This window comes from Acidipila sp. EB88, from assembly GCF_003858395.1.
Lineage (GTDB): Bacteria > Acidobacteriota > Terriglobia > Terriglobales > Acidobacteriaceae > EB88.
This window is the reverse complement of the sequence record NZ_QWEV01000005.1, coordinates 288,358-346,028: the sequence shown is the minus strand read 5'-3', so window position 1 is coordinate 346,028 and position 57,671 is coordinate 288,358. Positions and strand designations below refer to the sequence as shown.

Below are 57,671 nucleotides of genomic sequence, written 5' to 3'. Positions count from 1 at the left end.
GCCCGCGGAGGCATGCAGCAGCTCGTCCGGACCTTTTTCTCCCGGCTGCGTATCGGCTTCCAGCGGGTGTCCAGGCCCGGAGTGCAGCAGCTTCGCCACCGCCTGCGCGCGACGCTGCCGCCCCCACTCCTCTGCAACAATCGACAGAAAGGCAAGGTTGCCAAGCAGGTAGCGCTTCCATAAACGGCGTGGCTCCATCGCCAACCGGTACAGCCATTCCATGCCAATACCGTGCGTCCAGCGTGGCGCCCGCTTCCTCAACCCTGCCTGCGTGTCAAACGCTGCGCCCACGGACAGTGCGGCGCCGATTGGCAGGCTTCCACACTCATCCAACATCCAGATCTCCTGCTTGGGCGCACCCAGCGCCACGCAGAGCAGGTCAGGCTTGGCCGCCGTGATGCGCGCCAGCACCGCGTCGTTCAGCTGCTCGTCCTGTTCAAAGCCAAGCGGCGGACAATCGGTGCCGGCGATCAGCAGCCCTGGATAGCGCTGCTGCAATGCTTGGGCTGCTCCGAAAGCTGCCCCGGGCATGCCGCCCAGCAGGTAGATCGAGAGGCCGTGCTCCGCGCAAAGCTGGCACATCCGCTCCATGAACTCGCCACCCGGCACCCGCTCCGGCATGTGGACGCCGAGCAGTCTGGCAGCCCACACCACCGAAATGCCGTCTGGCAGGCACAGCGTGGCGCGGTTCAGTGCCTCGGCGAAGTTGCGGTTGCGCGATGCCAGCGACACCAGGAAAGCATTCGGCCCCATGATCTGCAGCGGTTCCTGCGGCGGTTCCGTCTGCCTCTGCTGCAGCTCAAGCAGCAGCCAGCTGGCGGCAGATTCCATGTCGACCACGTCCACCGGCGCAGCGCCAAAGTAGACGCGCTGTTCGGACGGATGGACCATGGAGGTGCCATCGTGCAGCCGCGCAGCCGCGGCGCTTCTCAGACGGAAGAGTGTTGAGGCCACAGCGTGTCTTTCCTTTGCTGAAACAGTTGCGGTTCCACTCCATTGGCAATGGAGCCTGAGGGCAGCATCTCGTCGCGAACGCGGCCAAGCACATACCGGGGAGAAGCGACGAAGGAGGAGAGCAAAGCGCGCAGGGCCGCCACCGGCTTGCCTTCGCCCAGGTGCATGTTGAACAGGCGCAGCTTTTCCTTGGCTACTAGCGGCGTCTTCTGGAGCAGGGCGAGCAGTTCATCCTGCACCTGGCCCAGTGTTTCGGGAACCCTGCTTTGCAGTTGCGACAGCAGCAGGTACTGCACGTAAAGGCCATGCAGCGCCTGCTCGTGCAGGTTGCGCGTGGTGAGGCTGTTCGCGTTCTGCCGGTACAGCAGCAGCACGTCGGGGATGAAATGGATGTCGTAGGCAAGCGCCATGCGCCACCACAGGTCCGCGTCCTCGCACTGGATGCCAGGGCGGTATGCGCCCACGGCAAGCGTTTTGGCCACGTTCAGTGTCGCGCTGGGATGGCAGATGGCAGGAAGGTATCCGGAGCGCGCCACCGAGCGGATCTGGTCCGGCGTGCCGCGTGTGCAGCGATACAGGCCTACACTGCGCCGCCGCGGATAGTAAGCCGCGTTGGAGTAGAACATGCCCGCATCCGGATGCTCCTTGATGGCCTCCAGGATCCGTGCCAGCCGATCCGGCGTGGCGAGATCGTCGGCATCCTGCCGCACCAGCCACGGCGTCTGGCAGGCCCGCAGCATGCGGTTCAGCGTAAAAGTCAGCCCGCAATGCTGCTGCTCCAGCACCCGCAGGCGCGCATCGCGAATGGAATGGAGATACTCGAGGCTGCCGTCCGTGGAGCCATCAACCACTGCCAGTATTTGGAAGTCATCCGTGCTTTGCTGCAGCAGGCTTTCCAGCGACTCCGGGAGGTAAGGCATCGCATTGTGCACGGGCAGCCCCACCGTCAACATCGATCGTGCCGGATCATCCTGTGCCATCCCCCCTCCTCTCTGACGCGGTGTGCGGTCAAACTCCGCAGGAGCTTTGTGCGTCACGCTTGTTCGGAATCCCACACCGCTGACCACTTGCCTCGTGCTTCGCCGACGCCTTGTAGCTGCATTCCTTGGTGCTGCTGTGCCGCGTTCCTTGTGACTGCATGCTTGGATGGCACCATCGCCCGCGTCTCATCAATTTATGGCCAAACTCCCAGACCACACTTCCACACAACCAAAGTCCCAACAGGCAGAAGCAGAGGCGTCAAGTGCTCGTGCCCAAGCCTTTCGCGCGAACGAAACAGACTTTGAACCGACCGATGGGCCGCGTTGAGAACCTTTTCATCCGTGTCTTTCTTCTTATCTACTCGCCTCCAGGCATAAATGTGCAGCCGATCTTGTTCCTTCCATAACCGACGTAATCTGCCCGCGGCGAGGATGCGGTGTTAGTGTCTGCCACAACAACACCTTTCAAGATTGCGTAGCAGCCGCGCCGGGTGAGGCGCTGTTGCCCTGGACTTTGCCCGATGAACAGTCAAAGCATGCAGCCGTCGACAGCGGCTGAACCGCTGACGCTGGCCTTGCTGGCCGCGGCCCTGCATCGCAGGCGTGCTCTGCTCGTCTGGCCGTTCGCGCTCCTCACCCTTGCATCCGGTCTGCTCTGTTTTTTGTCGACTCCGCGCTATCGGGCCACAACCGAGATCCAGGTGCAGAAGGTCGAGAGTGGAGCCTTCGGGCTGCAAAGCACAGTGACCGGCATCCCCGAGGTGCCTGCTTCAGGGGACTCGCTCGACTTCAACCTGACGCTGCAAACCGAGGCTTCCATCCTGCGTTCGCCGGCACTTGCGGTTGCTGTCATCAAGGCGGCGCATCTTGAACCCACACCGGACTACTTTGCGCCTGTCGCGCGCGGCGGAGGCCTGGTGCCGCAGTGGCTTCACCTCGGCTCGCCGCTTGAACCACTCTCCACGCCCCTTGAGCAGGCACCCAACCGCAGGGCCGTCGCGGAAAAGATCTTCAAAGCGCACTTGAAAGTGCAACCCGTTACGGGAACCCGTCTTCTGGATATTTCCTACAGTGACCCGGACCCGGCACGGGCGGCCCTTGTGGCGAACACCATCGCGCAGAGCCTAGGCGACCTCACGTTCGAGCAGCAGTTCAATGCGACGCTGCGCAGCTCGCATTGGCTTGAAGCCCAACTTGAAGACCTGCGGGTACGGGCGGAGCAAGCCACGTCGCGAGCAGCGCAGTTGCAGAGAGGCACCGGCGTTTATGGGGACGACGCTTCCCGCAACGTTGTTCTCGAGCGACTCGACAGCCTGAACCAGGCTCTGACCGCTGCAGAAAACAACCGCCTTCTTAAGGAAAGCATCGATCAGGTCGCGGCAAACGGCAGCCCTGAATTGATTTCCAGCCTCAGCGGAAACTCGAGCACAGGTACGGTCGCTTCCATCAACACCTCCCTCACGCTGCTCCAGGGAATGCGGCAGCAGGAGGCGCAGGCGCTCGCGGAACTCTCGCAGGATCGTGTGCGTTATGGACCGGCCTACCCAAAGATTGCCGAAGAGCAGGCGCAATTGAGTGATATCGAAAGCTCCATCTCCAACGAGACGAAGCGCCTCGGCGAGCGTGCGCATACGGACTGGCTGGTGGCTGCAAAGCAGGAGCAGGGAGCGCGCTCAGCTTTTGAAGCGCAGAAGAAGCTGGCCACTCGCCAGAACGATTCTGTGATCGCGTACCAGTTGGCTAAGCAGGAGGCAGACAACAGCCGGGAACTCTATGAAAGCTTGTTATCAAAGCTGAAGCAGGCCAGCCTGCTGCAAGGCCTGCATGCTAATAACCTGTCCGTGGTCAGCGCGGCCCAGGTGCCCGACACTCGCCACCCTACGTCACCTAACATCCCGCTCTGGCTGGCATCCGGCGCCATCGCTGGCTTGTTTCTGGGTGCGGGCATTGCCGCCTACCGCGAGCTCACGGATGACACGATCTACTCACTTGCGCAGGTCGAGCGCGTGATCGGTGCGCCACTTCTTGGAATCGTTCCGGTTGCCGGACCAACAGGATCCGAGCGTCGTTCTATGGGACGCCTGCTCGCCCAGCTAGGCAAATACCTCTCCATCTCTGACGCCGGTTACGCGCCCCTCTTGCCGCCCTCTGTGATCCACGACCTCCAATCCCCTGGCTTCAGGGAAGGGATCGGATCTCTACGGACCGCTCTGCAGATCGTGGATGCAGGCTCAACGTCGCGGATTGTGCTTGTGACCAGCGCCCTGCCCAAGGAAGGCAAAACAACCATCGCGCTCGATCTTGCCAAGCTTTTCTCCCAGGGAGGGTCGCGCGTGCTCCTGGTGGATGCGAACCTGCGCAATCCGGCTTTACATGTTCTGGCGCAGGCCGAACAGGTGCATGGTCTGGCGATGGCGCTCTCGGGACCGCGCCGGGTTCCGGCAACAGCACAGTTCACGCATGCTCCCAGCCTGGACGTCCTGGCGGGGAGTGAAATTGCATCGGCTCCGCTCGACCTGCTCAGCTCTCCGCGGCTCGCGGAGTTGTTGAAGGAATGGCGCTGGAGTTATGACCTGGTGGTACTGGATGCTCCGGCCGTGCTGCCCAGCAGTGATGCACTGTTGCTGGCGAAACAGAGCGACTCAGTGCTCCTGGTAGTCCGGCATAAACACACGACTCACCAGGCTCTGGCGCGCTCCTTGGAAGCTTTGCAGTGCCATGGATCGACGCGTGGAGCGATCGGCGTTGTTCTGAATGATGTCGCTCTTGATTCGCAGGCATTTCACGCTCATTTCGGCTACCCGGGAGGTGGCTATGCTGCGCAGGTCTCCTAAGTCGGTTTACCGCGTACTGATATGCGGGCTGCTCCTGCTGACTACCCGCAGCGCCGGGTTCGCACAGCAGCCTTCTTTGCCGCCCGAGAGCGTGGTGCTGGGTGCGGGTGACCTTGTGTCCGTGCATGTCTTCCGTGAGGATGCGCTCGACAGCAAGATACGCGTGAAAGATGCAGGCACCCTCACGCTTCCGCTGATCGGCACCGTGACTGTTGCTGGTCTCTCTGCCGCGGATGCCGCAGCGACCATAGCCAAGCGTTTCGAGGCACAGGGCTTCCTCAACGCGCCGCAGGTCACCGTGCTTGTGGAAGAGTCTGCTGCGCGGGAAGTAGAAGTTCTGGGTGATGTGGCAAAGCCCGGTCCGGTGACATTGAACGGTCGCCGCCCACTGCTTGATGTTCTCGCGGAAGCAGGTGGGCTGCTGAAAACTGCTGACCGGCACGTCACCATCCGCCGGGTATCCGGCAGCATCGATACCGTTTTCATTCCGAATACATTGATTTCCGCCCCTCCGATGGTCGACGCGCTGGTGGCGCCTGGTGATGCGGTGCTGGTTCCCCGGGCCGGCATCGTGTATGTGCTGGGCGATGTGGGCCGTCCAGGGGGGTACCTGATGGAAGATGATGCGCACCTATCATTGCTGCAAGCTCTCTCGCTGGCTGCCGGTGCTTCCAAGACTGCTTCCGAGGGCGGCGCTCACCTGATCCGCCGCGTACACGGAGAAACGCTTGAAGTGCCGCTGCACCTGAAGGATGTCGAGCGCGGAAAGCTTCCTGATCCTGCCTTGGAAAACAACGACATCGTGTACATACCATTCTCCTTCAGCAAGAACCTGGCCCTGGGCTCTGCTTCGGTCGCGGCGTCAGCATCGTCAGCCATCATCTACGCGGCCTATTAGCGATGCACAGGCTTAAGACAGTGCGTTTGGAGGATCTCTCGGTTGTCGCCGTGCTGATATTTTTCGGCGTCGCGGGCTCAATTCCTGGCATCGCGCCCAACCAGGCGAATGAAATGACGGGGGCCGCGGCGACTGCTCTGCAGACTCTGATCGGCGTGGGCGCACAGCTGGTCGTGAACTTGATCATCGCAGTGTTCCTGGTGCAACACCGTCAGCTTATGCGACAGAGCGCTATGTTGCTGTTGGCCCCACTTACCCTAACGGGCTGGGCGCTTGCATCGATCGCGTGGTCCAGCGACCCTGGACTGACAGCACGGCGCGCGATCCCATTTGGCATGGCATCCGCATTCGCTGCCTGCCTGACGCTTCGCTTTCCTCAGCAGCGTTTGCTCGTGCTGGTGCGCTGCACTTTCCTCGTGCTGGCGTTCTGGTCCGCGGTGCTTGCCCTGACTTTTCCTGCCATCGGCCTCGATGCTTCCACCGGCCACGGTGGCGACTGGCAGGGAGCCTTCACGCAGAAAAATGCGTGTGGCCGGGCAATGGTTTTTGCCATCGCCGCCATGTGCACGCAGCGTGGCTTCTCCACAACGCGCGGCATCATGCTGCTCTTGTTCGTGGCAGAGCTTGGCTTCAGCGGATCGCGTGGGGCATGGCTGCTGGGTGGTGTGCTGCTGGCCGCACTGGGCATGTTTCGGGCAGGGTGTGCTCTTGAGCGCAGCACCCGCACGGCATTCTTCGCGGTCTCGATCATCGTCGGTAGCTGCCTGTGCGGTTTCGGCGTTGCCGAGTTCCCAGTGATTGCCGAGTTGATCGGCAGGGATCCGACGCTCACCGGGCGCACTGCGATCTGGCACGAGGTGTGGCTCGCGATCCGGCATCGGCCCTTGCTAGGGTACGGGTTTTCGGCATTCTGGCACGGTGCGCAAGGCGCTTCGTGGGACGTCGTCGTGGCGCTCAAGTTCGTGCTGTTTCACGCGCACAATGGGTTTCTTGAGATCTGGCTGGAACTCGGCGGTGCAGGCCTGCTGCTGTTCCTTGCGGGGTTTACGCGAGCTTTGGTTCTTCTGTGGCCCGAGGTGCGCGCAGGGCAATTCGAAGAAGCGGCATGGCCTTTCTCCATCCTGTTGCTTGTCGCGCTCTACGACATTGATGAAAACACCCTGCTCACTTTTAACGGTTTGTTCTGGGTTCTGTACTGCGCAGTGCTGGTCCAGCTGGAGGTTCAGGCCTCGGCTCGCCGGCACGTTCGCGCTGTTCTTGCGAGCGTGCGACCATCACCGACCTCAACTGGCTGGATCGCGCCCGCGCTTGCATCCTGCGAATCGATGCCGTCGCCAAGTATGTGGCTGCCAGCAGGTAACCGGATGGTCCCATGGCTCCAGCGCCGCTCTGCTGCGGACACGCCTGAGCTTTCGGGCCTTCATGCGAAGATTGCGCAGCCTAGGGGTATGCACCATGGCGGCAGCCCATGGCTCTGATCGCCGCAGCACCGACTCGCCGCAGCGCTTGTGGCTCTTCAGGGTTGCCGATGGCCGGTGCCAAGCACACGCGGCTCGACGAGCCAACACCGGCTGGATCGAAGCGACAACGACCACAACAGTTCTACCGCCCGGAGTTGGATCTTTTGCGGCTTCTTGCCTTTCTCATGGTGTGGAGCTCACACGCTCTGCTGGCTTTTTCAACACTCTTTCCCCGTGCAGTGCTGGAGACGCTCGAGGGCGCGGGTAGTTGCGGCGTACCTGTTTTCTTTTTTCTGTCGGCCTTCCTGATCACCGAACTCTTCCGGCGCGAGCGCTGCCTGCGCGGGACGCTGCAACTGCGCAGCTTCTATGTGCGGCGCGCACTGCGGATCTGGCCGCTGTATTACGGCGTCCTGGCGGTGTACGCAGTGCTGGGGCTGTTCTTTCATGGTTTTCGCATCGAGCATGGTCGGCTCCTCGCGTCCTGCCTGATGGTGGGGAACTGGTACCTCGTGGTGCATCCGTGGATCTCGACACCCATGCGCGCGCTGTGGAGCATCTCGGTCGAGGAGCAGTGGTATCTGTTCTGGCCTGCTCTCCACCGGTCGCTCGAACGGGGGCAGTCACTGCTGCTGTGTTGCGGGGTTGTTGTTTTGTCCGGAGGCCTGCTGCTGTTCTTGGCGGAGCATGCGCCCCCGGCCAGCCTTTACCTGACGGCATGGGTCAACACCGGCGTGCAGTTTCAATACTTTGCTTTAGGCGCTGCTGCCGCGCTCCTGTTGAACGGACGCGTACCTGGCTGCAAGCGTGTAACACGAGCGGGGCTGGGCTTTGCGGGTGCTGCCTGCATGCTTGTCGCAGCCGGCCGGTGCCACCTCAAGAGCGCCGAGACGGTGCCATCAGGCGCCGGGCTGGTGTGTGGCTACATGCTGGCCGGTGCCGGGGCCGCAGCGCTCTTCTTCGCCTTCTACGGTCTGGAGCAAAGCCGGTGTCCGCGCATGCTGGTGCGCCTCGGCCAACTCTCTTTCGGGCTGTACGTCTTCCATGAAACCGGTTTCTTTATCGCCAATGCGCTCAGTCGCGCCGCGCATCTGCCAACGAGCCGGGCGATGGTGTCAGCAGAGAAGCTGCTTGCCCTGGTCCTCACGGTGCTGATGGCGTGGCTGAGCTATCACCTGTGGGAGCTGCGTTTCCTGCGGCTCAAGTCGCGGTGGGCGGTGGTTCGCACCCGGGAGGCGCAATGATGCGACGCGTGCTGGTGTATCGCAGCGATCTCCTGCCGCCTTCGGAGACCTTTATTGCCGCGCAGGCACATGCGCTGCGCCGGTATGCGCCTGTGTTTGCCGGGCTGCGTCGCAGCGTGCCAACTCTCGCTCTGCCTTCAGCCGCGTCCCCCAGCCTTGCACGCTCTGCCGGGGAGCGGCTGCTGTTTCAGTACTTCGGGCGCTCTCGCGGACTGATCGCCCAGGTACGTGCGCACGCTCCAGCCCTCATACACGCGCACTTCGCACTCGATGGAGCAGAGGCCGTTCCCCTGGCGCAGGCACTCGGTATTCCTTTGGTCGTGACACTGCATGGCTATGACGTGATGTGTTCGGACAAAACGCACAGAGAGACCCGGCGCGGACGCCGCTACCTGGCGCGCCGCGAAAACCTCTGGCGTATGGCGGAGTGTTTTGTATGTGTCTCGCATGCGGTGCGCGCGCGCGCGCTTCAGCAAGGCTTTCCTGCCGATAAGTTGCAGGTGCTGCCAATCGGCGTGCGGCCCGAGCCTTGCCTGCGAACTCTGGCTCCTGGCGACACTGTTCTTTTTGTCGGGCGCCTAGTCCACAAGAAAGGCTGTGCCATTCTGCTCGACGCCATGCTGCAGGTGCAGCGGCAACTGCCGCATGCAAAGCTCCGCGTAGCCGGTGACGGCCCCGAACGCAGGTCGCTCGAGAGCAAGGCGAGCGCCCTTGGGCTCTGCGCCGAGTTTCTCGGCATGCGGTCCGCTGCCGAGGTGCGCTTAGAGATGCAACAGGCCCGCTGCCTTGCCGCGCCTTCCATCACCGCGGCGAGCGGCGATGCGGAGGGGCTACCAATCGTGCTTTGCGAAGCGCTTGGCATGGGTCTGCCAGTGGCGTCCACCTGGCACTCCGGTATCCCGGAGTTGATCGAGCACAGGGTGCATGGCCTGCTCGCGCGAGAAGGCGATGCAGCGACGCTTGCGCAGCACCTGGTCGAACTCTGCTCGAACGATTCTCTGGTGCAGAGTTTGCGTGAGGCGGGCTACGCGCGCATTCAGCAGCACTTTCACCTTGATCGGCAGACTGCTCTGCTGGAATCGCTGTATGACGAAGCCGTGGCGGGGCAGCGCCGCGGCCCAGCCGCGAGCGATGCGCGTGCACTCACTCCTCTGCCGCCTCCGTTTGCTCCGCTCGAGTGGGATGAAGAAGCGACGCTTTCCGTCCGCTCCCGGATGCCGTCTCGACGTAGCCTCGACGCGGAACTGCCGAGCATGAAAATGCACAGGGAAGAACCAGCACACAGCACCCGCAAGCTGCCGGCGAATGCTGCCGAGGCTGCAGGGAAGTACCCAACCCCGCGAGAGCACCCACAAGCCGCATGTGTCCGAAAGGATCGATGAGCGGGCCGGCAGATCTTCGCGGCAGTGCCGAACCCTTGCACGACTATGGAGGGCTGGCAGCCGGCGACCGACTGCGCCACCAGGCAACCTGGCTGCTCTCAGGCAGCGGAGCGTCGGTGATTTTCCAGGCTCTCTACTTCTCCTGCATGGGCAGGATGCTGGGCGCGCAGGAATACGGAGCGTTCGTAGGCGCCGTCGCGCTGGTCAGTGTGCTTTCGCAGTTCTCCTCGCTGGGCATGGAGATGGTGCTGCTGCGCACCATCGCACGAGACCGGGCTGCATTCGGCGCTACCTGGACGCGCGCGCTCCTGGTCTCCACTGCAGGCTTTGTGCTGGTGCTTGCAGTGGCAATGCTTTACGGGAAACTTTTTCTGCCGCTGACGTTGCGCCAGCTTCTGCCGTACCTCGTCGTCTCCGATGCGTTGTTCGGCAAGCTGACGCAGCTTGCAAGCCGGGCATTTCAAGGCGCGGGGCTCGCACGGTGGAGCGCAAAGCTCGCAGCTCTCACCAATGCGGCTCGAGCCGGGGCGGCCATCACGTTGTTTGTGTGGGCCGCGCGCGCGCATCGCCACGTCGTGGTGCTCCTGTGGGTGCGCCTGTATCTAGTCGCCGCTTTGCTGGTTGCTATCTTCAGCCTGGTGCTGGTGTCGCGACTGCTCGGGTCGCCCGTTCCGGCCGCAATCCGGCGCAGCCACCTGCTGGAAGGTCTCTCCTTCGCCTTCTCCAACTCATCGATCTCGGTCTATAACGACATCGACAAAACGCTGCTGGCCTCACACGGCATGCTGGCCGACGCGGGCATTTACACTGCGGCCTACCGGGTGCTCGATGTGGCCTCCACCCCGGTCTACAGTTTGTTCGCAGCAGCGTCTCCACGGCTCTTCCGTGTAGGCTCCGCTTCCGGGGCAGAGGGCGTGACAATGGCTATTCGCGATCTGCTGCGGTGGGTCGTCGCGTTCGGCGTCGCTGCCGCTCTGCTGCTGGTCATCACCGCGCCCGCGGTGCCGTTGCTGTTCGGACACTCCTTTGGGCGATCCGTGTCGGCTCTGCGCTTTCTGTGCCTGCTGCCGCTTCTTCGGGGCCTGCATTATGCGTGGGGCACGGCGATCACCGCGTGCACCAGCCAGTGGCTGCGTACCGCGGCACAAGCCTTCGCGGCCGGCCTCAACCTTCTTCTGAATCTCTTGCTGATCCCGCACTGGGGATGGCGCGGCGCAGCCTTTACCAGCCTCGTGTCCGATGGTGCGCTTGCTTTGTGCTCGTTCCTCATCCTGCAGGTGCTGCTTCGCAGGCAGCACGCGCGTGGTGCGCCCGCTGCGAAAGCAGAGGCCGAAGCTTCCAACACGGTGGCGGGTTAGCAGCGCACCTGCGCAGGTTACGCAGTGCGCCGGGTAGTCGCCGCGCGAAGGAGGGCGTGGATCGAGAACACCAGGCTTGCGGACAACGAACGCAGCGTTTCGTGCTTGGGGTCTACGGTTTTCTCCAGCCAGGTGTGACCCTCCTGCAACTGCAACACCGCAGCCTCCGCTTTGTGTGTCAACACTGCATCTTCGTCCGCGGTGCCGGGTACAGGCAGCGCCGCAACATGACAGAGAGCATCGTGAGCCTGCCCTAGAAACTGCGCCACGGCCGCAGTGCTTGCGGCATCCCTTTGTCCTATCAGGGCGCCAGGTAGCTGGTCAGACTCGAACAGGGCAATCTCCAGCAGGAAGATGGACCGCATGGAAGGCTGCATGGCCTCCATGCGCTCGCGCTCCCACAAGCGCTGCACGCGGCGTGGCCCGAACTCGAATACCACGGCATCGGCCTGCGCATTGGTCTGGCTGAAGCTGTCGTTGATCTTGTCGCGCAACTGGCGGAATCGGGCCAAAGCGCTGTTTTCTTCAGGCTTGCCACTGGCGTCGCGGGCCACCTGGTTGATTGTCAGCGCGAACTCCGCCAACTGGTCCAGATTGCCGCGCAGCAGATCGCCCATGCGGACCGTGGCGAGTGGAGCGGCGATCTGGTCGAACACCAGCCACATCATGAGCAGGCCCAGCAGCACACCCACCACGCGGTCACGCGCCACGGAAAGCGAGGTCTGAAAGGTAGGTTCCTGGAGGTTGACGAGGTAGAAGGCAAGCGCGATCTGTAACCCGAAGTAGGAGAGGCGCGGGCTTGACGTGGCAAACCACGCGGCAATGCCTGACACCACAACAAAGAAGATCGTAAAGGCAGTGATCGAGTCCATCAGGGGCAGCAGGAACACCTGTGCCGGCAGCGAGATCACAAAGCCGCCCACCACTGCGCCGGCGACGCGAAGCAACTGCTTCTGCCGCGATGAGCCGATGGTGCCAAGCGCGGTGATGATGCAGGTGGCCACCGAGGTGTTGATCCCCGGCCAGTCGATGCCGTTGTAGATCAGGTAGCACATCGTGGCGGCGAGGCATCCCCGCAATGCAAAAACAAGATGCTCGCGATTTGTGAAAGCGTCCGCAGCCAGGATCTTCGAGGGATGCGCACCGAGCATCGTCGCCAGCGCGGCCACCTTCTGCCTTGCGGCTTCCACCCCGCTGTACGTGATCTCCTGCTCCTCCAGTGGAACGCCGAAGGAGTTAGCGATATCGCCCAGCAAGCCGACGCTTCGTTCGAGCTCCGGCAGGATCGGCAGGTACGCCGAGCGGGTGCCGCTGCCTTTCCATCCCGGCACCTGGCTCTGCCCGACCTCTTCCACCGCCTGCAACGCGCGAACTTCGGCGGCCTGCTCGAGCAGCGCTCCCCCCACGGAGCGCAGCCGCTCGGCATCGTGTTGCGTGGGCACACGCCCGCTGCTCTCGGTTGCCAGCGCGGTGGCACACAGCTCGACCACGCGACCGGAGATAGCAATCACGGCACTTACCCGCGCTCGTATCTCCGCCGTGATGCCGGCACGAATAAACTGGCGCCGCAGACTGCTCGGGCCGACCATGGCGTACTGCAATAGGCGGGATTGCACCGGCTTCGATGGCAGCCGCACGTCCGCGATCGCCTGCAGTGTCTCGCCTGCGACCTGCAGCCGGTCCGCCACACCCAGCAGGATGGGATCAACGGGATGGAACGCGCGGTACACGTACTCCACAAACAAGGTGCAGCCCACGCCGACGATGACCGAAAGCAGGGTGTAGAGGGTGAGTGCGACCTTGAGGTTGACGTCGCCCGCACGGTCCCAGATGGGGATGGCGGTGGCGATCAGGAACGAAAAGCCCGCAGCCAGGCCATAGTTCCGGGCGGTGCCCATGACGAAAAAGATCAGGTAAAACGAACCGATCACCCAGAAGAAGTGAGTGATCGGCGAATCCACAAAGATTGCGATACCCGCAAGCGTGTAGACCGTCGCCAGGCAGAAGAACGCAATTGTGAGCCAGATCTGCTGCACCGTGTTGCGCAGGCTTTCCCGCGAGACAATCAGCGCGAAATATCCGCCCAGCGCGCCGCCCGGAAGGTGGAACGTCATGATGATCAGCATGGTGAGTGTCGCGCCGAGCACCATGCGCGTCACCAGCGAGACGCGACCGGGATACGCGGCAAGCTCACGCTGCAGAAAGTTCAGAAACCAGGTGTGAAGAGGAGTGCGATCGCCGGGATCGCCCGGGCGGGCCGCCGGCAACGTGGCGCTGCTCACCAGGGATCCCAGCCGCGCACCACAACCACCGCGGACTCGGAGATGCGGAACGCGTTGGGTTCAGGATCGATCACGCGGATGCGCACGGGGTAACGCGAGGCCAGGTGCACCCATGAGAGCGTTCGCTGCACGTCGGGCAGCCCCTGAGCGATGCGGCCCACGGTGCTTGCGTCCGGCGTCACGCCAAAGCTGGCGCTATCTACGATGCCGCGGTAGAGCCTGTTGGGATTGCTCATCAGGTAGACATCCACATGCATGCCCGGCAGGATGCGGTGCAACTGGGTCTCGCGAAAGTTCGCAACGACCCACCAGACACGCGTATCGATCAGGGTGAACACCTGCTCGCCGGCGTGCGCGAACGCGCCTTCAGAGAGCGTGAGATTGGTCACGCGTGCATCGAACGGGGCCCGGATGGTGCAGTTGTCATAGTTGTACTGCGCATTTTCAACAGCGGAGGCACGGCTGCCGCGCTGCGCGGTGAACGGCGAAAGCGTGGTGATGGCGCTTTGCTGCTGGCGGCCCTGTGCCTGCGACTGGCTCACGGTAGACTTCGACGCGGTGAGTGCGGCATAGCTTGACTGTAACCGTGCCTGTGTCAGACTGAGCTGCGACTCGGCCTGCTTCACCGCGAGCTCTTTTGCGGCGGTGCCGGTGCGGAGCTGGTCCACCTGGTCCACGGTGACGAACTGGCGCGCCAGCAGGGGCTCGACGCGGTGCAGGTTGTTCAGCGAGTAGGTGTACTCTGCCCGCGCACGGTCGAGCCCGGCCTGGGCGTTGCCCACATCGGCCGCGGCTTCATCCACGCCACTCGTGGCGCGCCCTACATTGGCTTCCGATGTGCGGGCTGCAGCCTGCGCAGCCACGGCTGCATTTTCCTGTGCGTGGATCCGTCGCGCCTCGTCGGTGATCTGGCCCTCGAGTGCAAGCTGGTCCGATTTCGCGCGCTCCAGCGCGTACCGGTACGGGCGAGGGTCCACCTGGAACAGCACCTCGCCCGCGTGCACCTGCTGGTTGTCATGCACGTTCACCGCGGTGATCGGCCCATTCACAATCGGCGCCATGCCGATGTAGTTGGCAAAGACCTCAGCGTCATCGGTGCGTGGGTAGTGGCCGGTCTCCGAGATCACAATCGCAACCACCAGGATGGTCGCCGCGATAATGATGCCGCTGATGATCCGTCCGCTCACCGTCTGCCGGCCGCGCTGCTCGGGCGTGGGGCGGCGGGTGCCCTTATCCGGCTGCGATGGGTCTGGTGGCTCATTCTGCTTTGCGGGGTCGCGTGCGTCGGGCTGGCCCGGCGCGCGCTTTTGCGACTCATTCCGGTCAGTGGTGTCTGTAGCGTCGGCGTTGCCGTGTGGCGCGTTGTCTTCTGCCATGAGCGGGCTCCTTTCGCGCGGGGTCTAGCTGAAACAAACGAGCCATATGCCCAGCGCGAGCAGGATGGCAATCGAGGGGTACACCAGCAATGGAGGTGACAACTGCTCGTTCCACTCAAGACGCAGCAGCACGAGGTGCAGCAGGAAAGAAATCAGCACGCCCAGCAGGGCACAGAACAGCCACACCGGGAAGAACGAGCCCAGGATGCTGTAGGCCGGGGCACGCTGACAGCCGCTCAGCAGCAACACGCAGCCAAGCGCTGCCGTCCCCCTTGCCGTTCGCGTGATCGTGCCTGTGTAGGCGCTGCACACCATGGTCTTCATTCTCCCCCGTTGGGTCGCGGCTGTGTGCGGTTATCCGGCGGTGCTACCCCGCCTGGCTGCGGCGACACAGTTTCAGGCGCGGGTGGCGCGGTGGTGGGCGGCAGCACCGTCGGCCCTGCATGCGCACGCAGCAACTCGCCCGTGCGAAAGCTGAGCTGTGTCACCTGCTGAAAGAGGTTGGTCCGTGCCGTTACTTCCTGCGAACGCGCCTGTGCCAGCGTGCGCTGCACCGTCACGACGTCAACCAGGGTGCGCACCCCGTACGTGAAGGCCTGCGTCGCTGCTGCATACGAGCTTTGCGCGGCCGCCAGCAGTGCTTCGGCTGCCTGCTGCTGGGCAAACGCCGTCTGCGCGTTGGTGTACGCGGTCCATACCTGGTCTTCGATCCGATCCCGATCGGCGTCGAGTTCTGCCTGGGAGGCAGCTTTCTCGGCCATAGCCCGGGCCACCTCGTTCGCACGCCGACCGCCATCGAAAAGCGTCCACTTGAGATTGAGCTGCGCGTTCCACACGCCGGTTGCTGCGTAGATGCCCGCCAGCTGGTCCTGCTCGCCATATGCGCGCACGCGACCCCAGTTGCCGGAGAACGTGATCTGCGGAGCATACGCCGTGCGTGCCTGCCGGATGCGCTGGTCCGCAGCGGCCACCCGCGTCTCCTGACGGAGCAGGTCGGGCCGGTTGCGCAGCGCGACAGCGGTGGCATCCTCGGCTGTGTCCACGAGTGCGGAAGGCGGAGCCAGGGCTGCCAGAGGTACGACCGGCAGCACCGTGGACGCGGGCAGCCGCAGCGTAGTCGCCAGGGCTGCCTGCGCATTCGACTGGGCTCCCTGGAGATTTGCGAGTTCATACTGTGCCTGCGCAAATGCGGCGCGGGCTTCCAAAGCGTCGGGCAGGGTGGCAAGCCCCTGCTCCAGGCGTGCGTCGACCTGGCTCGAAACATTGCGCGCATTTTCCAGGTTGATCAGCGCGGCTGCGACCTGGCCCTGGCTGTTGAGCAGGCTGTAGTAGCTGCTGCACACATTCTCGATCACCTGCAGGTGCACGTTGTTGAAGCTGAAGTTCGCCCCGTACAGGTCGTAGCGGGCAGCGCGCAACGCGTCCAGGCGGCCGTTCCAGTCGAACACGGTGTACTCGAGGTCCAGGGCCGGCTCGAGAATGCCCTCTGTCTGCCGCACGAACTCGGTATTGAAAAGGATCCCGTTGCGCAGCGTCTGCCCGATCACCAGCCCTGTCAAAGTCGGCAGCAGGGCGGAACGCGCGATCCCCCTGGCGGCGGCTGCCTGTCGCGCCTGCTGCCACGCCGCCCGAGTTTCCGGGTTGCGCTGCTCGGCGAGGTCGATCAGCGCGGCGAGCGAAAGCGGTTCCGAAGCGTCAACCCTGTTGAGCACGGGCGCCTCGGGCGGCGGCGTGAGATGCAGCCGTGCAGGGGCCGTCCATGGGACAGAGGGAGCGGAGGGAAGCTGTTGCGCCGCCACTTGCATGCCAGCAGAGAAAAGCCCACCCGTCACCACCGCGAGCAGGATTGCTGCGTGCGGCCCCCTTGCCCAAGGCGTGCTGCGCCCTGCCGGCACGGGCCCGACCGGCTCCATGCATGCCTGGCGCCCTGCTTGCTCCGGCTGCCCGGAGGCGCGAGCGGCCGGAGCGTTCGCGGCTTGTCTCGTTCTAGCTGTTCCCACCCTGTGGCGTTCCCGTCTTCAGAAGTCCGACCATGTCTCGGGCGGTAAGCCGATGCGCCGCACCGACCTGCAGGCTGAGCCATGCGCTTCACCGCGCCTGCCTATATTGCCGGTCACCCGCGGTCTCAGCGCATCCAGTTGCTTGCAGTCCGCCGTGCCGTATGGGCAAACTGCCATGCACTATGCTGCCACATTGAAGCACAGCCTGATCGTTGCGGAAACACCCTGACGGGTGTCGCCATCCGGTTGGTGGCCGCTTGCTAGTAGTCGACCCGCAAGGGACTTTGCCGCCAGAGTGCAAAGCTTGCCCCGGCTTCCTCCCGGAGAAGCGGCGTGCCGGGGATTGCCCGTTCGGCGGCCGGCAGCCGAGCTTCCCGGTAGAGCCGTGCATCGTCGAAGCCGGCTTCTGCTGCATCCTGAGCAGTGTTGCCATAGAAGAACCGGCTGAGGTGTGCCCACGAAATGGCAGCGAGGCACATGGGACAGGGTTCCGCAGAGCTGTACAGCGTGCAACCCTCCAGGCGGAAGTTGCCCAGCGCCCGGCATGCTTTGCGGATGGCGACGATCTCGCCATGCGCGGTGGGGTCGTGCGTTGCTAAGACCTGGTTCGCGCCCTCGGCGACCAACTCGCCGTCCCGAACGATCACCGCGGCAAAGGGACCGCCTGTGCCCGTGCGCACGTTCTCGCTGGCAAGATAGATCGCCCTGCGCATCCATTGCGTGTCGTGCTGATCCGGCTTCATCTGCAGGCTGCGCTCCCCGCAGCCATTCTAGTAGACCGCTTTCTGGTCTTCAGAACTCCAGCAGGAGCTTGCCGGTGTGCGCGCCTTTCTCCATCTCCCGGTGGGCAGCCGCAGCTTCTTGTGCCGGAAAGCGAGCCTGGATCACCGGCGCCAGTGCGCCCGTTTCGAGCAGCGGCCACACCTCGCGCAGGATCTCGTCGCGCAGCCCGCGCTTCAGCGCAGGCGAACGGGCACGCAGCATCGAGGCGGTAATCACGAGCCGCTTGTGCATCAGTTCGCGAATATCGAGCTGCACCTCGCTACCCTGGGCCGTGGCGATATGCGCCAGTCTGCCCCCGGTTCCCAGCAGCGCAAGATGCTTGCGGAAGTAAGGCCCAGCCACCATGTCGAGAATGACATCGACCCCATCGGGAGCCCAGGCGCGGATGGCTTCGGCCCAGTCCTCGTGGTAGTCCACCGCAAAAACAGCGCCTAGTCCAAGACAGGCTTGGCACTTCTCCGCGGAACCCGCGGTCGCGGCGGCGAGCACGCCACGTGCGCGGGCCAGTTGCAGTGCCACCGAGCCGATGCCGCTGGAGCCACCCTGCACCAGCAAACGCTCCCCGCGCTCGACCCGAGCCGCGGTGGCCTGGCCGGGCGCGGTCGAAAACAGATTGGCCCAGACCGTGAACACAGCCTCGGGCAGCGCTGCGGCATCACTCAGTGGCATCCCTTCGGGTACGGGAAGGCAGCAGCCCTCGGAGGCCACGGCGTACTCCGCGTAGCCGCCGCCGGGCAGCAGTGCGCAAACGCGGTCACCTACCCGCCAGTGTTCTTGTGGATCGGGGCCCACCGCGGCCACCTCGCCTGAAACTTCGAGCCCGAGCAGCGGCGAAGCTCCCGGGGGCGGAGGGTAATGGCCTTGCCGCTGCAGCAGATCCGCACGGTTGAGCCCGGCGCTGTGAACGCGGATCAGGATTTCGCCCGGGCCAGGCTGCGGCGCTGGCAGCTCTGCAACGATCAACTGTTCGGGACCACCCGGCATCAGTACCGTGATTGCTCGCATGGCGGTGGGATGCGCCTGTCATCATGTCAGTCACCGAGCACGGCGCACCCTGCAGCTGGAGGTGGTTCAGCGCTACGGCCGCAGGGCCCAGGCGATCAGGGTTTCTCCCGTGCGTCCGCTCGCAGCCAGCTGCTGGTCGAGCTCTTCTTCCAGCTCCTGGTGCGCGAGGTGCATCTCGCCCGCCAGCACCTGGGCCTCCGTGGCGCCCGTGTAGCAGAGCTCGCACACGCCGATCCCGCCTTCGTTCTGCACAGGTGGCCCAAAGATGCGGCAGGTCAGCGGGCGTCCGTCGTACAGCTCGCAGCGACCGCTCGCGGGGTCCAGCGCCGCGCATGCGGTGTCGGCCGCGGGCAGGTCTGAAAACCCCTCCCACGCCGCTTCCTGTTCGGGGGTGTGCTGCTCGTCGAGGCGGCCAGTGGTGGCGTCCCCGGGGAACTCCGCGCTGAGCGTTGCCACCAGCGCCTCCGCTCGCATGGTGACGGCGGCAGCCCGCTGTGGATCTTCCAGCCTGAGAGCATCCAGCGCTGTCTGCAGGCGCAGGGCATCCAGCTGCGAGATCCGGAAGACTCCGTGGCAACAGGGAGTGCAGCCCGGGCGGCAGGCGAGCCATGGGCCCCCGCGAAGCGCGGCATCTGCTAGTGCCCGGTCAACAATCTGCACAAGCTCTTTATCCTGAAGAGGCAGCATGGGTCTATTTTCCAACGAGCGCGGCCCTCGCTGCCGGGTCGGTTAGCATGGGGCAAACAACATCGGGGTAAAGCAATCCGCCTTGGGAGGCAGTGTGCAGGGAGCAGCAAAGAAAGTAGTCAAGGTCGCGATTCTCGGGTTTGGCACCGTTGGCTCCTCCGTGGCGCGCATTTTGCTGGACGGTCCGGCCGCCGGCGAGCTCGAGCTGACGCATGTGTACAACCGCAACGTGGAGCGGAAACGGGCCAGCTGGGTGCGCGACACCGTGCGCTGGACCGACAGCGTCGACGAGGTTCTGGCCTCGGATGCGGACGTGGTGGTGGAGCTGGTGGGTGGCCTCGACCCGGCAGGCGACTGGGTGAGGCGCGCGCTGGCCGCCGGCAAGAGCGTGGTGACCGCCAATAAAAAGCTGATCGCAGCCCACGGCATAGAGCTGCATGCCCTGGCCCGGTCCAAGGATGCACGCCTCTCCTTCGGCGCAGCAGTGGCCGGCGGTATCCCGGTGATTCCCGGGCTACAGCAGGGGCTCGCAGGCGAGCGCATCCTGCGGATCGAGGGCATTCTGAACGGCACCTGCAACTACATACTCAGCGGCATGGAGGCAGGCGCCGACTACAGCACGATGCTGGGTGAGGCGCAAGCACGGGGCTACGCCGAAGCTGACCCGACCGAGGACGTCGGCGGCTTCGATGCCCGGGCCAAGTTGGTGATTCTTTCAAGGCTCGCCCTGCGCGCCGACGTCCCGGTGGAGGCTGTACGCTGCCGCGCCATCACCCGTTTGACCTCGGTCGACTTCGATTACGCCCGCGAGCTGGGCTGCACCGTGCGGCAGGTTTCACGTGCCGAGCTTGCCCCGGACGGCAGCGTGATCGCCATGGTCGGCCCCATGCTGGTGCCGCTGCGCTCGCCACTCGCGTGGTCGCGCGGAACAGAAAACATGGTCCTGGTGGGCGGCGCATTCGGAGGAGACGTGGTGTTCTCAGGCCACGGGGCAGGCGGACACCCGACCGCGGTCGCGGTGGTCTCTGACCTGCTGGCGATCGCTCATGGTGCCGGCGCGGTGGACTTGCCCAGCCACAAAGCCCACGTCAGCAGCGACCTGCACCTGCGTCACGCGGTGCGGTTCGTGGTCAAGGATCGCCCCGGCATCGTTGCCGGCATCGCATCCGCGCTGGCTCGCGAGGCGATCAATATCGACGCACTGCTGCAGAAGCCTGGCCACAGCAAGGCAGCCATGCCGTTTGTGATCACAGTGGAACCCTGCGCCAGCTCTTCGCTTCGGCGCGCCCTGGCCGAGGTAGAGCAGATGGATTGCCTGCTGGAACCCCCGCTCGAGATGGAGATACTCGAGCAGTAGTAAGTGGCAGGTCAGCCTTGTGACTTTGCAGGCTGCTGGAACGCGGGTGACGATTTCATTCGACTTCAAGCGTTCCAGCAAGCCTGCTGATGCTTGTCGGTTACCTCCATGCCGCGTATGTGGCGAAACGCAATGGTAATGCGGGTACGTACCAATCGAAGATGCGGCATGTAGCATCAAAATCGAATAGTTATGGCACATACCCCCGCAACCACTACCTCGCAGCTCCTGCCTTCCACGCATCCGCAGAACGACGATCACTTGCCCGAGTGCACGATCATGGTCAATGGGCAGCCCACCAAGGCCCTCGTGGGCGAGCGCCTCATTGACGCCCTGCAGCGGACCCTGGGTGGCACCAAGAGCGAGGTGCCGCACGTCTGCTACCTCCCCCAGCTTGGTCCCATCCAGACCTGCGACACCTGCTTTGTGGAGGTTAATGGGGAACTTGCGCGTGCCTGCGCCGCCAAGGTGGAATCCGACGCGCGCATCGTGACGGAGTCGACCCGTGCCCGCAACGCGCAGAAGGAGGGTTTCGACCGCATCCTCGGGAATCACCTTCTGTACTGCACGGTCTGCGATAACAACAACGGGAACTGCACCGTGCATAACACCACGGCGCTGCTCGAGGTTGAGCACCAGGAACACCCGTTTCTTCCCAAGCCGTACGAAAAGGACGAGACCAACCCGTTCTATCGGTACGATCCGGACCAGTGCATCCTGTGCGGCCGCTGCGTGCAGGCCTGCCAGGACTACCAGGTCAACGAGACGCTCTCGATTAACTGGGAAGACCCGCACCCCCGCGTGCAGTGGGATGGCGGCCACACCATCGGCGGCTCGAGCTGCGTAAGCTGCGGACACTGCATCACGGTCTGCCCCTGCAACGCGCTGATGGAAAAGTCGATGCTGGGTGAAGCCGGGTACCTGACAAACTGGCCAGCCAAGCCCCTCGAGCAGATGATCGACCTGGTCAAGGCGATCGAGCCGGAGATGGGCTACGGTCCCATCCTAAAGGTTTCCGAGACTGAAGCCGCAATGCGCGAGACGCGTACCACGCGGACCAAGACTGTGTGCACGTACTGCGGCGTCGGCTGCTCATTCGACATCTGGACCAAGCCGGATTCGCGCCACATCCTCAAGGTCGAGCCCTCGCAGGGAGCGGCCAACGATATCTCCACCTGCGTGAAGGGCAAGTTCGGCTGGGACTATGTAAACGCACCCGACCGGCTGCAGGTGCCGCTGATCCGCAATCCGGATGGCGAAACCTTCCGCGAGGCAAGCTGGGAAGAGGCGCTGACGCTGATCGGTTCGAAGATGGGCCAGATCAAGCAGGAGTACGGTCCGGACGCGCTGGGCTTTATCGCTTCCTCGAAGACCACGAACGAAGAGAACTACCTCATGCAAAAGCTGGCGCGTGCGGTGGTCGGCACCAACAATGTCGATAACTGCTCGCGATACTGCCAGTCGCCGGCGACCCAGGGCCTGTTCCGCACAGTGGGCTATGGCGGCGACTCCGGATCGATCCACGACATCGGCAAGGCCTCCTGCGTGATCTGCATCGGCACCAACACCACCGAAAGCCACCCCGTGTTGGCGACGCGCGTCAAGCAGGCGCACAAGTTGCGTGGACAGAAGCTGATCGTGGCCGATATCCGCGAGCACGAGATGGCGCGTCGCGCGGATATCTTCTTCCAGCCCACGCCGGGTACAGACATCATCTGGCTGACCGCGATGACGAAGTACATCCTCGACAGCGGTCTGGCCAAGATGGATTTCATCGAGCGCTGGGTCAACAAGCTCGAAGAGTTCCGCGCGGAGAGCAGTTGGGCAACGATGGAGTTTGCTGCTGAGAAGTGCGGTATCTCGATCGAAGAGCTCACGCGTATCGCGCGCATCATTGCAGCCGAGGAGAGTGTCTGCATTCTCTGGGCCATGGGCGTCACACAGCATGTGATGGGCTCGGATACGTCTACAGCAATCTCGAACCTGCTGCTCGCGACCGGCAACTACATGCGGCCCGGCACCGGTGCCTACCCGCTGCGTGGGCACAACAATGTGCAGGGCGCCAGCGACTTCGGCTGCATGCCAAACATGTTCCCGGGTTACGAGCACACCGACGACGAAGCAGCCCATGAGCGTTACGAGCAGGGTTGGGGCGCCAAGCTCCAGAAGGAAAAGGGACTCGACAATCACCAGATGATTGACGCGGTCTACGACGGGAAACTTCGCTGCATTTACCTGTTCGGCGAGGACATGTACTCGGCGGACTCCAACGCGAACCATGTCGCAGGTGGCTTTGAGCGGCTCGACTTCTTCGTAGTGCAGGATATCTTCTTCAGCGCGACCTGCCGCTTCGCCGACGTGGTGCTGCCGGCAAGCCCCAGTCTCGAAAAGGAAGGCACGTTCACCAACACAGAGCGCCGTATTCAGCGCCTGTATGAAGTCTTCGAGCCGCTCGGCGAGTCCAGGCCTGACTGGCGCATCATTCAGGACATCGCAAATCGCCTGGGGGCGAAGTGGAACTACAAGCACCCATCCGAGATCATGCACGAGGCAGCATCGCTCGCACCGCTGTTTGCGGGTGTTCGCTATGACCGTCTCGAGGGCTACAAGACCCTGCAGTGGCCGGTGGCGATCGACGGAACAGACCAGCCGTTGCTGTATACGACCGGCTTTCCGCTGCCTGACAACAAGGCACAGTTCCACCCGCTGAAGTACCGTCACCCGATCGAAGTGGAAGATGACGAGTTCGACCTGCACCTGAACAACGGCCGCCTCCTGGAGCACTTCCATGAAGGCAACATGACGTACCGTGTTCCCGGAATCAAGGAGGAGACACCCGATCGCTGGGTGGAGGTTTCGCCTGAGCTCGCCAAGTTGCACAACCTGACGACCGGACAGTGGGTCGATATCACTTCGCGCCGCGCTACGCTGCGTGTGCCGGTACTGATCACGGATCGCGTCAAGGGCAACCAGATGTTTATCCCTCTGAACTCGCCGGATGCTCCAGTGAATCTGCTGACCGGTAGCGATGTGGATGATGTGACCCACACCCCTGCCTACAAGGAGCTTGCCGTCAAGATGAAGGTGCTGCCGTGGAAGGGCGAGAACCCTCTCAAGGCGATCAACTTCCGGAACGGCCATCCCACGCCGCAGAATGGCGTCGAGGTCGAGCGTAAGTGGAAGCGCGCAGACTACCGGATGCCCGGGCTTGATCCGGAACTGGTGCAGATCAGCATCGGTAACGGACACAATGGCAACGGCGCCGGAAAGATGAAGAGGTAGCAAGAGCAATGGCGAAGGCAGTTACAGTTCTACCCGTGATCAAGCCGGCGAAAGAGGAGACGGAGCGCAAGCTTGAGGCCGCTCCGTTGCAGCACGCCGAGGCGCTTCTCGACGCGTATCGCACCCTGCAAACCCTGCATGACACACACACGCTGGAAGTCGTACGCGGCCTGCTTGGAGCAGGGGACCAGGTCCTGACCGAGGTGGTCAGTGTGGCCACTTCGCCGCAGTCCACGCGGGCGATTCGCAACCTGTTGATCCTGACCAACCTGCTCGGTACGGTGGACCCGGATGCACTGCATCGCATCACCAGCACAGTAACCCCTGTGCTGACAGAGACGCAGGCCTCGGAGCCGCCAAGCCTGTTTGCGATGGTGAAGCGGTTGTTTTCTGCGGATGTGCGTCGGGCCATGGGCACAGGACTTTCTGTGCTTGAAGCTGTGGGACGTGCGCTCGGCCCGGGCGCGACCAAGAAGTAAGCGAGCGGGGAATGCCAGAGTGGAACCACAAAGCCCACCTTCGCAGGTGGGCTTTGTGGTTCCATGGGTTACTCGTCGTCGCTGCCGATGGGCTGGCCCGGAGGCGCTTCCAGAGCGATTGGCATCGCAAAGGCTGCCGGGTCTTTCTCCCACTGGGCGATCAGGCGCAGGGCCGCCGCCCAGTGCGCCCGCCAGTCCGCATCGAGGGTCGGGTCTGTTTTTGCCTGCAGCCATACTTTCAAGTCAGCCACCTGCATGCAGGCCACGGCCCGAGCCTGGTCGCCTGCGTCCTCGCTTGCAGCCAGTGCAAGCAGGTGGCGCAGCACGCTGGTCTGCACGGTGCGCGCCGTTTCCCCCAAATCGTTCGTCGAGGCCGGTGCATACCAAGTGGCGGCGAGTGTTGCGCGAATGACCGCATCGAGCGAAGGCATCGCAGGATCGCGATCATGGTTCTGCACGAGGCGCGTCGCACGGGTGGGTTCGAACAGCAGGGCATTCGTAAGGTTGGCTGCCGTAGCGGCGGCTGCCTGCGAATCAAAGGCCAGGTCGGTCTGCGACGGGAAGGACTCCAGTGTCCGGTCATACCCGAACGGGCGCGGCGGCAGGATGGCAAGCAGTGCAGGCGACAGTGTCAACGCCTGTGGATCGAGGGTGGCCAGTACGGCAGACAGCGCCTTCTGCTGCTCCGCTGCCGAGACCACCCGCGCTGCTGGTTGATTGTCGCCACGCAGCTTGTAGACATAGTCTTCTCCACCGAGCTCCTTGGCTGCCGCCTCGGTCTGGTAACGATGCAGCAGGTACAAGGGAACCAGAGTGTCTTCGAGCGTTGCCAGCGGCTGGCCCGGCTGGATGGCGTTCTCGCCGAAACCCTCCAGCGCGGCCTTGCGAACGGCCAGCATGCGGGTGAGCTCCGCGGATGGGCTGGTGCCGTTATCCCAGAGATGCGCCCGCGCATTGAGGCTGCCGAGTGGCCGCGCATCCTCATCGGTTACGAAGATCAGTCCGTCGGTGGTGTCCTTGCGCAGCAGTGCGTCGAGTGCTTCCGGTTCCTTGGTGCCTGCAGGAAACTCGGTATAGCCGTACGCGATGGCAGCCTTGTCCCACGCGCCAATGCCGGTCGTGTAGGCATGGGATAAGTCGGGTCTGCCGTTCGCGTCCAGGGTAATGAGCGGGTGCGGGTAGTCCATCACCGACGTTCCCTGCGCGATGCTGCTGGCCGCAAAGTTGTGAGCGAGTCCCAAGGTGTGGCCTACCTCGTGCGCGGCCAACTGGTGGATACGCGCCAGCACCATGGCCAGCGCTTCTGCCTGCTCCGCTCTGGTCTGCTCGGGCGTCGCCTGCGCGTTGGCGTAGGGAGCGAGCAGCGCTTCGGCGATCATGAAGTCCTGCCGCGCCCGCAGCGAGCCGAGGGTCACGACGCCCTTGATGATCTCGCCGGTGCGTGGATCGACGACGCTTTCGCCATAGCTCCAGCCGCGCGTTGACCGATGCACCCAGTCGATCATGTTGTAGCGGATATCTTCCGGATCGGCGCCGTCAGGCAGCTCGCGCACCTGGAACGCGTTGTGGAAGCCCGCTGCTTCAAAGGCTTCGTTCCACCAGCTCGCTCCCTCGATCAGGGCGGTCCGGATGGGCTCAGGGGCGCCACGGTCCACGTAATAAACGATGGGCTGCACCGGGTCGCTGACTGCGGCGGATGGGTTCTTCTTTTCGAGCCGGTGCCGCGTGATCAGGTGCTGATCCATGGGGACGCCCAGCGGCACGGAGTAGTCGCGGTAATCGAGCGAGAAATAGCCAGAGCGCGGGTCGAAGCGGCGCGCTTTGTAGCCGGCGTCGGGCAGAGCGATCAGCGAAAAATGTTCAGCCACGGTGACGTGGTGCGCGTCGGGTGTCACCGATTGGATCAGCTTCGCCGGGGTCGCGTCGTCCGAGAAGGTCAGCACCGACTCGACCTCGGTGTTGCGCGGAAAGTCCCGCAGGCTCTCCGCGGCAATCGCGGAGCGTTGGATATCGAGATGGTAGGCGCCCTGCTTGCTGCCTTGCAGCCGCTCGGCTACGCCATGGATATCCGACAGGAAGAAATCTGTAGCATCCACGGTGACAGAACCATCAGCGCCGTCTCCATCGTTCTCGATGCGAAAGTCCCAAAGCACCGTTTGTGCAAACGAGTCGCGCACGGCGCCCTGCTCGTCCGTGCTCGCTGAGGAGGACCGGTACGCGAGGTTGGGCTCGATCAGCAGCAGGCGATTTCCCGAGCGGTACCACTCCACCAGTCGGCCTTGTCCAAGCTGGCCGCGATCGAGCATCAGGTCATTCGCGCCAACTCCCCGGCGCAGCGTGTCGAGCAGCAGAAACTGCTGCCCGGGTGCCAGCGTTGCCTGCGGAATAGTGAGCAGCAACTTGCCTGCTTGTGGTTGCCAGCGCAGTGGGAAGTAGCCGTCAAGCCGCCGCTCGCTGTTCGCCGGCTGCGCAGAAGTGGCAGCGTGCGCGGGTGTGTCCTGAGCGAACGCGGGAGCAGACAACGCAGTAGCGGCAAACAGCAGGGCAAGCAGAGGCTGGGCAGGGAGCATGTTGGTGCCAGAGTACACGTGCTCCCGGATATCGACCAGAAGAACGGCACAGCAAGCGGCGTCGATCAGCCTGCGGAGCTACGTGCGCGCCCGGCACGATCCTGCTCCCATGCCTTCGCAAACTTCCAGCTCACGTAGCAGGAGTGGTAGCCGTGCAGCAGCAAACCTTCCCGTCCATCCAGAAAGCCACCGCGCAGGCCGTAGTTGTACAGAAAAGTAGCGACCGGGTTGAGCACGACGTTCCACATGAAGGCCACGAGCGAGCGCGACTGCTTGCCACGCCCGAGTACCAGCGGCACACTGGCCGAACTGTACCGGTTCATGTGCTCGAGATACAACGCAAGCGTCGGGTAGGCATCGTGCAAAAGGTCGCTTGTGAGCGAGCCGGCGGGCCCATCGTACTTGGGCGTGGCATGCGGTTCGGTATCTTCGCGCGCCCATGCGGAGCCCCGGCGAAACAGGCGCAGCTTGCGGTCCGGATAGAAGCCGCCGTGGCGCATGGCGCGCCCCAGGAAGTAGTTGCAGCGTGGCACCCAGTACGCGTCAAGCGGAGCCTCGCCGCGCGCCGCCCGGGCGAGCAGTGCCTGCACCTCGGTTGCGAGCTCCGGCGTGAACAACTCATCCGCGTCGAGAGAAAACACCCACTGGCTGGTTGCAGCACGCAGGGCGTTGTTTACCTGTACGCCATAGCCCGGCCACGGCACATGCAGCACGCGCGCTCCAAAGCTCTGGGCCAGCGCGATCGTGCCATCAGTTGAACCGGAGTCGATGAGAACGATCTCGTCTGCCCACGAGGCTACTGTCGGCAACACGCGCCGAAGGTTGGTCTCTTCATCTTTAGCCACGATCGCAATGGAGATCGTTTCACGAGGCGGCGTTGCGGCATCAGGCAGCGGAGTCAATCCGTGTGTCTCGACTAAGAGGCCAGGAACTGCTGGATGAGCCGGCCCGTAAGAGGCTGCAGCGACTCGCCCGTCTTCGGCAGGATGAACTGCGCGGTGGCTGCGTCCCACTCCAGCTTGAACGAGGTCGAAAGAGCCGAGATCCAGATCTGGCGGACCGGGGTATTAGGTGTCAACACGAATTTGCCCGGTGGTTCTTCAAACAGGATGTTCAGCGCGCCGTTGTTTTCCTCAACCTCAAAGCCACCCTCTGCTTCGAGCAGGATCAGGGCCTGCTTCAACGCCTCGATGGCGCGATCAGACTCGGTACGGAACTGCGCTTCATCCAACATGGTTCCAGTGTAGCAATCACCCAAGTCAGGGCCAAACGCCAAAGCAGCGATGACCGGTCTGGTCACCGCTGCTTTAAAGACGCACGGGGGAAAGAGACCAGCTCTTTACCTTTCAGCGCGCCTCGAGCTGGATGGCCCCTTCTGGCTACGCTACGTCCCGGATGGCGTTGCGGATGTGCTCCACGGCCTGGTCCTTGAGTTCGAGATGGTGGACCTTCAGCGCATGGTCCTCGATCTGCGGGAGCATCTCGGCTTCGGAATTTCCTTCCAGGTGCCACTCGCACTCTGAGTAGCCAACATTGGCACAGCGGAACTGCTTTGTGGATCCGGTCGCTTCCATTCCAACTCTCCTTTGAGACGCCACTACTAATTTCAACTCCTTTGGATGGGGCGCTTCGCGCTGAAGCGGCCTCGACGCGGGAAAACTTCCCGATCTTTCACAGGACCAACGGCGGGGCAGCAGGGTGCCCAGCCGCCGGAAGTTGGCAGCGCAGCTGGAAACAAGAAAGCCTCCCGCTGAGAAGGAGGCTTTCGGACGTAAAGCACAGCTTGTCGCTTGACGGCTTAAAAGGGAATATCGTCGTCTGTAATCTCCGCGTGGGCGTAGTCATCCTGCGGAGCCGAAGAGCGCTGATCAAAGCTGGCCGTGTTGCTCTGCGCGTTGCGGCCGTAGCCTGTCGATGCAGCCCCGGGGGCATCCCCTTCACCGCGGCCTGAGAGAAGCACCAGCTCGTTTACTACGATTTCGGTCCGGTACACCTTCTTGCCGGTCTCCTTATCGTCCCAGGAGCGCGTGGTCAGGCGGCCTTCGATGTAGAGCTTGTTGCCCTTCTTGACATAGTCGCGAACGATCTCAGCGGTGCGGCCATACGCGGTGACATTGTGCCACTCGGTACGGTCGGTCCATGCGTCGCTGGCCTTGTCCTTGATGCGATCTGTGGTGGCGATGCCGAAGTTGGCGACAGCCTGGCCGCTCGGAAGAAACTTCACCTCTGGATCCTTGCCGAGGTTGCCGAGCAGGATCACCTTGTTTACTGTTTTCGCCATGGCGGTACCTTTCGCGTGTGCTGAGCTATGAAGAAAGCATAGCAGCCCCGCCCGGACCGGCCCGGGCAGCCGTGCGAAGCAAAACCAGTCCCGATTACCGCTCGCCGCGCCGGCAGAGACGCGGCCCGAGCCGGCTTAAGCGTTGATTGCGCAACCACTTGGCGCCGCCGAGAAACAGCATCAGCAAGCCGAACGGCATGCACATCAATGCCACCATGAGCGACAGCCAGCCGAGGCTGGTGCGTGCCCCCTGCGGACCCACGCCGCCAAACACAAACAGCGCGAGGCACAGCGCCACAGCTGAGGCCCCGGCCACGCTGAAGCCCGAGCGCAGCAGCGGGAGGGTTCCATCTTCCGCGTTTAACGCCAGGTGCTCGGTGTGGCGCGCGCGGGCCGGCAGATCCTCGGCTGCGCGGTCGGCACGCGGTGCCGGAAATGGAATGATGTGCGGGGCCATGGGCGCTAGTAGCTGGCTCCCACAGCCGCGTGCAGCATCAGGTACACCACGACGCCGGTAACCGAAACGTACAGCCACAGGGGGAAGGTCCAGCGCGCGAGCCGGCGATGCTGTGCAAACCGGCCGGAAAGGGACAGGAAGAACGTGATGAGTACCATGGGAAGCGCAAGGATCGACAGCAGCACATGGCTCGCCAGCAGCGCGAGGTACGCGGTACGAAGCGGATTGTTGTGCGGGTACAGCGTGTCGCCATGGATGGCGTGATTGGTGATATAGCTCACCAGGAAGATGGACGAGAATACAAACGCTGTCATCATGGCGGCCCTGTGCCTGCTGATCGCTTTTTGCCGAATGAAGACAAAGCCGGTGCACAGGGCGATCGCACTCAGGCCGTTAAGCACGGCGTTCAATGCAGGCAGAAACAGCAGCCGTCCATGGAACTCCGCAGGCGCATGATGCACGTACAGCAGCCAGAGCAGGAATGCGGTGGCGAGGGCACTGACCGCAAGGATGCCGAGCACGCCAAAGGTTGCGGGCCGGTTATCGAGCGATGCTGGTACAGGTGCGGCGGTGGATGGCATGGTGGGCGCGGCGCTCCTCTCAGACGACAGTGTTACAGCCGGACAGCTGACGGCATATTGCCGATCAGGCGGCGGGCTTATGGGTGCGACGGTTCACGACCAACCAGGCTGCCGCGAAGCATAGAACGCAGAATCCACCCGTGACCAGCAGATTTACGGCTAGGGGCTCGTCCGTCGGCTGGGCAGGGAAGAGCAGGTTCCGAAGCGCATCCACGCCATACGCAAGCGGATTGGCACGCATCAGTGCGTGCATCCACGGGGAAGCCCCGCTCGCAGGAAAGAGCGAACCCGAAAGCATCCACAACGGCAAGAGCAGCAGGTTGACAATCGCGTGGAAGGCCTGGGATGAGTCCATGGGCCACGCGATGGTAAAGCCCAAAGCCGTGAGCTCAAAGGCGAGCATGGCGATCACCAGCATGCCGAGCAGGATGGCGCCGACACCGGCATGCACGCCTACGAGAGGCGCGAACACCAGGAAGATGATCCCCTGGATGGCGGCCAGAGTGGCTCCGCCGAGCACCTTGCCCAGCACAATCGCGGAGCGTGAAACGGGGGCAGCCAGTACCGACAGCAGGAAGCCTTCGTTGCGATCCTGGATCAGCGACATCATCGAAAAGATCGAAGTGAACAACACGATCATCACGATCGAGCCGGGGAAGAAGTAGCCCAGGTAGTGGCCGTTGCTGCTGCCGGAGCCGGCGGTGTGGAACGAGTTGGCGAAGCCTGACCCGAGCACCAGCCAGAACAGCAATGGAGACGCGATTACGCCCACAACGCGGGCTTTCTGGCGGTAGAAGCGAACAATCTCGCGACGCCAGAGTGAATAAGCGGCAAGCGCGGTGGAGGGGCGCTGCACCGTTGTGGCTGCTCGTCCGGTAGCGCGGGTGGTGCCGATCTCGGGAAGTGTGGTGGCCATGTGCCTTGTCCTTTTGGTTGCGCTGCTGCCTGGTCCGTACATGCCGCACCACCATGTCATGTATGGTGGCTGCGCCGAACTCGCGCCCCTGTCAACAGGTGATTAGCGCCTAGAGCGGTTCGCGAAAGCCTTCGTGGGATTCCGTCTCGCGGGTGTGCGCGTCAGGTTCAGCCTCCGGTCCCTGTTCCTGCCAGAAGCGGTGCCCCGTGCTCTCGATAAACACATCCTCGAGCGACGGTTTCTGCACGCGAATGCCTTCGATCTGCCCAGGAAAGGCCTCTACCATTGCGGTCACAAAGCGGTGGCCTTCGCTGTGTTCGACTCGGACACTCGCACCCAGCACGCGGGGTTCGCTCTCGGTGTATGCCGCCAGTCGCAGCGCCAGCGCCTGCGCTTCCGCGGGGCCGCGAGTATCGAATGTGACAATGTCGCCGCCGATCTGTTCACGCAGGGCAAGCGGCGCGCCCAGTGCCACAAGCCTGCCCGCGCTCAGGATGGCCAGGCGATCACAATGCTCGGCCTCCTCCATCAGGTGCGTGGTGACCAGCACCGTCACGCCATCCTCGTCGCGAAGCGTGCGGAGGTACTGCCATAGATCGCGCCGTGCCCCGGGGTCCAGCCCCGTGGACGGCTCATCGAGCAGCAGAACCGCCGGTGCGTGGATCAGGCCCTTGGCGAGTTCAACGCGACGCTGCATGCCGCCGGAAAGTGTCTCAACAAAATCACCGGCGCGATCAAGCAGCAGCACCCGCCCCAGCACCTCATCAATGCGCCGGCGCAGCACCTGTCCGCTCATGCCGTAGAGGTGGCCCTGGTGCATCAGGTTTTCGCGTACTGTGAGCTTCAGATCGATGGATCGCGCCTGGAACACAATGCCAGTCTGCAGGCGCACGGCCGAAGCCTGCGTCGCCACGTCGAAGCCTGCGATGCGTGCGGCGCCGCCCGTGGGGATCATCAGGGTCGAAAGGATCCGGAATAGTGTGGTCTTGCCGCTTCCATTCGGGCCAAGCAGCCCGAAAATTTCACCCGGCTGCACGCTGAAGCTGAGATCGTCAAGCGCCTTCCGGGTGCCGTAGCTATGGCTCAGACCCTTCAATTCAATGGGGGATGGAGTCTGGCCGGAAGCTCGCGACAGGCTGTCGTCACCGGGCGTGGGAAGCAGGGTGCTCGAAGGGGTGGACAGGGTGGACATAGATGGCAACTCCTTTCTCGGGTGGCGCCCGAGAGGTGGCGTGACTAGCGCGCGTTCAGCATGAGCAGGATGAGCAGGACCGGCAGGTAGATGACGCTCACCTTAAGCAGGTCGCGGGCATACATCTTGCTTTCCGCTGCCGATGGTGCCGAGGTGATGCGTCCAAAGCGCACGGTATAGGCAAGGTAGACCAACGAAAGCAGCAGGGCGGCTCCGCCGTAATACCAGCCCGCGATATGCAGGAACACCGGCAGGAGGCTGACCGGCACCATGAGCACGGCGTAGGTAAGCGCCTCGGCTACCGTGGACGCGCCATCCGGCTGCACTACCGGCAGCATCTTGATGCCGGCGCGGCCGTAGTCTTCGCGGTACAACCACGCGATGGCCATAAAGTGGGGAAACTGCCATACGAAGAGCAGCGCGAACAGGGCAACAGCGGGCCACTCGATGCGACCGCGGGCCGCGATCCACCCAAGCAGGGGAGGCATTGCGCCAGGAAACGCCCCGATAAACGTCGCCAGGGTCGTGCGGCTCTTCAACGGGGTGTAGATCAGAACGTAGGTGGCGCCGGTCGCAAGCGTGAGAATCGCCGTCAGCGCGTTTGCCTGGTGCAACAGCAGGCCAGCGCCTGCGGCAGCCACTGCCAGTGCAAGCGAAACGCCATGTACCAGCCCAATCCGGCCGCTCGCCATGGGACGCCGTGCTGTTCTGCGCATGCGCGCATCGGATCGATGCTCAATCGCCTCGTTGAGAGCGGCGGAGCCGGCACTGACCAGGCCGATTCCAAGCAGCACTGCAATCAGGCCGGGCTGCATACTGCTGACGCCCGACCGAAGCGAGCCAAGGTAGAAGCCAGCCCAGGCGGTGAGTACCACCATCGCCGTGACGCGCGTCTTGAAGAGTTCGGCGTAGTCCGCAATGCGGGAGGCTGTTTCGCCCGCCTTCAGGTGATCCGTCGTGGGCGTTTCGACTGTTCGGCTCACCACCACGGGTCCTGCGGTCAGTGTTTCGCCAGGTAATGGCCCGCGCACTCTGGAGGACTGGTTCACCGGGGCGCAACTCGCGGCGTGCGCGGCAGGGGCTGTGGACACCGGCGCGCTGCTTTCGCCGCGCGTGCGAAAGCAATCGCAGCGCTCAAAGCAGCAACGATACAGGGCGCTATGTGTTGGGCGGAAACCAGGACTGACACCCGTTTATGGTAGCAGGGGAAATTGGGTGGTTTGTGCTACCTGCGGGTCTTGTTTGGCAGAGTCAACGCACGCCCGGACTCGGCGCGCCTTCCTTTCTGCTTTGGGCGTTTCCTCGATCTTTCGCTTCGAGGGCAGTCAGGATTGTTTCGGCAATCTGCTCCGGAGACAGTCCTGCCGTTGGGCAAACGAGATCCGCCGCCTCATAAAAGGGGAGCCGACGCTGGTAGCGTTCGTTCAACAGGGGAGTGTCCTGCAACACGGGACGGAGGGCGGCGCCGGGTTCCAGCCGGCAGCGGTCCACCGCGATGCCGAGAGGAACTTGCAGGTACACCACCAGGCTTCCACTCGACTCGGCCAGCTTGCGACGAGTCTCCTCGTGCTCCACTGCGCCGCCACCGAGCGAAAGAACACTTCGCGTTTCGGTGGTCAGCAAGTCTGCCACTAATGCGGCTTCGAGTTTTCGGAAGTGGGGTTCGCCATGCTGTTCAAACAATCCGGCGATTGTTGTTCCGCAGCGCTCACTCAGCACAGCATCGGCATCCTGGAACTGCCAGCCGAGCATGGAGGCCAATACCCGGCCCACCGTCGACTTTCCCGCACCCATGAAGCCGATCAGCACAACGCGCTGAACGGACAGGGCACCGCGCGAACAGCCCGGGTCAAGGCCCAGGCTGTTCTGTTTTGCATCGTACCCTGGTGATCCACGGGGAGCCCCAGCTGCTCCGGATGTTGCAGTCAATGCACTATTTCCGGCTGGTCTCAGGGCTGCCGAGCGCTGACTTGATGTTGTCCCACACAGCAGGCGAGGGGTCATGGATCGGCATCAGCAGCTTTGCCTGCTGTGCGATGTACTCCAAGTCACGCACAAGCTCCGCGCAGTTTTCGCAGCTCTCGAGGTGTGGCTCTTTGCTGAAATCACCTTCCGCGCTAAAGAGTTGCGGCAGACGCTCCTGAAAGGCAGCGCAGTCTGCAGAGATGCCCAAATGGCTGGCGCCCGAATTACTCATTCACTGTTTCCTTTCGCAGGCCGGTTTTCAAAAGATCACGCAACTTCATGCGAGCCTTGTGCAGCTGGGACTTGCTATTCCCAATTGAGCAGTCCAGCATGCCTGCGATCTCGTTGTGCTCATACCCTTCAACGTCATGGAGGACGAAGACAAGCCTGTAGCCCGGGGGCAGGTTCTCGACGGCACGCTCCAGAGTGACCCGGTCGATGGAACCGGAAAGCTGCAGATCCCGTGCGCCGATGTCTTTGCGTGGACCATCGTCACTCGAGGGCTCCAGCGTTTCTTCAAGCGACACCTGAGGGAGACCCTTCTTTCGAAGGTGCATCAGAACCACGTTCACCGCAAGCCGGTGGAGCCAGGTCGAGAATGCAGAGTCGCCACGAAAGGTACCGATCTTACGATAAAGCTGCAAAAAGGCTTCCTGCGTGAGGTCTTCAGCCTCGGCCACGTTGCCGAGCATCCGCAGACACAGGGAATACACCCGTCGTTTGTGCAGCCCGTACAACGTCTCAAATGCCCGTCCGTCTCCGCCCTGCGCTGCCGCGATTGCTTCTGCTTCGCCGGCAATCGGTGGATTGCGGCGCATATGCTGCACTGGATTCTTTGCTTGTTGCGTGGGTCCTGCTGTGCTCACGGCACTCCGATCCGCTGTTTGCTGCGTGTTCTCTCTGTTGATCCGGGAAAGTGAAGCATCGTTGGCGCACCGGGACTACGCCGGCAGCGGCACCGTTATTCGCTCATAGTTTAAGCGTAATCGATGATTAGAGGCACCCTTCGTGCCGGAGGTTGCCCTGGCGTGCTGGGTCGCCACCCTGGTGCTGGATGGCAGCGTTTTCGTCGTTGCCGCAGGCGCACATGGCTCATGCCCCCAGGAAGCGCGCATAAAGCGACCGCGCCTGTGCCACATCCGTGGTGCCCTGCACCAGGGTACGTCCGTCCGGAAAAACCGTGAGTGTGAAGGGAGGACGTGTGAAGCGAAGCAATAGCTCGTTGAATCGCACGCTGCCATGCGGCTCCAGCGTGCGGGCCAGGTCCGCAAACGTGATCGAGCGGCGATGCTCATGTATCTGTACCGAGTTGCGGCCGCAAAGCGTAATGTGCGGCCGGGCTTCTCCACGCAGGTGGGTGAACTCGCGGGTCGGCCCGCACACCCTGCAGTCCGCACGTGGGGTGGCGGCGGCTCGCAGTTCTGAACGCTCGTTGGTCCAGAGGTCGTGCGAGAGCAGCGTGCGTCGCATCGCATGCTCTGCGCCGGTGAGAAACTTCAATGCCTCCATCGCCTCAAGCGATGCAGCAAGGTTGACGGCCATTCCGAGGATCCCGGCGGTGTCGCAGGTCTCCACCGGTCCCGAGGGCGGCTTGGGGAATAGGCAGGCCAGGCAGGCGGTCTTCCCCGGCAGGATGTTCATGGAGACGGCATACGCACCGACCGCACCGGCGTAGATCCAGGGCTTGTTCTGCTCCACGGAATAGTCGTTCAGCAAGTAGCGGGTTTCGAAGTTGTCGGTTGCATCCAGCACCAGGGAGCAGGCATGCAGAAGCGCATGGATGTTCTCCGGCACGAGGTCGGTGACATGGGCATCCACCCGGATCTCGCTGTTGAAGCGATGGATCTGGCGGCGCGCAGCCTCGGCCTTGGGCAGTGCCGCGAGGGCGTCTGCCTCGTCAAACAGCACCTGCCGCTGCAGGTTGCTCGGTTCCACGAAGTCTCGGTCGATCAAGGTAAGCCGGCCTACGCCTGCGCGCGCCAGCAAGCCTGCGACCGCGGCGCCTGTGGCACCCACTCCAACAATGGCGACGTGCGCTTGTGCAAGCCGTGCCTGTCCGGATACCCCTACGGGAGAAAACAGGATCTGCCGGGAGTAACGGTCGGTAAACTGGGCGGATCGATCGTCCGCACGGCCTGCGGAGTGGCTCGCCGCCGGTTCCCCGGCCTGCATCGTACCTGCATCCTCAGCAGGGTGAGCGCGCTCGACAGTACTGTTGACCGCATCGCTTTTGCTGGATGGAAGGTGCACTTGGACAGGTCCTTGTCGTTAGTATAGGACGGTCACGGCGCAGGGGAGCCCATGCGTCGACAGAACGCTCAGGCGCAGGCACCTGGCAAAGATCGCACTGCACACTCGGCTGGCCCTTCAGTGGGCTGCATGACTTGAACCGGCTAAACAACTGATTGATGCAGCTCAACGCTTTCCCGTGAAGCTGCATCCTAGAAGCGACACGAGACCATGCAGCGATCGAGAAGCGGGCTACCGCTCAATCCCCCCATTTCCATTCGCTTGTTTCGCAACCCTGCGGCTGGGGTGCTGTTGCTCCTGGCCACAGCCTCGCCGGTGGCCTGGTCGCAAGGCATCACCTCGACCGCGCAACCCACGGCGCAGCAGCCCGCCGGCAACACACCTCCCGCAGGGCAAACGTTGCCCAACGCTGCGAAGCTTCCCTCTTACGACGAGAGCCATCCCCTGAGTGCACAGCCGCCCATCGGCCAGGTGGGCAACAGTGCGGCCAGCCTGCAGGCATGGCGCGGCCTGACTGTAAGCAGCATCCAGTTCCGGGGGGTGGACGCTGATCGTCTGGCGCCGCTGCAGCAGGAGCTTGCCCTGCAGCCTGGCCAGCCGCTGGACCCGGCAAAACTGCGCAGCAGCCTGCGCCGGCTGTATGCCACGGGGCTCTACAGCACCATTGATGTTGCCGGGATCCGCACAGGTGACCAGGTAAGCATCCTGTTTGATGGCAGGCCGCAACTGTTCATCGGCCGTGTCAATGTGAATGGCGTCAGTGACGAGAACTTCACGAGCCTCCTGCAGGTGGCTACCAAGCTGAGCCCGGGTACACCGTTCACGCAGGCCAAGCTTGACCGCGGCAAGACCCTGATCGAGAAGCTGCTGGTCGACAGTGGGTACTACCAGGGCCAGGTCATCGAAGGGCAGTCGACCGACCCTGTGAATCAGCAAATCAACATCAGCTTCGTCGTGACCACAGGTACCAGGGCAAGGGTCGGGACCACCCTGGTGCATGGCGACGCAGGCCTGACACAGAAGCAGTTTCAAAAAGCATCCAAGCTGAAACCCAGCGTGCGCGTCTCGCGAGATACGGTCAACACGGCGCTAGCCAAGCTGCGCTCGCACTACCAGAAGCAGCAGCTGCTTGAGTCCAAGGTGACGCTCGAGAGCAAGACCTTTGATGAGCCCACCAACCACCTGAACTACGTCTTCAACGTGAACAAGGGCAACAAGGTCGTCGTCCTCATCAACGGGGTCAAGGCGAGCAAAGGAAGCATTCGGAACCTGGTGCCCATCTATGAAGAGGGCACGGTCGACGAGGACCTGCTCAACGAGGGCGATCGCCGGATCCGGGATCTGTACCAGCGCAAGGGCTACTTCGATATCACGGTGTCGCACACCAACGTGCGCCTGCCGAGCGGGCAGACGCTGATCACGTACACGGTGGACCTGGGCAAGGTGCACGACGTGGATTCGGTGTCGATTGCGGGCAATCACTACTTCCAGAGCAGCCTGATCGAACCGCGTTTGAACGTGCACCCGGCAAGCATCTTCGATCACCGCGGTACCTACAGCGCGGCGCTGGTCGCGTCTGACATCACGACGATCACGGCGATCTACGAGGGCAGCGGCTTCTCGCATGTCGTGGTCAAGCCCGTGGTGAAGGACTCCGAGGTCGACCGGCATGGGCGCCCGTCCAAAATCGCGCACATGACAGTGCGGTACGAGATCACGGAAGGCGTGCAGCAGAGGTTTGGTTCGTACAAGCTGGTCGGCAACATCAAGGTGCCAAACACGGTCCTGCTGCCCCTGTTGAACACGCAGGTCGGCCAGCCGTACAACTCCAATAACCTGACGGGCGACCGTGACGCCGTGCTCACCTACTATCTTGGTCACGGCTATGACCAGGCAGCGGCAAACCTGAAGCAGGCGCCGGACCCTCGCGACCCGAACCTGATCGATGTCACCCTCGAGATCACCGAGGGCGAGCAGATACACATCAACAAGGTCATTATCAGCGGCCTCCACTACACGCGCCCAAAGACAGTGGACTCGCACATCCTGGTGCATGACGGGGACCTGCTGAACCAGAGTGCGCTGATCGATACGCAGCGCCAGTTGTATGACCTGACACTGTTCAACGGCGTCACCACGGCGGTGCAGAACCCCAATGGGGATGAACTGCGCAAGAATGTGCTGCTGCAGTTCAACGAGGCGAAACGCTGGGATGTCACGTATGGTTTCGGCTTTCAGGCACAAACCGGCACTCCGGCTGGTTGCAACAACTCGCTCACGGCAGCACAGCGTCTCGCGAGCGGGATCACCTACTGCAATCCCAACGGCAACTTCGGCATCAGCGAACTTGTTTCGCTGAACGTTTCCCGCACCAACCTGCGTGGAACAGACAACAGCCTCACGTTGAAAACCACATATGGCTCGCTTGAGAAGATCGCGCTGCTGACCTTTACCGATCCGCACCCGTTCGGCAAACGATCCTTCACGCTTTCGGTCGATGGCGGCTACTCGAACGAGCAGGATGTGACGACGTATGCTGCGGCCCGCCTGATTGGCAACGTGCGTGTCACCGAGCGCGTGAGCAAGCCGGTCACGCTGATTTACTCGTACCAGTTCCGTCGCATCACGCTCGACGCCAATACGCTGCAGGTTGCGCCGAGCGAGGTGCCGCTGCTCTCGCAACCGGTGACTGTCGGTGGCCCCGGTTTCACGTTTATTCGCGACACGCGCCGGCCCACTGCGCTCGACGCGACAGGCGGCACGTACAACACGGTGCAGGAGTTCTTTGCCGACGGCAAGTTCGGCGCGGCTTCGAACTTCAATCGTCTTGAGGGAACGAACTCCTCCTACTACCCGTTCGGCAATGTGCATAAGTACGTATTTGCCCGCAGCACCCGCATCGGTTTTGAGCGCTCGTTTGGATCGCCGGCCCAGGAACTGATTCCGCTGCCCGAGCGTTTGTATGCTGGCGGCGCGCAGTCTCACCGCGGGTTCGGGATCAATGCAGCGGGTCCGCGCGACTCCATCACCGGCTTCCCCATTGGCGGCGGCGCCGTGTTCGTCAACAGCTTTGAACTGCGCCTGCCACCACCGACACTGCCGGTCGTTGGTTCAAGCGTGAGCTTTGTTGTGTTTCACGACATGGGCAACGTGTTCGTCAAGGGCAGCGACATCTGGCCGAGCTTTCTGCGCTTCCATCAGCCCCAGTCCCACGCAGGCTGCGCTGACCTAAGCGATACCGATCAGCAACTGCCGAACCCCGAGCACAACAGCATTGGGCTTGTCGGGCTCTGCAACTACAACTACTTTTCGCATGCGCTGGGCCTGGGAGCCCGGTATGGAACGCCGGTTGGGCCGATCCGCGTGGATGCGAGCTACAACCTCAATCCAACGACCTTTCCGCAGATCGACAACTACAACCTGACTAATGCAAGCGCACCGCCGCAGGTGGGCAAATCCGGTCACTTCAACTTCTTTTTCAGCATAGGGCAGGCATTCTGATGCGCAGAACGATAGCGCTCTTTCTTTCGTTGCTGGTCGGCCTGCCGGCTCTCGCGCAAAACGTCGCCCCCGTGCAGAACAATGCGCAGACCCACGTGACCCCGGAGCAGAAGTCCGCTGCAACCGGGACGGCGAACAAGGCAGCCGCCGCGGAAAAGATGGGCGCGCCTGCTCCGGAGAATGCGTCCGTCGTCCTGGACAGTGTCATCGCCATCGTGAATGGGGATGTGCTGCTGCAGAGCGACGTGGAGGAAGAGCGGCGCTTCGAATCTTTGCAGTTGCTGTCGACCGATGAGAACAACGATGTACGCGCAGCACAGCACCTGATTACGCGCACGCTGATCCTGCAGCAGATGAAGGAACAGAACCAGGACAATCCGGGGATCACCCAGGCGGATACGGACAAGGTGGTCAACGAGTTGAAGAAACAGCTGCCCGGCTGCCTGCCGACGCGTTGCCAGAGCGAAGCAGGCTGGACGAGCTACCTGGCAGAGCGGGGCCTGACGCCCGTGCTGGTCGAACAACGCTGGAGACAGCGTCTGGTGATCCTGAACTACGTCAACCTTCGCTTCCGCGAAGGCATCCGCGTCCCACCGGCCGATGTGCAGAGTTATTACGAAAAGCAACTGGTGCCCCAGTTCGAAGCAAAACACGAGAAGGCGCCTACGCTGAAGACGCTGCGCCCGCGCATTGAAGAGCTGCTGGTGCAGGAAGCCGTGACCAAGCAGGTAAACGACTGGGAAACCACGCTGCGCGAAGAGGGCAGTGTGCAGATCCTGGTACCGGCCTATGGCAAGAGCAGTGAACACGATGAAGAAGACGACTTAGCCGGAGGCGGCCTATGAGCACCAGCCCCAGTTCCTTGTTTGGCCGCCGCACGGGTCGGGGATTGCCCGACGACGAAGGGCCGCGACACCGCCACCTGTTCGTGAAGATACTGCTGGGCCTGATCGTATTTGTCGCCGTGGTGGTGGCAGCACTAAGCTGGTACGCATCCACGCCCCAGTTCGCCAACAAGGTGCGCACCGAGCTGATCAAGGTGCTTGAAGACTCCACCGGAGGCAAGGTGGAACTGGGGGCATTCCGCTGGCGTCTGCTGCACCTCGAGTTTGAAGCGGACAACCTGACGATCCATGGCCTCGAGGCCCCGGGCGAAGTGCCGTATGCGCACCTGGACCGTCTCCGCGTTCAGGTCAAGATCATCTCGTTCTTCCGGGCCAAGGTCGGGTTGAACTATCTCGGCATCGACAAGCCGGTGGCGCACCTGATCGTCTACAAGGACGGCTCGACGAACCAGCCGGTGCCGAAGAAGAAGAGCAGCACGCCGACAGACCTGAACTCCACCATCAACCAGGTCTTCGACCTCGCCGCCGACCGCGCCGAGATCAACGATGGCACCGCGCTGATCAATCAGCAGGCGATCCCGTTCGCGCTCGCTGCGAACGACCTGGAAGTGGGCATCAACTATCTGCCCACCACCGACCAGTACAAGGCTTCGCTCTCGATCGCCGACCTGACGGCGAGGCGGGCAATCGCCGCTCCTATCCACTCCAAGCTGTCTGTGGCGGCGGTGATGGGTCGCAACAATCTTGACGTATCTGACCTGCAGTTCACCGCGGGCGCGTCCACGCTGGCCGCGCATGCCAGCGTGAGCAACTTCGCAGACCCGCACTGGCAGGCTTCCGCCAAGGGCACGGTGGACCTCCGCGAGGCAGAGGCACTGGCTGCTGTGCCAGGGCTCGATCGTGGCGTGATCCGCCTTGATGTCGCAGGCAAAGGCACCAAGGCTCTGTTTTCACTCGATGGAACCGCGGCCATCGCCGGGGCGACCTATCGTGGCTCGGGCGTGAACCTGAGCGGGCTGGATGCGACGACCAAGATTCATGTCGACCAGGACCTGCTCGCGGCGACGGACCTGCGTGCGCACCTGCATAGCGGCGGCACAGTGCTGGCCGATGCGCACATCGAGCACTGGCTCGCCCCGTCCACACCCCCTTCGTCAGCGCCGGTCGTGACCACCAACGCCAAGGTTGCTGCGACCACGCGCGCGGCCCAGGAAGTCAATCGCGCGGTTGCGAATGCAACCAGCAACGCACCGGCCAAGGCGCAGGTATCGCAGGGCGCGGTCAACGCGAAGCTCCAAGGGTTCACGCTGCCGTCCATCCTCTCGATCGTGGCGCCGCCGAAGTATCAGCACCTGGGCTTCTTTACTACGGCGAACGGCACGCTGAAGCTCAACTGGACGGGCAACGCGTCGGACCTGGCTGCCGATGCGCGCATCGCGCTGAGTGCGCCGGCCGCGTTGCCCAGCGGTGACGTACCGGTCAACGGGATCATCGACGTCACCTATGCCGGACGCAGCAACAGCCTGCTGGTGCACCAGCTGGATGCGCACACGCCGGGAACCCAGCTGAATGTGACGGGCGGCGTCGGGCTGGCGGCTGGTTCGCGCTCGTCGCTGCAGACACAGCTCACCGTTACCAACCTTGCCGAGTTCAACAAGGCCTTTGCCGCGCTGGGTGTGGGCGGAAAACAGGGAGCCTCGGCCCTGCCGGTGGCGCTGCACGGACAGGCCTCGTTCCATGGCCTGGTGACCGGCAACCTCGCCGCGCCGGATGTGACCGGCCACCTGGCGGTGTACAACTTCGACCTGCTGCTCGCGAACACGCCCGCAGCAACAACCGCGCCAGCCGCGGTTGCAAACGCAACGCAGCCGACCGGTCCGGATGGGAAGACGGTGCCTGTGCCGGCCGCAATGACCGCCCAGCCCGGCACGCCCACTGCTTTCCACATCGACTCACTGACAGCGGATGCCGAGTACTCGCCGGCATTGATCTCCGTGCAGAGCGCACTGATCACCCGGGGAAAAACCCAGGTGCATGCCTCCGGCCAACTGCATGCGCACCGAACCCGCCGCAAGGGGTACGTGTTTGACAACGATGCGGCAATCCAGGGTACGGCCAGCATCAACGATGCGAATGTGCCCGACCTGCTCGCGCTTGCCGGTCAGTCCACGCTGCCGGTCACGGGCGTGCTGAACCTGAATGTCAATGTTGGCGGTACCCTGGGCAACCTGGGTGGCGGCGGCCGCCTGGTGGTGAATGGCGGCCAGGTGTACGGCGAACCATACAAGAGCCTCACGGCCGACCTGTCGTTCGCAGGCCAGGACGTGGGCGCTTCGCAGTTCACCTTCCTGGTCGGCGGCGGCCAGATTGCCGGCAATGGAGGCTACAACCTCACCAGCAAGCGCTTCCACTTCCAGACCCAGGCCAGCGGGCTCAACCTGGACAATTTTCAGGCACTCAAGAAGTCGCCCCTGCTGGTGCATGGGAACCTCGCCTTCAATGCGCAGGGCGAGGGCACCGTGGAAGCGCCGACCGTGCAGGCGGCTCTTCACCTGACCAACCTCGCGGTCGCGAGCCCTGCGGGTGGGCCTGCTTCAACCGGCGAGATCGACCTGACCGCACACACCGCGGCCGGAGACCTGATCGCCGATCTCGACGCGCGGCTGAGCGGGGCCGAGGCCAAGCTGCATGCGCAGACCAGTCTGAGCGGCGACTACACCACGCAGGCGAAGCTAACCCTGGCTAACCTCGATATCAACCCGTTCCTGCAGTTGTTTAATGTGCAGGGAGTGAAGGGCAGCTCGATCATCGCGGGCGACGTGACGATCAGTGGTCCACTGGCCAAGCCGAAGCAGCTGAACGGCGATGCCGAGCTCTCAAAGATCTCGGTAACGGCGCAGGGCGTGACGGTGGCGACGGACGGCGGGTTGCGCCTGTCGCTGCGCGAAGGCATCGCGCAACTGCAACCGGTACGTATCACCGGGCCGGGCACGGACCTGCATGCGGAAGGTCGGGCGGCACTGTTCGGCACGGACCGGTTGCTGGATGCACAGGCAAACGGTTCGCTGAACCTCTCCGTCGCGAAGACCTTTGACAAGGACCTGAACACGACCGGGAATGTCACCTTTCATTTCACGGCAACGCGCACAATCGAGCACCCTGACCTGGAAGGCTCGGTCGACTTCCACGATGCCAACCTGGCCTACGGCGACTTTCCGAATGGCCTGAACCATCTGAACGGCTCGCTGGTCTTCGATCAGGGGCGGCTCTCGGTCAGCAACCTGAAGGGCACCAGCGGCGGCGGTGATGTGACCCTTGGCGGCTTCATCAGCTATCAGCAGGGCGTCTACGCTGACCTGTCCATACTCGCAAACCAGGTGCGGGTGCGCTACCCGTCCGGCATCAGCACGGTGTTCAACAGCAAGATCCGGGTGCAGGGTACGCAGCAGAACATCCTGGTGAGTGGCGGCGTGCTGATCACGCGCTTCTCCATCAGCCCGGGTCTGGATGCCTCGGCGTTCTCATCCAACGGCATCTCGCCGCCGCCCGATCCCACGGCTTTCGGCAACCACATCCGGCTGGACGTACACGTCACCTCGTCCCCGCAGCTCGACATCAACAACACCTACGCCAAGCTGGCAGGCGATGTGGACCTGTTCGTGCGCGGCACGGCTGCCGAGCCCTCGGTGCTCGGGCATGTGTCGATCACGGAAGGCGATGCCACGTTCGCCGGCACGCACTACGTGTTGCAGCACGGGGACATCTACTTCACCAACCCGGTACGGATCGAGCCAACGATCGATCTCGAGGCAAGTGCGCATGTCGAGGATTACGACGTAATCATCGGGCTGCATGGCACGGCCAGCAAGCTGACCCCGACGTTCCGGTCGGAGCCGCCGCTTTCCGAGCAGGACATCTTCTCGCTGCTGGCGCTGGGGCGCACGCAGGAGGAGCAGCAGATCTACTCGCAGCAACAGTCGGCAGCCGGCGTGAACTCAACGGCGGACTCACTGCTGGGAGGAGCGCTGAATGCAACGCTGTCCAGCCGCATCAACAAGCTGTTTGGCGGGGGCAGCGTCAAGATCGATCCGACATTTATCAGCGGGACTGGCAACTCCACGGCGCGCATTACCGTGCAGCAACAGGTCTCCAAGAACGGCACGGTCATGTACGCGACCAACGTCAACTCCACTGCGCAGCAGCTGATCCAGGGCCAGTACAACCTGACGCCCAATGTTGCAATCGTGGCGGTGCGTGACGAGGCCGGGGTTTTCAGCATGCAACTGAAGCTGCATCAGCGGTATCGTTAGTTGGCTCTGCAATGGCCATTGAGCCGTTGTACATACCAGGAGGTAGTCGCTTGAACAACGGAACGCGCACGCACAACGCAGGCACCGCACGCATGCTCACTCTTCTGTTGGCAGGGAGCCTGGTTCTGGCGCCTGGCGCTCTGCAAAGCCGGGCGGCATCAGTACCTTTGCAGGCGGACGCCTCGCAGTTGCAGACGGAGCTCTCCAAGACGCTCAACAAGAAGCAGTTCAGCGGGGTGCAGGGGTCCGTGCAGGGCACCACCGCACTGCTCAAGGGCACCGTGGATGTATTTGATGACAAGGAAGAAGCGGGCAAGCGCGCGCGTCACGTCAAAGGCATCACGGCTGTTGACAACGAGATCCAGGTAGCGGGGCCGTCGGTTCCGGATGCGGAGTTGCAGCAGAAGCTTGTGAAAGCGATTTCGTACGACCGGGTCGGGTACGGTACCACAGCCTTCAACGCCGTTTCGGTAGTGGTGCATGGAGGCAATGTCACCCTGGGCGGTCATGCCTACGGGCCAGTAGACGCGGCGTCCGCCGTGGCCGTCGCAAGCAATACCAAGGGCGTCCGGGATGTAATCAACGAGATCCAGGTGGATCCCACCTCGCCGATGGATGATCGCATTCGGATCCAGGCGGCGCGGACCATTTACGGCTTTCCGAGCCTGAACAAGTACGCGATTGATCCCGCGAAGCCGATCCGCATCTCGGTGCAGAACGGCAACCTGACGTTGTACGGCGTCGTGAATTCGCAGTCGGACAAGGACGTCGCCGGGCTGCGAGCGAACAGTGTTCCGGGAGTCTTCAAGGTCGTCAACAACCTGCAGGTGGCGACCAGCAGCGAAGGCAGGTAGCCAGACTTAGTACGTGTGCGCCCGGAGCTGCGGTGGTGACGAGTGGACGATACACTGGCTCCATGGCTCTTCTCCGCTCTGTCGGCCACACGCTCGAGATGATCAAGTGGGAGCACTCTGTATTTGCGCTCCCATTCGCGCTGACCGCCGCCGTCCTGGCTGCCGATGGCTGGCCGCACCCCATGCAGATTGTCTGGATCATCGTCTGCATGGTCACGGCACGGTCGGCGGCGATGGCTTTTAACCGCTGGGCTGACAGCACCCTTGATGCAGCCAACCCGCGCACCAGTATGCGCGCCATTCCGGCCGGAACGCTCTCCCGGAACTTCGTCGGTGGCTTTGTGCTGGTTTCGGCGCTGCTGTTTGTACTGGCTGCCTCCCGGCTGAACATGCTGACGCTGTTGCTGTCCCCGGTCGCGCTGGGCGTGGTGCTGCTGTACTCCTACACCAAGCGCTTTACCCGCTGGTCGCACGTGTTTCTGGGCGTGGCGCTGGGAATCGCGCCGGCCGCGGCCTGGATCGCGATTCGCGGATCACTGGATCCCCGAATCCTCACGCTGGCAGCCGCTGTGCTTTTCTGGGTGGGTGGTTTTGATGTGTTCTACAGCTGCCAGGATGCGGAGCACGACCGCGCATCCGGCCTGTACTCCGTGCCGGCGACTCTGGGCATCCCGGGTGCATTCTGGGTGGCCCGCATCATGCACTGCGTCATGCTGTTGCTGCTGGTGTGTATGGTGCAGCTTTTCGGCCTCGGACTTGTTGGCCTGGCCGCCGTCGCCCTGGTGGCGATGTTGCTGCTCTATGAGCACTCGATCATTTCACCGCGTGACCTGTCGCGGATGAATGCGGCGTTCTTTACCCTGAACGGGGTCATCTCGATCGTGTTCTTCGTGGTGATTGCGTCGGCAGTGTGGGTGGGGCGTCACCATAGCGCTTAGCGAGCCCCCATCACGGTTACAACGCTGAACGACGACCCGAAATGATCTGGATGAGCAGTACAACGATGGCGAGCACCAACAGGATGTGAATGTAGGCGCCGATCGCGTGGAAGCTGACGAGGCCGACGAGCCAGAGAACAAGCAGTACAACAAAGATAGTCCAAAGCATGAGGCTCTCCTGAAAGCGTTTTTCGTATTCCGCAACATTAGGGTGCACGCATCTTCTTTTCGGTTGCGTACGCGCAAAATTTTTCTTGCCAGGGCGCTCGCCCTTTGCTCCGGGAGTGTTTAGTATGCGCATCGCCATTCAAGGGGAGCGGGGATCGTTCAGCCACCAGGCGGCTTTGCGGCTTGTTCCGGATTTTGCGGAGTTGCAGGCGTGCTCGCTGTCGCCGGAGGTATTCGCCAGGGTCGTCGATGGCCGGGCGGATGCTGCTGTGATTCCAATCGAAAACTCCCTGGCCGGCTCCGTGCTTGAGCATTATGACCTGCTGCTGGCACACCCGGTGCATATTGAAGCGGAGCTGCTGCTGCGGATCCGGCACCAGTTGATAGCTGCGCCCGGTACCTCCCTGGATGCGGTGCGCGAGGTGTTTTCGCATCCCGTGGCCCTGGCGCAGTGCCGCAACTTCTTTGTTGCTTACCCGGCGCTGCGGGCAATGCCGTTTTACGACACTGCCGGCTCGGCCGCACACGCGGTGGTGACCGGCGGCATCGCGGCAATCGCGAGTGAACAAGCCGCTGCGGAGTACGGGGGAGAGATCCTGGCGGCGGGCATCGAGGACCATACGGAAAACTACACCCGGTTTTTGCTGGTCCGCGCAGACGCGACAGCGTCGCCGGACGTGCCGGGCGTCGTTCAGAGCGACGTGGCAGCGGGGAACAAGGTTTCTCTCGCGTTCGCGGTGCAGAACAAGCCCGGGGCCCTGGTGGAGGCGCTTGCCGTCTTCGCGCGGCACGGTCTTAATCTTTCCCGGCTGGAGTCGCGCCCGGTCCCTGGAACTCCCTGGGAGTACGTCTTCTACGCCGACTACCGGTTTACGACGCCCACAGCGGCGCTTCTCGCGCTGGGAGAGCTGCGCGCCCTGTGTTCCTTCGTGAAGGAGCTGGGCCGCTACATGACTGCGGTACCCGGGCCCGAGTTGCCTAGGTAGTTCAAAAAGAACCACTTAGGGCATGCCCGGGGTACCTTGGTGACGCTGACGGACGTTTCGGTATGAAGAAGCGGGGTGCTTGGTCGATACAACAGACACAAGAGAGCCGCCACATGAGGCGCCGAAGTAGTTCACGACTGTTCACTTCGGCAGGTCCACGCTGATGGGACCTGCCTATTTTTCTGGTGCATCGTTTTCAAATATGCGGCGTCAAATAGCAGTTAGTTGATAAAGGTACACTCATGTCGAATGACTTCCTGAGCATCATCCGCCCCAGCGGACCGACGCAGCGTAGTGAGCGTGACGAGCGTGTTTCAGCCCGTAGACGGACGCTCCCTGTGCTGCCTTTACGCGATACCGTGCTGTTTCCGCATGCCGTCCTGCCGCTGACGGTAGGTAGGGAAGGCTCTATCCAGCTCATCCAGTCCCTGGGTGAGGAGAAGACCATCGTAGTGGTGGCGCAGCGTGACTCCCGGCAGGATGCACCCCAGCCGGCTGATCTGCACACCTATGGAACGATCGCGACCATTCACAAGGTCGTCAAGATGCCGAACCAGAGCCTGTTTGTGTTTACCGAAGGCGTGGAGCGGGTCAAGCTCGACGACTTCGAGCAGATCGAACCCTTCATGACCGCCTCGGTCGAAACGGTTCCCGAACTCGCCGCGACGGCGGGACCGGAGCTGGAAGCGCTGCAGCGCAACATCGTTTCCGACTTCCAGCAGATCGTCGCTGCCTCGCCCACGCTTTCAGACGAGCTGCAGGCGATTGCCGCGCAGATCGAAGACGGCTCGCGCCTGGCGGACTTCGTCTCATCGTCGCTGCCGTTCCTGTCCACCGCCGACAAGCAGGAGCTGCTGGAAACCTCGGACGTGCAGAAGCGCCTGGAGCGCATCAACAAGCACCTGGCCAAGGAAGTGGAAGTGCAGTCGCTGCGGAACAAGATCCAGTCCGAGGTCCAGGACCAGGTGCAGCAGTCGCAGCGTGACTACTACCTGCGCGAGCAGATGAAGGCGATCCAGAAGGAGCTTGGCGAGGGCGACGAAGGTCAGCGCGACATCGAGGAGCTGCGCGAAAAGATCGAAGCCGCCGGCATGCCGGAGGAGACCAAGAAAGAAGCGCTCAAGGAGCTGAACCGGCTCAGCCGCATGTCGCCGATGGCCGCCGACTACTCGCTGACGCGGAACTACATCGAGTGGCTGGCAGTGCTGCCGTGGTCCAAGAGCACGGGTGGCACGATTGACATCGCGGTAGCCAAGGAAGTGTTGGACGAGGATCACTACGAGCTGCGCAAGGTCAAGGACCGCATCCTCGACTACCTCTCGGTACGGCGCCTGAAGCCTGACATGAAGGGACCGATCCTGTGCTTCGTCGGACCTCCCGGCGTGGGCAAGACCTCGCTGGGCCGTTCGATCGCGCGTTCGCTCGGTCGCAAGTTCCAGCGGGTGTCTCTCGGCGGCATGCACGACGAGGCCGAGATCCGCGGGCATCGCCGGACCTACATCGGTGCGCTGCCGGGCCAGATCATCCAGAACATCAAGCGGGCCGGCACCAATGACCCGGTGCTGCTGCTGGACGAGATCGACAAGCTGGGCCGCGATTTCCGGGGAGATCCATCGTCTGCGCTGCTGGAGACGCTCGATCCGGAGCAGAACTCGACGTTCCGCGACAACTACCTGGACCAACCTTTCGACTTGTCCAAGGTGCTGTTTATCTGCACGGCGAACCAGCTGGACACGATCCCGGAGCCGTTGCGGGATCGCATGGAGATCATCGAGCTTTCCGGCTACTCCGAAGAGGAGAAGCGGCACATCGCTTCGCGCTACATCGTGCCGCGGCAGATCAAGGAGAACGGCCTCACGGGCGAGCAGATCGAGATCCCGGAGGACACGGTCGGGTTCGTGGTGCGGCATTACACGCGGGAAGCGGGGGTGCGGCGGCTCGAGCAACTGGTCGGCACGATCTGCCGCAAGCAGGCGCGGCGGCTGGCCGAGGGCCACTCCGACAAACTGGTGGTGTCGCGCGAGAATGTGCTCGAGTTCCTGGGCGGCATCAAGGTGCGCGTGGATACGGAGCTTGCGGAACGGACGGCGCGACCTGGAGTTGCAGTCGGACTTGCGTGGACCCCGGCGGGCGGCGATGTGTTGTTCATCGAGGCTAACCGTATGAAGGGCAAGGGTGGATTCACGATGACGGGCCAGATCGGCCAGGTCATGCAGGAGTCCATGCAGGCTGCCCTGACGTGGGTGCGTTCGAACGCGGTAGCGCTTGGACTGGGTGAGGACTTCACCAAGGATATCGACCTGCACATCCACGTGCCGGCTGGTGCGATCCCCAAGGATGGCCCTTCGGCAGGCGTAACGATGGCGACGGCGCTGGTGTCGTTGCTGACGGATCGCCCGGTGCACCCGCTGATCGCGATGACGGGTGAGATCACGCTGTCGGGCAACGTGTTGCCGGTGGGCGGGATCAAGGAGAAGTTTCTCGCGGCGAAGCGGGCAGGCGTAAAGCACGTGATCCTGCCGGCCGATGTGCGCCAGAACATCGAGGAAGATCTTTTGCCGTCGCAGACCGAAGGCGTGACCATCCACTATGCGCGCCGGATTGAAGACGTGCTGGCGGTCGCTTTGCCCAAGGACCTGCTTGAGGTGAAGGCTGACACGACTGTACGGGAAGAGGTACTGGAGCACGCGGACGCGTAAGCAATTGCTGCGGTGAGAAGCCCGTCTCGATTCTGAGACGGGCTTTTTGTTTCCCCGGGCTGCCTGTTGTGGGAACGGACAGTAACCGTGCTGTACGAATCACCACGCTTCGGCCTGCCCCGCCAAGCGATAATGAGCGAGACCGCGCTGCGCGCAACCCCCTTGCGCGCGGGCGGCGGCTCGGCTGCGCCGATCCCGAACCTATCCCGAACCAAGAGGACCGATGGCAACAAAGGCAGCTTCTGCCGAGGCCCGGCACGCTTTGATCCTTCGGCACATGCCTTCGCTGGACTCGATCCGGGGCGCGGCTGTGCTCATGGTGCTGTTCTTCCATGGCTTCTCAGGCTATGGCTGGCAAGGGTTGCTAGGCGGCTTCTGGGGGAGGCTGGTGCAGGCGTTCTTCGGCTGCGGGCGGTTCGGCGTCAACGTCTTCTTCGTGCTCTCGGGCTTCCTGATCACGGAGCTGCTGTTCAAGGCGCGCGAGCGCACGGACTTCTACCGCAACTTCTACATGCGCCGGGTGCTGCGCATCCTGCCGATCTACCTCGTGGTGCTGGCCGTGCTTTGGCTGTGGCACGTGGTGGATGGGCGGTTTGTGCTGGCGGCGGTGCTGTTTCTGGCGAATTTCTCGAAGCTGTTTGGCGCGCCGCTGGGGGAGTACGGGTCGCTGTGGTCGCTGGCGGTGGAGGAGCACTTCTATCTGCTTTGGCCTACCTGTGTGCGGCGCCTCGGGGAGCGCACGCTGCTGGTGCTGCTGCTGATGGTGGTGATCGGCGAGCCGTTGCTGCGGCTGGTGGGGCTGCACTTCAACAGCCACATGGACGTGCACTACAAGACCCCGTTTGTGCTGGACTTCATCGCGTATGGCGCGTTGCTGTGCCTGCTGATCCGGTCGCGCCGCATCCACTTCGGCAACGTGGCCCGGGTGGGCGGGGTGGTGCTTGCGGTCAGCGCCGTGCTGTGCACGCTGGTCGTCTGGCTGGCTGCGTTCCACGAGACGGCTCCGCTGGATGCGCTGGCGGACCTGCCTTTCTCATGGGGCGCCTGCGGGGTGCTGCTGCTGGGGCTGCGGCGCGACCACGATCGCGTGGCTGCGACCGGCGACAACCGGGCAAGGGGGCTGTTGCCGTTCTTCGGCTACATCAGCTACGGGCTGTACCTGATCAACGTGCTGGTGTACGCCAAGGGCAGAGAGCTGCTGACGCACATGCTGGGGGCTGCGGCGCTGGACCGCTTCGCGATCTACGCGAGCGGCGTGTTCGGCTGCATGGTTGTGGCCACGGTGGTCGCGTACCTGTCCCGCCGCTTCTTCGAAGAGCCGTTTCTGCGGCTGAAGGACCGTTGGAAGGACCGCGCCGGGAGCCGTGCGGAAGCGGCGTAAGGGGCAGGGCAGCCTCCTGCTCGAGCGTGCTCGCCGCTGTGGCTGTTTCGATCCGCAAGCATGATTGCTACGTTGTACCCGCGTGCGCAAGTGAGCGCTTTCCGGACGTATGTTTCCGCGGTCTTGCGTGAAATCGCGGCTGGTGCATAACTACGCAAAAAGGTGCACGCCAATCGTGCGGTCGGGTTTTATGCATGCATATTTATGCGTTGCGTGAAGATCCGCGCTGGTGTGGCAAGATGTCGCCGCCTGGAACTATGCTCGCTGCTGATCTTATCGAAAGGACTTAGCGGCGGCAGCGGCCGGGCACGGCGCCGGTGAGGGCGAGCACGTTTCCTGGAATGGGATAGCGGGTAACGCATTATCATGGCGCCGGTCTGGCGGTCGCACGCTTGTTGCGCACCAGTTGCACATGGATCGCGCGCCTGTCGCACACCTGTTCGATCGCTTGTTGCGCGACGGCCGGAGCGCGTGGGAAGGGGAGGGCGCCTTCTCCCCTCGGGCTAGACGGTGGCCAGTTCTCGGCGCTCGCGGCTGCGGGGCTGGGTGGCGTCCTTGCCGCCCATGCGTACGCTGACGACCTTGGAGACACCGGGCTCCTGCATGGTGACGCCGTAGATCATGTCGGCGGCGGTCATCATGCGCTTGGAGTGGGTTACCATGACGAACTGCGTGTCGATGGACATGGAGCGGAGCAGGTCGGCGAGGCGTCCGACGTTGGTTTCGTCGAGTGGGGCGTCGACCTCGTCAAGCACGCAGAAGGGCGCGGGCTGGAACATGAAAATGCCCATGAGCAGCGAGAGCGCGGTGAGCGCCTTTTCGCCGCCGGAGAGCAGGAAGACGTTTTGCAGCTTTTTGCCCGGCGGCTGCGCCACGATGTCGATGCCGGAGTCGCCGGAGTTCTCCTCGTCGGTGAGGCGCATGGAGGCGACGCCGCCGCCGAAGAGGCGCGCGAAGACCTCGCTGAAATTCTGGTTGATGCGTTCAAAGGCATCGTCGAACTTGGTGCGGGAGATGCCGTCGAGCTCGCGGATGGTGGAGCGGGTGTTCTCGATGGAGTCGAGCAGGTCCTTGCGCTGGGTCTCGAGGAACTGGTGCCGGGTCTCGGTTTCCTTGAACTCCTCGAGCGCCATCATGTTGACGGGGCCCATGGCTTCGAGGCGGCGCTTCATCTCGCGGCAGGCTTCTTCTTCGGCTGCGAGGCTTTCAGCGGCGAGGGGTTCGATCTCGGATGCGGCGGTGGCGGCGCGGAGCTGATCGGCTTCGACGCCGAGGTCCTGCACGCAGGCTTCGGCGAGGTGAGCGAGCTCGGCGGTGAGGCGGGCGGATGAGGCGGTGCGGCCGGCGCGCTGCTCGCGTGCGGCTTCGGTGGCGGCGCGGAGCTGCTTGAGCTGCGTTTCCGCCTCGGCGAGCCGGGCGCGCAGGGCAGAGGCTTCCTCGGCAAGGGTGCGGACCTGAGCTTCGGCCTCCTGACGCGTGTGGTGCAGTTCGTGCTCGCGCGCAGCGAGGGCGTCGTTCTCGTCGGAGCGCTGGGCCTGCTCGCGGTGGGCGCTTTCAATCTGCTGCTCAAGCTGGTCGATGCGTCGCGTGGCCTCGGCGCAGAGGCGCTCGGTGCGGGCGAAGCCGGCCTCGGCGCCGCGGCGGCGCTCTTCAAGGCCAGCCAGCTCGGCGGCGACGGAGGCGGCTTCCGACTGTGCGGTGTCGCGCGCGGCGCGTGCCTGCGCGACTTCGGCGAGCAGCTCTTCCTGGCGGGCTTCCACCGCTTGCTGCGACTGCTCGAGCCGCTCTGCGTCCTCGGCCTTGCGAGCGATCAGCGCGGTTTTCTCGTCGCGCTGGGAGCGGGCGCGCTCGCCCTGCAGGGTGTACTCCTGCAGGCGGCGTTCGAGGCGCTGGCGCTCGCCTTCCATCTGGCGCAGGGCGGCGCTTTCGTGGGCGCTTTCGCGCTCGGCGTGCCGGCGCTCCTCGGTCTGGCTGTCGATGCGGCGGGCGAGCTCGGCAAGGGTGTGCCCGAGTGCGGCGGTCTGCATTTCCGACTGGGCGAGGGAGGTTTCGACGCTGGAAAGCTTTGTCTGGACGTCGCGGAGTTCGCGCTTGAGGGCAAGCGGGCCGCCGGAGCGGGTTTTGCCGCCGGACGCGGTGAGGCTGTGGAAGCACTCGCCGTCGGGAGCGAGGAAAAAGGCTTCGGGGTGCGCGAGGGCCAGGGTGCGGGCGAGGTCGGCACTTTCGCAAACGTAGCCGTTGCCGAGGCGGGGGATGGCGGCGGCAAGGGCAGTGAGTAGCTGCCCGGCGGCGTCTGGTTCACGGCCTGGCTTTTGCCCGGTCGACTCGCTGGCTCCGTTGCTCCCTGCGGACTCGCCGGCTATGCCGATGCAGGCGCGCAGGCTGACCACGCCGGCGGCTTCAATCGCGGGGGGCACGGCATCGGGGAGGGCAGCGCCGACTTGTTGGGCGCCGGTGGGACTTTGCCCGGAGTGATCTGAATTCTCAGGGTGAACCAGGAAGGTGGCGCGGCCTTCGATGCCGCCCTCGTTGGTGTTGCGCCGGAGCAGCTGCAGGCCGTGGGTGGCGGCAGTCCAGTTGCGGACCACGACGTAGTTGAGTTCGTCGCGGAGGAAATCGTCGACCACGGCTTCGTACTGCTCGCCCACTTCGAGCAGGTCGGCGAGGGTGCCCAGGGGCTTGGCGTCGCCAGACAGGGCATCGGCGCGGAGGAGCTTCTTGACGGTGTCGGTGGAGTAGCTGTGTTCGCGCAGCAGGGACTCGAGCGACTTGGCGCGGCCGGCAAGGGTGGCGCGCTCGGAGCGCAGGGTGTCGCCGCGGCGGCGGTTCTCCTGCTCTTCAGCGCGTTTGGCGCTGACCTCGGCGCGCAGGGCGGCCAGCTCGGACTCGAGGCGCTTGAGGGTTTCGCTGGCGGACTCGAAACGGAGGGAGACCTGGCCGCGCTCGACGCCGAGGGCTTCGAGGTCCCGGCGGGCAGCTTCGAGCTCGCCGGCGAGGCGGCTCGCATCGCGGTCGACCGACAGCAGGGCTTCTTCGGCCTGGGCCTGCTCGCGACGCACGTTGGCGACCTGCTGGAGGAGCTGGTTGGCTTCGCGACGGGCGGCTTCGACGCGCGCTTCGGCCTGCGCGACGGCGGAGGCGGCCTCGCGGGCGGCGTGCTGGCGACCGGCAGCCTCGGCGCGGAAGCTTTCGGCTTCGGCGGCGGCGGTTGCGAGGAACTGCTGCTGCTGGTCCTTCTCGGACTCGAGGCCGGCGCGCTGCTCGTGGGCCTGTGCGAGTTCGGCGGTGTTGCTGTCGATGCGGTGTTCGAGCTCGGCGAGGCGCTCTGCGTTGCTGTGCTGGCGGCTGCGGGCGCGCTCGAGCTCGACTGCGCTTTCGCTGGCGAGTCGGCCCTGCTCCTTGGCGCTGGCGTCGACGGCGTAGCCGCGCTCCTGCCCGGCGGATACCTCGGACTGAAGCTGCTCGACCTCGTGGGACTGCGTGTCGATGCCGGTGGAGAGGGTGGCGATCTCCTGCTCAAGGGTCTGCAGGGTGGCGTCCATGCGGACGAGGCGGGTGGCGAGGACGATGCGCAGGCGGCCGCGGAGCTCATCGCGGAGCACGCCGTAGCGCTCGGCCTTGGCCGCCTGGCGGCGCAGCGAGACCATCTGCTTGGTCACTTCGTCGAAAATGTCGTCGATGCGGGCGAGGTTCTGGCGCGCCTGTTCGAGGCGGAGCTCGGCGAGGCGCTTCCTGGTTTTGAAGCGGGTGATGCCGGCGGCTTCTTCGATGATGGCGCGGCGGTCGTGGGGCTTGGAGCTGAGGAGCTGGCCGATCCGCTCCTGCCCGATGATGGCGTAGGACTCGGGGCCGAGGCCGGTGCCCATGAAGATGTCGCGGATGTCGGAAAGGCGGCAGAGCTTGCCGTTGAGCAGGTACTCGCTGTCGCCGGTGCGGAAGAGGCGGCGGGTGATGACGATCTCGCCATGGCGCGGGGTCTTCTGGAACTTGCGCCGGCGGATCTTGAGCACGACATCGTTGGAGCCGGGAGCGTGTTCGGCCTCGGTGGGCTGGCCGGCTGCGGTCGCTGCGGAGTCCGGGCCTGACTGTCCGGGTTGGGATGCGGACGCCTCGGGGCCGTTGGAACCCTCGGGGACGTCGAGGACCTGGCCGGGCTGGGCTTCGGCGATGAGCTGCTCGACCTCATCGGCCTTGGCGGCGCGCAGCTTCGCTTCGTCCCAGTCGTCATCGAGGCTGGCGTCGCTGCTGTCGACCAGGATTTCCGGCTCGTCGGAGAGCGGGCCGCTGCCGTAGGCATCCGGATCGATCAGCGTGATGGAGACCTCGGCCATGCCGACGGAGCGGCGGTCACGCGTGCCGGCGAAGATCACGTCTTCCATCTTGCCGCCGCGCAGGCTCTTGGCGCTCTGCTCGCCGAGCACCCAGGTGACGCCGTCGAGAATGTTGGACTTGCCGCAGCCATTGGGTCCGACGACGACGGCGATGCCGTTGCCCGGAAGCTGGACTTCTGTCTTGTCGCAGAACGACTTGAAGCCAAGGATCTGGATCTTTTTAAGCTTCAGCAACGGGTCTCCGGCTCCCTCGGACAGGGAAGCTTTGCTCAAAGAGTATGCGTTGGTCCAGCGTGGGGCAAGCGAGCAGCGGGCCGGGAGCGTGCACAATCTGGTCCGCGCCCGGGCGCGGTGTGGATAAGGCGGGACCGAATACTCGTCCCCTCGATCAACCGGCAGGCCGTGCGCATCCAAGCCGTTTATGTCCTTGATGCAACAGGTCGACGCGATCGATGTAGCCGAGCCTGAGACGGCACCGCGCGTCGAAGAGTGCCTGCTGGAGTCGCCGGTTTCCCAACCCAGGCACCCGGCAGTGGTGGAGGTTTCGCAGCGACGGGACGCGGTGCCGCGCCTGCGCCGTCTGGCCGCGATCGCGCTGTCGATCCTGGCGGCGGTGCAGTTTGTAGGTGCTTACCTATACCTGGAGTTCCCGTACCTGGACGTCAACCTTTGGGAGCGAGGCTATGCGCCGCTGCCGTTCCAGACGCGCCTGCTGCTGGCGCCGCTGTATCGCTGGGTAGATACGGCGCCGTGGAGCGTGCATTTTGCCTCGAAGCTGGCGCGCAACAACTACTTTTTTCCGCGCGGGGTGACGCCGGCGCTGGTGCTGGAGTTCGTGGTGGGCGTTGCCTGCGTGCTTTTCAGCGGCTGGGTGGCGACGCGGCTTTACCAGGCGGGTAGCAGAAAGCGGCTACTAGGGCCGTTTGTATTTCCGCTGTTCCTGGTGCTGGCTACCGTGCTGTACATCGTGCATACGGTGCAGAATTTCCGCTATGTGTATGACATGCCGAGCCTTGCGGCGTTTGCCTGCGGCTTTTACCTGATCTACTTCCGCAAGCCGGTGCTGTGGTTTGTGCTGTTGTTCG

General features: G+C 63.4%; 43 protein-coding genes (2 of these 43 only partly in view). 18 read left to right on the top strand and 25 right to left on the bottom strand.

Going from position 1 to position 57,671, the window contains the following annotated elements; genetic code table 11:
• Both D1Y84_RS02380 and D1Y84_RS02375 read right to left on the bottom strand, forming a co-directional pair.
• On the bottom strand, positions 1-954 hold the 5' portion of the coding sequence (locus D1Y84_RS02380; RefSeq protein ID WP_124847091.1) for a WecB/TagA/CpsF family glycosyltransferase. Its footprint begins 45 nt before the window's first position; the window shows 954 of its 999 coding nt (coding positions 1-954); it begins with the start codon at positions 952-954; its stop codon lies off the left edge, out of view.
• The gene (locus D1Y84_RS02375) at positions 930-1,934 is read right to left on the bottom strand and encodes a glycosyltransferase family A protein (protein WP_124847089.1); all 1,005 of its coding nucleotides are present in this window, start codon (positions 1,932-1,934) and stop codon (positions 930-932) included. The genes D1Y84_RS02380 and D1Y84_RS02375 overlap by 25 nt, the downstream gene beginning before the upstream one ends.
• Before the next feature lie 521 nt (positions 1,935-2,455).
• Here D1Y84_RS02375 and D1Y84_RS02370 point away from each other — a divergent pair.
• From D1Y84_RS02370 to D1Y84_RS02345, 6 genes are all read left to right on the top strand, one after another.
• Entirely contained in the window at positions 2,456-4,768 is a 2,313-nt protein-coding gene (locus D1Y84_RS02370) for a GNVR domain-containing protein (protein WP_124847088.1), read from the top strand.
• A 76-nt stretch (positions 4,769-4,844) separates the two neighbouring features.
• A complete protein-coding gene (locus D1Y84_RS02365) occupies positions 4,845-5,666 on the top strand; it encodes a polysaccharide biosynthesis/export family protein (protein WP_158615275.1) in 822 nt (273 codons plus the stop codon).
• 20 nt (positions 5,667-5,686) lie between these two features.
• Entirely contained in the window at positions 5,687-7,144 is a 1,458-nt protein-coding gene (locus tag D1Y84_RS02360; protein ID WP_158615274.1) for an O-antigen ligase, read from the top strand.
• A 50-nt stretch (positions 7,145-7,194) separates the two neighbouring features.
• On the top strand, positions 7,195-8,370 hold the full coding sequence (locus tag D1Y84_RS02355) for an acyltransferase (RefSeq protein ID WP_158615273.1): 1,176 nt from the start codon (positions 7,195-7,197) through the stop codon (positions 8,368-8,370).
• Complete coding sequence (locus D1Y84_RS02350) at positions 8,367-9,752, top strand: glycosyltransferase (protein ID WP_124847084.1); 1,386 nt, start codon at positions 8,367-8,369, stop codon at positions 9,750-9,752. Before D1Y84_RS02355 ends, D1Y84_RS02350 begins: the two co-directional genes overlap by 4 nt.
• A complete protein-coding gene (locus D1Y84_RS02345; RefSeq protein ID WP_158615272.1) occupies positions 9,749-11,110 on the top strand; it encodes an oligosaccharide flippase family protein in 1,362 nt (453 codons plus the stop codon). Before D1Y84_RS02350 ends, D1Y84_RS02345 begins: the two co-directional genes overlap by 4 nt.
• Before the next feature lie 17 nt (positions 11,111-11,127).
• Here the strand turns inward: D1Y84_RS02345 and D1Y84_RS02340 are convergent, their stop codons facing one another.
• The 7 genes from D1Y84_RS02340 to D1Y84_RS02310 all read right to left on the bottom strand — a co-directional run bounded on the left by D1Y84_RS02340 (position 11,128) and on the right by D1Y84_RS02310 (position 19,243).
• Positions 11,128-13,392, bottom strand: a complete 2,265-nt coding sequence (locus D1Y84_RS02340; protein ID WP_124847082.1) for an FUSC family protein — start codon at positions 13,390-13,392, stop codon at positions 11,128-11,130.
• Positions 13,389-14,768 (bottom strand): HlyD family efflux transporter periplasmic adaptor subunit, encoded by a 1,380-nt coding sequence (locus D1Y84_RS02335; protein ID WP_124847081.1) that lies wholly within the window; start codon positions 14,766-14,768, stop codon positions 13,389-13,391. The genes D1Y84_RS02340 and D1Y84_RS02335 overlap by 4 nt, the downstream gene beginning before the upstream one ends.
• A 24-nt stretch (positions 14,769-14,792) precedes the next feature.
• Complete coding sequence (locus D1Y84_RS02330) at positions 14,793-15,092, bottom strand: YtcA family lipoprotein (RefSeq protein ID WP_124847080.1); 300 nt, start codon at positions 15,090-15,092, stop codon at positions 14,793-14,795.
• Entirely contained in the window at positions 15,089-16,663 is a 1,575-nt protein-coding gene (locus tag D1Y84_RS02325) for a TolC family protein (protein ID WP_158615271.1), read from the bottom strand. The genes D1Y84_RS02330 and D1Y84_RS02325 overlap by 4 nt, the downstream gene beginning before the upstream one ends.
• Positions 16,664-17,028: 365 nt before the next feature.
• Positions 17,029-17,511, bottom strand: a complete 483-nt coding sequence (locus D1Y84_RS02320; protein WP_124847078.1) for a nucleoside deaminase — start codon at positions 17,509-17,511, stop codon at positions 17,029-17,031.
• A gap of 49 nt (positions 17,512-17,560) precedes the next feature.
• Positions 17,561-18,556 carry an NAD(P)H-quinone oxidoreductase gene (locus D1Y84_RS02315; RefSeq protein ID WP_124847077.1) on the bottom strand — a complete coding sequence of 332 codons (996 nt, stop codon included), beginning with the start codon at positions 18,554-18,556 and terminating at the stop codon, positions 17,561-17,563.
• Between the two features lie 72 nt (positions 18,557-18,628).
• A complete protein-coding gene (locus D1Y84_RS02310) occupies positions 18,629-19,243 on the bottom strand; it encodes a YkgJ family cysteine cluster protein (RefSeq protein WP_124847076.1) in 615 nt (204 codons plus the stop codon).
• Between the two features lie 94 nt (positions 19,244-19,337).
• Here D1Y84_RS02310 and D1Y84_RS02305 point away from each other — a divergent pair, with 94 nt between their 5' ends.
• From D1Y84_RS02305 to D1Y84_RS02295, 3 genes are all read left to right on the top strand, one after another.
• The gene (locus tag D1Y84_RS02305) at positions 19,338-20,600 is read left to right on the top strand and encodes a homoserine dehydrogenase (RefSeq protein ID WP_233581004.1); all 1,263 of its coding nucleotides are present in this window, start codon (positions 19,338-19,340) and stop codon (positions 20,598-20,600) included.
• Positions 20,601-20,879: 279 nt separating this feature from the next.
• Entirely contained in the window at positions 20,880-23,882 is a 3,003-nt protein-coding gene (gene fdhF / locus D1Y84_RS02300) for a formate dehydrogenase subunit alpha (protein ID WP_233581538.1), read from the top strand.
• Between the two features lie 8 nt (positions 23,883-23,890).
• Entirely contained in the window at positions 23,891-24,361 is a 471-nt protein-coding gene (locus D1Y84_RS02295; RefSeq protein ID WP_124847073.1) for a DUF1641 domain-containing protein, read from the top strand.
• Positions 24,362-24,429: 68 nt separating this feature from the next.
• On the opposite strand, the gene D1Y84_RS02290 is transcribed toward D1Y84_RS02295, so the two are convergent.
• The 14 genes from D1Y84_RS02290 to D1Y84_RS02225 form a co-directional block, all read right to left on the bottom strand.
• Positions 24,430-26,931, bottom strand: coding sequence for a zinc-dependent metalloprotease (locus D1Y84_RS02290; RefSeq protein WP_124847072.1), 2,502 nt, complete (start codon positions 26,929-26,931; stop codon positions 24,430-24,432).
• A 65-nt stretch (positions 26,932-26,996) separates the two neighbouring features.
• Positions 26,997-27,833: a glycosyltransferase family 2 protein gene (locus tag D1Y84_RS02285; protein ID WP_124847071.1), complete on the bottom strand. Its 837-nt coding sequence runs from the start codon at positions 27,831-27,833 to the stop codon at positions 26,997-26,999.
• Between the two features lie 14 nt (positions 27,834-27,847).
• The gene (gene cyaY / locus D1Y84_RS02280) at positions 27,848-28,165 is read right to left on the bottom strand and encodes an iron donor protein CyaY (protein ID WP_124847070.1); all 318 of its coding nucleotides are present in this window, start codon (positions 28,163-28,165) and stop codon (positions 27,848-27,850) included.
• 145 nt (positions 28,166-28,310) lie between these two features.
• Positions 28,311-28,505, bottom strand: coding sequence for a DUF1059 domain-containing protein (locus D1Y84_RS02275; RefSeq protein ID WP_124847069.1), 195 nt, complete (start codon positions 28,503-28,505; stop codon positions 28,311-28,313).
• 224 nt (positions 28,506-28,729) lie between these two features.
• A complete protein-coding gene (locus D1Y84_RS02270; protein ID WP_124847068.1) occupies positions 28,730-29,212 on the bottom strand; it encodes a single-stranded DNA-binding protein in 483 nt (160 codons plus the stop codon).
• Positions 29,213-29,306: 94 nt separating this feature from the next.
• Positions 29,307-29,669, bottom strand: a complete 363-nt coding sequence (locus tag D1Y84_RS18075; protein WP_199726341.1) for a hypothetical protein — start codon at positions 29,667-29,669, stop codon at positions 29,307-29,309.
• Positions 29,670-29,674: 5 nt separating this feature from the next.
• On the bottom strand, positions 29,675-30,250 hold the full coding sequence (locus tag D1Y84_RS02260) for a DUF420 domain-containing protein (RefSeq protein ID WP_124847067.1): 576 nt from the start codon (positions 30,248-30,250) through the stop codon (positions 29,675-29,677).
• Between the two features lie 64 nt (positions 30,251-30,314).
• On the bottom strand, positions 30,315-31,166 hold the full coding sequence (locus tag D1Y84_RS02255; protein ID WP_124847066.1) for an ABC transporter permease: 852 nt from the start codon (positions 31,164-31,166) through the stop codon (positions 30,315-30,317).
• A gap of 109 nt (positions 31,167-31,275) precedes the next feature.
• The gene (locus D1Y84_RS02250; RefSeq protein ID WP_124847065.1) at positions 31,276-32,358 is read right to left on the bottom strand and encodes an ABC transporter ATP-binding protein; all 1,083 of its coding nucleotides are present in this window, start codon (positions 32,356-32,358) and stop codon (positions 31,276-31,278) included.
• A 44-nt stretch (positions 32,359-32,402) separates the two neighbouring features.
• Positions 32,403-33,341, bottom strand: a complete 939-nt coding sequence (gene cyoE, locus D1Y84_RS02245) for a heme o synthase (protein ID WP_233581002.1) — start codon at positions 33,339-33,341, stop codon at positions 32,403-32,405.
• Between the two features lie 268 nt (positions 33,342-33,609).
• Complete coding sequence (locus tag D1Y84_RS02240; RefSeq protein WP_158615270.1) at positions 33,610-34,152, bottom strand: shikimate kinase; 543 nt, start codon at positions 34,150-34,152, stop codon at positions 33,610-33,612.
• A 139-nt stretch (positions 34,153-34,291) separates the two neighbouring features.
• A complete protein-coding gene (locus D1Y84_RS02235; protein WP_124847062.1) occupies positions 34,292-34,555 on the bottom strand; it encodes a hypothetical protein in 264 nt (87 codons plus the stop codon).
• The gene (locus D1Y84_RS02230; protein ID WP_124847061.1) at positions 34,548-35,141 is read right to left on the bottom strand and encodes an RNA polymerase sigma factor; all 594 of its coding nucleotides are present in this window, start codon (positions 35,139-35,141) and stop codon (positions 34,548-34,550) included. Before D1Y84_RS02230 ends, D1Y84_RS02235 begins: the two co-directional genes overlap by 8 nt.
• A 274-nt stretch (positions 35,142-35,415) precedes the next feature.
• Positions 35,416-36,495, bottom strand: a complete 1,080-nt coding sequence (locus D1Y84_RS02225; RefSeq protein ID WP_124847060.1) for a ThiF family adenylyltransferase — start codon at positions 36,493-36,495, stop codon at positions 35,416-35,418.
• A gap of 288 nt (positions 36,496-36,783) precedes the next feature.
• Here D1Y84_RS02225 and D1Y84_RS02220 point away from each other — a divergent pair, with 288 nt between their 5' ends.
• From D1Y84_RS02220 to D1Y84_RS02200, 5 genes are all read left to right on the top strand, one after another.
• Complete coding sequence (locus tag D1Y84_RS02220; protein ID WP_124847059.1) at positions 36,784-40,074, top strand: POTRA domain-containing protein; 3,291 nt, start codon at positions 36,784-36,786, stop codon at positions 40,072-40,074.
• The gene (locus tag D1Y84_RS02215; protein ID WP_124847058.1) at positions 40,074-40,919 is read left to right on the top strand and encodes a peptidylprolyl isomerase; all 846 of its coding nucleotides are present in this window, start codon (positions 40,074-40,076) and stop codon (positions 40,917-40,919) included. The genes D1Y84_RS02220 and D1Y84_RS02215 overlap by 1 nt, the downstream gene beginning before the upstream one ends.
• Positions 40,916-45,229: a translocation/assembly module TamB domain-containing protein gene (locus D1Y84_RS02210; protein WP_124847057.1), complete on the top strand. Its 4,314-nt coding sequence runs from the start codon at positions 40,916-40,918 to the stop codon at positions 45,227-45,229. Before D1Y84_RS02215 ends, D1Y84_RS02210 begins: the two co-directional genes overlap by 4 nt.
• A gap of 50 nt (positions 45,230-45,279) precedes the next feature.
• Entirely contained in the window at positions 45,280-46,083 is an 804-nt protein-coding gene (locus tag D1Y84_RS02205) for a BON domain-containing protein (protein ID WP_233581001.1), read from the top strand.
• Between the two features lie 62 nt (positions 46,084-46,145).
• The gene (locus D1Y84_RS02200; protein ID WP_124847056.1) at positions 46,146-47,021 is read left to right on the top strand and encodes a UbiA-like polyprenyltransferase; all 876 of its coding nucleotides are present in this window, start codon (positions 46,146-46,148) and stop codon (positions 47,019-47,021) included.
• Between the two features lie 16 nt (positions 47,022-47,037).
• Here D1Y84_RS02200 and D1Y84_RS02195 read toward each other — a convergent pair whose 3' ends face one another.
• On the bottom strand, positions 47,038-47,190 hold the full coding sequence (locus D1Y84_RS02195) for a lmo0937 family membrane protein (protein WP_124847055.1): 153 nt from the start codon (positions 47,188-47,190) through the stop codon (positions 47,038-47,040).
• A 124-nt stretch (positions 47,191-47,314) separates the two neighbouring features.
• Here D1Y84_RS02195 and D1Y84_RS02190 point away from each other — a divergent pair, with 124 nt between their 5' ends.
• The 3 genes from D1Y84_RS02190 to D1Y84_RS02180 all read left to right on the top strand — a co-directional run bounded on the left by D1Y84_RS02190 (position 47,315) and on the right by D1Y84_RS02180 (position 52,255).
• Complete coding sequence (locus D1Y84_RS02190) at positions 47,315-48,175, top strand: prephenate dehydratase domain-containing protein (RefSeq protein WP_124847054.1); 861 nt, start codon at positions 47,315-47,317, stop codon at positions 48,173-48,175.
• A gap of 242 nt (positions 48,176-48,417) precedes the next feature.
• The gene (gene lon / locus D1Y84_RS02185; RefSeq protein ID WP_124847053.1) at positions 48,418-50,874 is read left to right on the top strand and encodes an endopeptidase La; all 2,457 of its coding nucleotides are present in this window, start codon (positions 48,418-48,420) and stop codon (positions 50,872-50,874) included.
• 223 nt (positions 50,875-51,097) lie between these two features.
• On the top strand, positions 51,098-52,255 hold the full coding sequence (locus tag D1Y84_RS02180; RefSeq protein ID WP_124847052.1) for an acyltransferase: 1,158 nt from the start codon (positions 51,098-51,100) through the stop codon (positions 52,253-52,255).
• 503 nt (positions 52,256-52,758) lie between these two features.
• Here D1Y84_RS02180 and D1Y84_RS02175 read toward each other — a convergent pair.
• Positions 52,759-56,820, bottom strand: coding sequence for an AAA family ATPase (locus tag D1Y84_RS02175; RefSeq protein ID WP_124847051.1), 4,062 nt, complete (start codon positions 56,818-56,820; stop codon positions 52,759-52,761).
• A gap of 187 nt (positions 56,821-57,007) precedes the next feature.
• Here D1Y84_RS02175 and D1Y84_RS02170 point away from each other — a divergent pair, with 187 nt between their 5' ends.
• A protein-coding gene (locus D1Y84_RS02170; protein ID WP_124847050.1) for a hypothetical protein crosses the window boundary here: on the top strand, positions 57,008-57,671 show its 5' portion. 599 nt of this gene lie beyond the right edge of the window; only the first 664 of its 1,263 coding nucleotides appear in the window; its start codon is at positions 57,008-57,010; the stop codon falls past the right edge of the window.

Bases quoted from the DNA above. Each gene is read 5' to 3' on its own strand.
- D1Y84_RS02375 (WP_124847089.1), bottom strand. From the start codon at position 1,934: ATGGCACAGGATGATCCGGCACGATCGATGTTGACGGTGGGGCTGCCC.
- D1Y84_RS02370 (WP_124847088.1), top strand. From the start codon at position 2,456: ATGAACAGTCAAAGCATGCAGCCGTCGACAGCGGCTGAACCGCTGACG.
- D1Y84_RS02355 (WP_158615273.1), top strand. From the start codon at position 7,195: ATGGCCGGTGCCAAGCACACGCGGCTCGACGAGCCAACACCGGCTGGA.
- D1Y84_RS02350 (WP_124847084.1), top strand. From the start codon at position 8,367: ATGATGCGACGCGTGCTGGTGTATCGCAGCGATCTCCTGCCGCCTTCG.
- D1Y84_RS02345 (WP_158615272.1), top strand. From the start codon at position 9,749: ATGAGCGGGCCGGCAGATCTTCGCGGCAGTGCCGAACCCTTGCACGAC.
- D1Y84_RS02335 (WP_124847081.1), bottom strand. From the start codon at position 14,768: ATGGCAGAAGACAACGCGCCACACGGCAACGCCGACGCTACAGACACC.
- D1Y84_RS02330 (WP_124847080.1), bottom strand. From the start codon at position 15,092: ATGAAGACCATGGTGTGCAGCGCCTACACAGGCACGATCACGCGAACG.
- D1Y84_RS02320 (WP_124847078.1), bottom strand. From the start codon at position 17,511: ATGAAGCCGGATCAGCACGACACGCAATGGATGCGCAGGGCGATCTAT.
- D1Y84_RS02315 (WP_124847077.1), bottom strand. From the start codon at position 18,556: ATGCGAGCAATCACGGTACTGATGCCGGGTGGTCCCGAACAGTTGATC.
- D1Y84_RS02310 (WP_124847076.1), bottom strand. From the start codon at position 19,243: ATGCTGCCTCTTCAGGATAAAGAGCTTGTGCAGATTGTTGACCGGGCA.
- fdhF (WP_233581538.1), top strand. From the start codon at position 20,880: ATGGTCAATGGGCAGCCCACCAAGGCCCTCGTGGGCGAGCGCCTCATT.
- D1Y84_RS02295 (WP_124847073.1), top strand. From the start codon at position 23,891: ATGGCGAAGGCAGTTACAGTTCTACCCGTGATCAAGCCGGCGAAAGAG.
- D1Y84_RS02290 (WP_124847072.1), bottom strand. From the start codon at position 26,931: ATGCTCCCTGCCCAGCCTCTGCTTGCCCTGCTGTTTGCCGCTACTGCG.
- cyaY (WP_124847070.1), bottom strand. From the start codon at position 28,165: ATGTTGGATGAAGCGCAGTTCCGTACCGAGTCTGATCGCGCCATCGAG.
- D1Y84_RS02275 (WP_124847069.1), bottom strand. From the start codon at position 28,505: ATGGAAGCGACCGGATCCACAAAGCAGTTCCGCTGTGCCAATGTTGGC.
- D1Y84_RS02270 (WP_124847068.1), bottom strand. From the start codon at position 29,212: ATGGCGAAAACAGTAAACAAGGTGATCCTGCTCGGCAACCTCGGCAAG.
- D1Y84_RS18075 (WP_199726341.1), bottom strand. From the start codon at position 29,669: ATGGCCCCGCACATCATTCCATTTCCGGCACCGCGTGCCGACCGCGCA.
- D1Y84_RS02260 (WP_124847067.1), bottom strand. From the start codon at position 30,250: ATGCCATCCACCGCCGCACCTGTACCAGCATCGCTCGATAACCGGCCC.
- D1Y84_RS02255 (WP_124847066.1), bottom strand. From the start codon at position 31,166: ATGGCCACCACACTTCCCGAGATCGGCACCACCCGCGCTACCGGACGA.
- D1Y84_RS02250 (WP_124847065.1), bottom strand. From the start codon at position 32,358: ATGTCCACCCTGTCCACCCCTTCGAGCACCCTGCTTCCCACGCCCGGT.
- D1Y84_RS02240 (WP_158615270.1), bottom strand. From the start codon at position 34,152: ATGGGTGCGGGAAAGTCGACGGTGGGCCGGGTATTGGCCTCCATGCTC.
- D1Y84_RS02235 (WP_124847062.1), bottom strand. From the start codon at position 34,555: ATGAGTAATTCGGGCGCCAGCCATTTGGGCATCTCTGCAGACTGCGCT.
- D1Y84_RS02230 (WP_124847061.1), bottom strand. From the start codon at position 35,141: ATGCGCCGCAATCCACCGATTGCCGGCGAAGCAGAAGCAATCGCGGCA.
- D1Y84_RS02225 (WP_124847060.1), bottom strand. From the start codon at position 36,495: ATGCAGGCCGGGGAACCGGCGGCGAGCCACTCCGCAGGCCGTGCGGAC.
- D1Y84_RS02220 (WP_124847059.1), top strand. From the start codon at position 36,784: ATGCAGCGATCGAGAAGCGGGCTACCGCTCAATCCCCCCATTTCCATT.
- D1Y84_RS02215 (WP_124847058.1), top strand. From the start codon at position 40,074: ATGCGCAGAACGATAGCGCTCTTTCTTTCGTTGCTGGTCGGCCTGCCG.
- D1Y84_RS02210 (WP_124847057.1), top strand. From the start codon at position 40,916: ATGAGCACCAGCCCCAGTTCCTTGTTTGGCCGCCGCACGGGTCGGGGA.
- D1Y84_RS02200 (WP_124847056.1), top strand. From the start codon at position 46,146: ATGGCTCTTCTCCGCTCTGTCGGCCACACGCTCGAGATGATCAAGTGG.
- D1Y84_RS02195 (WP_124847055.1), bottom strand. From the start codon at position 47,190: ATGCTTTGGACTATCTTTGTTGTACTGCTTGTTCTCTGGCTCGTCGGC.
- D1Y84_RS02190 (WP_124847054.1), top strand. From the start codon at position 47,315: ATGCGCATCGCCATTCAAGGGGAGCGGGGATCGTTCAGCCACCAGGCG.
- lon (WP_124847053.1), top strand. From the start codon at position 48,418: ATGTCGAATGACTTCCTGAGCATCATCCGCCCCAGCGGACCGACGCAG.
- D1Y84_RS02180 (WP_124847052.1), top strand. From the start codon at position 51,098: ATGGCAACAAAGGCAGCTTCTGCCGAGGCCCGGCACGCTTTGATCCTT.